54 protein-coding genes and 1 riboswitch (1 of these 55 running past the window's edge) are annotated in these 57,671 nt (G+C 34.4%); of the genes, 35 read left to right on the top strand and 19 right to left on the bottom strand.

Translation table 11 applies throughout. From position 1 onward, the window contains the following. The 3 genes from ccoN to BUB80_RS09895 form a co-directional block, all read right to left on the bottom strand. Positions 1-2,194, bottom strand: partial view of a cytochrome-c oxidase, cbb3-type subunit I gene (ccoN, locus tag BUB80_RS09905; RefSeq protein ID WP_073292770.1) — the 5' portion only. Its footprint begins 68 nt before the window's first position; only the first 2,194 of its 2,262 coding nucleotides appear in the window; it begins with the start codon at positions 2,192-2,194; its stop codon lies off the left edge, out of view. A gap of 5 nt (positions 2,195-2,199) precedes the next feature. Further along, a complete protein-coding gene (gene ccoS / locus BUB80_RS09900) occupies positions 2,200-2,424 on the bottom strand; it encodes a cbb3-type cytochrome oxidase assembly protein CcoS (protein WP_066754428.1) in 225 nt (74 codons plus the stop codon). A gap of 109 nt (positions 2,425-2,533) precedes the next feature. Further along, positions 2,534-4,912: a heavy metal translocating P-type ATPase gene (locus BUB80_RS09895; protein WP_073292825.1), complete on the bottom strand. Its 2,379-nt coding sequence runs from the start codon at positions 4,910-4,912 to the stop codon at positions 2,534-2,536. Between the two features lie 89 nt (positions 4,913-5,001). Here BUB80_RS09895 and BUB80_RS09890 point away from each other — a divergent pair, with 89 nt between their 5' ends. The 14 genes from BUB80_RS09890 to BUB80_RS09825 all read left to right on the top strand — a co-directional run bounded on the left by BUB80_RS09890 (position 5,002) and on the right by BUB80_RS09825 (position 16,535). After that, positions 5,002-5,715: a Crp/Fnr family transcriptional regulator gene (locus tag BUB80_RS09890; protein WP_073292769.1), complete on the top strand. Its 714-nt coding sequence runs from the start codon at positions 5,002-5,004 to the stop codon at positions 5,713-5,715. A 62-nt stretch (positions 5,716-5,777) separates the two neighbouring features. Further along, on the top strand, positions 5,778-6,593 hold the full coding sequence (panB, locus tag BUB80_RS09885; protein WP_073292768.1) for a 3-methyl-2-oxobutanoate hydroxymethyltransferase: 816 nt from the start codon (positions 5,778-5,780) through the stop codon (positions 6,591-6,593). Between the two features lie 9 nt (positions 6,594-6,602). Continuing rightward, a complete protein-coding gene (locus BUB80_RS09880) occupies positions 6,603-6,923 on the top strand; it encodes a hypothetical protein (RefSeq protein ID WP_054512747.1) in 321 nt (106 codons plus the stop codon). A 3-nt stretch (positions 6,924-6,926) separates the two neighbouring features. Then, positions 6,927-7,601, top strand: coding sequence for an RluA family pseudouridine synthase (locus tag BUB80_RS09875; RefSeq protein WP_073292767.1), 675 nt, complete (start codon positions 6,927-6,929; stop codon positions 7,599-7,601). Between the two features lie 15 nt (positions 7,602-7,616). After that, positions 7,617-8,459, top strand: coding sequence for a hypothetical protein (locus BUB80_RS09870; RefSeq protein WP_073292766.1), 843 nt, complete (start codon positions 7,617-7,619; stop codon positions 8,457-8,459). A 210-nt stretch (positions 8,460-8,669) separates the two neighbouring features. Continuing rightward, on the top strand, positions 8,670-9,257 hold the full coding sequence (locus BUB80_RS09865) for a glycoside hydrolase family 19 protein (RefSeq protein WP_073292765.1): 588 nt from the start codon (positions 8,670-8,672) through the stop codon (positions 9,255-9,257). Between the two features lie 181 nt (positions 9,258-9,438). Then, positions 9,439-9,536: riboswitch (TPP riboswitch) on the top strand. Between the two features lie 64 nt (positions 9,537-9,600). After that, entirely contained in the window at positions 9,601-9,807 is a 207-nt protein-coding gene (gene thiS / locus BUB80_RS09860; RefSeq protein ID WP_073292764.1) for a sulfur carrier protein ThiS, read from the top strand. Positions 9,808-9,831: 24 nt separating this feature from the next. Beyond that, positions 9,832-11,643 carry a phosphomethylpyrimidine synthase ThiC gene (thiC, locus tag BUB80_RS09855; protein ID WP_073292763.1) on the top strand — a complete coding sequence of 604 codons (1,812 nt, stop codon included), beginning with the start codon at positions 9,832-9,834 and terminating at the stop codon, positions 11,641-11,643. Continuing rightward, on the top strand, positions 11,640-12,224 hold the full coding sequence (locus tag BUB80_RS09850; RefSeq protein ID WP_073292762.1) for a thiamine phosphate synthase: 585 nt from the start codon (positions 11,640-11,642) through the stop codon (positions 12,222-12,224). The genes thiC and BUB80_RS09850 overlap by 4 nt, the downstream gene beginning before the upstream one ends. Beyond that, positions 12,200-12,946 (top strand): hydroxymethylpyrimidine/phosphomethylpyrimidine kinase, encoded by a 747-nt coding sequence (locus BUB80_RS09845; protein ID WP_073292761.1) that lies wholly within the window; start codon positions 12,200-12,202, stop codon positions 12,944-12,946. Before BUB80_RS09850 ends, BUB80_RS09845 begins: the two co-directional genes overlap by 25 nt. A gap of 2 nt (positions 12,947-12,948) precedes the next feature. Then, positions 12,949-13,566 carry a thiamine phosphate synthase gene (locus tag BUB80_RS09840; RefSeq protein ID WP_073292760.1) on the top strand — a complete coding sequence of 206 codons (618 nt, stop codon included), beginning with the start codon at positions 12,949-12,951 and terminating at the stop codon, positions 13,564-13,566. Next, the gene (locus tag BUB80_RS09835) at positions 13,559-14,335 is read left to right on the top strand and encodes a thiazole synthase (RefSeq protein ID WP_073292824.1); all 777 of its coding nucleotides are present in this window, start codon (positions 13,559-13,561) and stop codon (positions 14,333-14,335) included. The genes BUB80_RS09840 and BUB80_RS09835 overlap by 8 nt, the downstream gene beginning before the upstream one ends. A gap of 6 nt (positions 14,336-14,341) precedes the next feature. Next, entirely contained in the window at positions 14,342-15,460 is a 1,119-nt protein-coding gene (gene thiH, locus BUB80_RS09830) for a 2-iminoacetate synthase ThiH (protein ID WP_073292759.1), read from the top strand. Between the two features lie 364 nt (positions 15,461-15,824). Continuing rightward, complete coding sequence (locus BUB80_RS09825; protein WP_073292758.1) at positions 15,825-16,535, top strand: HesA/MoeB/ThiF family protein; 711 nt, start codon at positions 15,825-15,827, stop codon at positions 16,533-16,535. Between the two features lie 139 nt (positions 16,536-16,674). On the opposite strand, the gene BUB80_RS09820 is transcribed toward BUB80_RS09825, so the two are convergent. Together BUB80_RS09820 and BUB80_RS09815 are read right to left on the bottom strand one after the other, a co-directional pair. Next, the gene (locus BUB80_RS09820) at positions 16,675-18,900 is read right to left on the bottom strand and encodes an outer membrane beta-barrel protein (RefSeq protein WP_073292757.1); all 2,226 of its coding nucleotides are present in this window, start codon (positions 18,898-18,900) and stop codon (positions 16,675-16,677) included. 72 nt (positions 18,901-18,972) lie between these two features. Further along, complete coding sequence (locus tag BUB80_RS09815) at positions 18,973-19,809, bottom strand: DUF5694 domain-containing protein (RefSeq protein WP_073292756.1); 837 nt, start codon at positions 19,807-19,809, stop codon at positions 18,973-18,975. Positions 19,810-19,990: 181 nt separating this feature from the next. Here BUB80_RS09815 and BUB80_RS09810 point away from each other — a divergent pair, with 181 nt between their 5' ends. From BUB80_RS09810 to BUB80_RS09800, 3 genes are all read left to right on the top strand, one after another. Continuing rightward, complete coding sequence (locus BUB80_RS09810; protein WP_073292755.1) at positions 19,991-20,998, top strand: sensor histidine kinase; 1,008 nt, start codon at positions 19,991-19,993, stop codon at positions 20,996-20,998. Beyond that, the gene (locus BUB80_RS09805; protein WP_073292754.1) at positions 20,995-21,681 is read left to right on the top strand and encodes a LytR/AlgR family response regulator transcription factor; all 687 of its coding nucleotides are present in this window, start codon (positions 20,995-20,997) and stop codon (positions 21,679-21,681) included. Before BUB80_RS09810 ends, BUB80_RS09805 begins: the two co-directional genes overlap by 4 nt. A gap of 87 nt (positions 21,682-21,768) precedes the next feature. After that, positions 21,769-22,503, top strand: a complete 735-nt coding sequence (locus BUB80_RS09800) for an HNH endonuclease signature motif containing protein (protein WP_175549593.1) — start codon at positions 21,769-21,771, stop codon at positions 22,501-22,503. Between the two features lie 173 nt (positions 22,504-22,676). Here the strand turns inward: BUB80_RS09800 and BUB80_RS09795 are convergent, their stop codons facing one another. After that, positions 22,677-24,944, bottom strand: coding sequence for an aconitate hydratase (locus BUB80_RS09795; protein WP_073292752.1), 2,268 nt, complete (start codon positions 24,942-24,944; stop codon positions 22,677-22,679). A gap of 320 nt (positions 24,945-25,264) precedes the next feature. Beyond that, complete coding sequence (locus tag BUB80_RS09790) at positions 25,265-28,045, bottom strand: bifunctional aconitate hydratase 2/2-methylisocitrate dehydratase (protein ID WP_073292751.1); 2,781 nt, start codon at positions 28,043-28,045, stop codon at positions 25,265-25,267. A 448-nt stretch (positions 28,046-28,493) separates the two neighbouring features. Here BUB80_RS09790 and BUB80_RS09785 point away from each other — a divergent pair, with 448 nt between their 5' ends. From BUB80_RS09785 to BUB80_RS09745, 9 genes are all read left to right on the top strand, one after another. Then, entirely contained in the window at positions 28,494-29,264 is a 771-nt protein-coding gene (locus tag BUB80_RS09785) for a WG repeat-containing protein (protein WP_228433756.1), read from the top strand. Positions 29,265-29,540: 276 nt separating this feature from the next. After that, the gene (locus BUB80_RS09780; RefSeq protein WP_073292749.1) at positions 29,541-31,655 is read left to right on the top strand and encodes a TonB-dependent receptor; all 2,115 of its coding nucleotides are present in this window, start codon (positions 29,541-29,543) and stop codon (positions 31,653-31,655) included. Between the two features lie 151 nt (positions 31,656-31,806). Further along, entirely contained in the window at positions 31,807-32,571 is a 765-nt protein-coding gene (locus BUB80_RS09775) for an HU domain-containing protein (RefSeq protein ID WP_073292748.1), read from the top strand. After that, positions 32,559-33,080: an acyl-CoA thioesterase gene (locus BUB80_RS09770; RefSeq protein ID WP_073292747.1), complete on the top strand. Its 522-nt coding sequence runs from the start codon at positions 32,559-32,561 to the stop codon at positions 33,078-33,080. Before BUB80_RS09775 ends, BUB80_RS09770 begins: the two co-directional genes overlap by 13 nt. Positions 33,081-33,246: 166 nt before the next feature. Further along, positions 33,247-33,627: a GxxExxY protein gene (locus tag BUB80_RS09765; protein ID WP_073292823.1), complete on the top strand. Its 381-nt coding sequence runs from the start codon at positions 33,247-33,249 to the stop codon at positions 33,625-33,627. Between the two features lie 48 nt (positions 33,628-33,675). Next, complete coding sequence (locus tag BUB80_RS09760; RefSeq protein ID WP_073292746.1) at positions 33,676-34,605, top strand: 2-hydroxyacid dehydrogenase; 930 nt, start codon at positions 33,676-33,678, stop codon at positions 34,603-34,605. Positions 34,606-34,846: 241 nt separating this feature from the next. Next, positions 34,847-36,103 carry a serine hydrolase domain-containing protein gene (locus BUB80_RS09755; protein ID WP_073292745.1) on the top strand — a complete coding sequence of 419 codons (1,257 nt, stop codon included), beginning with the start codon at positions 34,847-34,849 and terminating at the stop codon, positions 36,101-36,103. 25 nt (positions 36,104-36,128) lie between these two features. Continuing rightward, on the top strand, positions 36,129-37,895 hold the full coding sequence (locus tag BUB80_RS09750) for an Ig-like domain-containing domain (RefSeq protein WP_073292744.1): 1,767 nt from the start codon (positions 36,129-36,131) through the stop codon (positions 37,893-37,895). A gap of 7 nt (positions 37,896-37,902) precedes the next feature. After that, complete coding sequence (locus BUB80_RS09745) at positions 37,903-38,361, top strand: heme-binding domain-containing protein (protein ID WP_073292743.1); 459 nt, start codon at positions 37,903-37,905, stop codon at positions 38,359-38,361. A gap of 40 nt (positions 38,362-38,401) precedes the next feature. Here the strand turns inward: BUB80_RS09745 and BUB80_RS09740 are convergent, their stop codons facing one another. From BUB80_RS09740 to BUB80_RS09720, 5 genes are all read right to left on the bottom strand, one after another. Beyond that, positions 38,402-38,917: an NUDIX hydrolase gene (locus tag BUB80_RS09740; protein WP_073292742.1), complete on the bottom strand. Its 516-nt coding sequence runs from the start codon at positions 38,915-38,917 to the stop codon at positions 38,402-38,404. Then, the gene (gene xerD / locus BUB80_RS09735; protein ID WP_073292741.1) at positions 38,914-39,828 is read right to left on the bottom strand and encodes a site-specific tyrosine recombinase XerD; all 915 of its coding nucleotides are present in this window, start codon (positions 39,826-39,828) and stop codon (positions 38,914-38,916) included. Before xerD ends, BUB80_RS09740 begins: the two co-directional genes overlap by 4 nt. Positions 39,829-39,836: 8 nt before the next feature. Beyond that, positions 39,837-40,259: a deoxycytidylate deaminase gene (locus BUB80_RS09730; RefSeq protein WP_066754482.1), complete on the bottom strand. Its 423-nt coding sequence runs from the start codon at positions 40,257-40,259 to the stop codon at positions 39,837-39,839. 42 nt (positions 40,260-40,301) lie between these two features. Then, complete coding sequence (locus BUB80_RS09725) at positions 40,302-41,069, bottom strand: enoyl-CoA hydratase-related protein (protein WP_073292740.1); 768 nt, start codon at positions 41,067-41,069, stop codon at positions 40,302-40,304. A gap of 106 nt (positions 41,070-41,175) precedes the next feature. Next, on the bottom strand, positions 41,176-42,663 hold the full coding sequence (locus BUB80_RS09720) for a catalase (RefSeq protein WP_073292739.1): 1,488 nt from the start codon (positions 42,661-42,663) through the stop codon (positions 41,176-41,178). A 132-nt stretch (positions 42,664-42,795) separates the two neighbouring features. Here BUB80_RS09720 and BUB80_RS09715 point away from each other — a divergent pair, with 132 nt between their 5' ends. The 9 genes from BUB80_RS09715 to BUB80_RS09675 all read left to right on the top strand — a co-directional run bounded on the left by BUB80_RS09715 (position 42,796) and on the right by BUB80_RS09675 (position 50,407). After that, positions 42,796-43,746, top strand: a complete 951-nt coding sequence (locus BUB80_RS09715) for a LysR substrate-binding domain-containing protein (protein ID WP_073292738.1) — start codon at positions 42,796-42,798, stop codon at positions 43,744-43,746. 235 nt (positions 43,747-43,981) lie between these two features. Continuing rightward, entirely contained in the window at positions 43,982-45,262 is a 1,281-nt protein-coding gene (gene metK, locus BUB80_RS09710) for a methionine adenosyltransferase (RefSeq protein WP_073292737.1), read from the top strand. 82 nt (positions 45,263-45,344) lie between these two features. Then, a complete protein-coding gene (locus tag BUB80_RS09705) occupies positions 45,345-45,830 on the top strand; it encodes a hypothetical protein (protein ID WP_073292736.1) in 486 nt (161 codons plus the stop codon). A gap of 198 nt (positions 45,831-46,028) precedes the next feature. Beyond that, positions 46,029-46,619, top strand: coding sequence for an RNA polymerase sigma factor (locus BUB80_RS09700; RefSeq protein WP_073292735.1), 591 nt, complete (start codon positions 46,029-46,031; stop codon positions 46,617-46,619). Between the two features lie 199 nt (positions 46,620-46,818). Next, on the top strand, positions 46,819-47,514 hold the full coding sequence (locus BUB80_RS09695; protein WP_073292734.1) for a YjjG family noncanonical pyrimidine nucleotidase: 696 nt from the start codon (positions 46,819-46,821) through the stop codon (positions 47,512-47,514). A 186-nt stretch (positions 47,515-47,700) separates the two neighbouring features. Then, the gene (locus tag BUB80_RS09690; RefSeq protein WP_073292733.1) at positions 47,701-48,150 is read left to right on the top strand and encodes a PepSY-like domain-containing protein; all 450 of its coding nucleotides are present in this window, start codon (positions 47,701-47,703) and stop codon (positions 48,148-48,150) included. 37 nt (positions 48,151-48,187) lie between these two features. Further along, positions 48,188-48,376 (top strand): PepSY-like domain-containing protein, encoded by a 189-nt coding sequence (locus tag BUB80_RS23375; RefSeq protein ID WP_139262642.1) that lies wholly within the window; start codon positions 48,188-48,190, stop codon positions 48,374-48,376. A gap of 82 nt (positions 48,377-48,458) precedes the next feature. Beyond that, positions 48,459-49,130: a response regulator transcription factor gene (locus BUB80_RS09680; RefSeq protein WP_073292732.1), complete on the top strand. Its 672-nt coding sequence runs from the start codon at positions 48,459-48,461 to the stop codon at positions 49,128-49,130. Then, complete coding sequence (locus tag BUB80_RS09675; protein WP_073292731.1) at positions 49,130-50,407, top strand: sensor histidine kinase; 1,278 nt, start codon at positions 49,130-49,132, stop codon at positions 50,405-50,407. Before BUB80_RS09680 ends, BUB80_RS09675 begins: the two co-directional genes overlap by 1 nt. A 60-nt stretch (positions 50,408-50,467) precedes the next feature. On the opposite strand, the gene trpS is transcribed toward BUB80_RS09675, so the two are convergent. The 7 genes from trpS to ileS form a co-directional block, all read right to left on the bottom strand. Then, positions 50,468-51,436 (bottom strand): tryptophan--tRNA ligase, encoded by a 969-nt coding sequence (trpS, locus tag BUB80_RS09670; protein ID WP_073292730.1) that lies wholly within the window; start codon positions 51,434-51,436, stop codon positions 50,468-50,470. A 226-nt stretch (positions 51,437-51,662) separates the two neighbouring features. Then, positions 51,663-52,307, bottom strand: coding sequence for a SanA/YdcF family protein (locus BUB80_RS09665; protein WP_073292729.1), 645 nt, complete (start codon positions 52,305-52,307; stop codon positions 51,663-51,665). Between the two features lie 15 nt (positions 52,308-52,322). After that, positions 52,323-52,961 carry a lipoprotein signal peptidase gene (locus BUB80_RS09660; protein ID WP_073292728.1) on the bottom strand — a complete coding sequence of 213 codons (639 nt, stop codon included), beginning with the start codon at positions 52,959-52,961 and terminating at the stop codon, positions 52,323-52,325. Beyond that, positions 52,961-53,149 (bottom strand): DUF2683 family protein, encoded by a 189-nt coding sequence (locus BUB80_RS09655; RefSeq protein WP_054512790.1) that lies wholly within the window; start codon positions 53,147-53,149, stop codon positions 52,961-52,963. The genes BUB80_RS09660 and BUB80_RS09655 overlap by 1 nt, the downstream gene beginning before the upstream one ends. A gap of 19 nt (positions 53,150-53,168) precedes the next feature. After that, complete coding sequence (locus BUB80_RS09650) at positions 53,169-53,414, bottom strand: DUF6576 domain-containing protein (protein WP_073292727.1); 246 nt, start codon at positions 53,412-53,414, stop codon at positions 53,169-53,171. Between the two features lie 80 nt (positions 53,415-53,494). After that, positions 53,495-53,875: a TraR/DksA family transcriptional regulator gene (locus BUB80_RS09645; RefSeq protein WP_034740299.1), complete on the bottom strand. Its 381-nt coding sequence runs from the start codon at positions 53,873-53,875 to the stop codon at positions 53,495-53,497. Between the two features lie 59 nt (positions 53,876-53,934). After that, the gene (gene ileS / locus BUB80_RS09640; protein ID WP_073292726.1) at positions 53,935-57,321 is read right to left on the bottom strand and encodes an isoleucine--tRNA ligase; all 3,387 of its coding nucleotides are present in this window, start codon (positions 57,319-57,321) and stop codon (positions 53,935-53,937) included. Between the last annotated feature and the right edge of the window lie 350 nt (positions 57,322-57,671).

Genomic DNA, 57,671 nt, shown 5'->3' with positions numbered 1-57,671 from the left:
TAAGAGCTACAATCTCTTTCTTCTCTAACTCTCCTTTAGGTCTCTTAGCATAAGCATCTTTCAAGTCATTTGCTTCAGAGAAGATTTCTTTTACAATTTTAGAAGCTTGGTTGTCTGCCCATGCGTTAGCAGAATCTATCTGAGGTTTTGTATATGGTACATCGAAAGTATTTTTCATTAGTAACATTTTATCAACCATTTTAGATCTGTCTAAGTTAGTAGCAATTAACCAAGGATAACGAGGCATGATAGAACCTGCAGATGTAGATCTTGGGTTATACATGTGTTTGTAGTGCCAAGCACTTGGGTTTTTACCTCCTTCTCTATGTAAATCTGGTCCTGTTCTTTTTGAACCCCATAAGAATGGTCTGTCATATACGAATTCTCCAGCTTTTGAATACTGTCCGTTTTTACCGTTGAATCTAGTAATCTCATCCCTGAAAGGTCTGATCATCTGAGAGTGGCAAGCGTTACATCCTTCACGGATATAAAGATCTCTACCCTCTAATTCAAGTGGTGAATATGGTTTTACTGCTGAAATCGTTGGTACACTTTTCTTAAGAGATAGTGTAGGGATGATTTCCACAGAACTACCAATAGATATTGTTAAGAAAGATAAGATACCTAATAATACTGGTGTTCTTTCTAACCAAAGGTGAGTACCTTCTCCTTCTTTTCTGTTTTTACCGATGTTTGCTAAAGCAGGAGCTTCTGCAGGAACTTCTTTTTGGAATGATCCTTTTCTTACTGTAGCAATAACGTTAACTACCATTAAAATAGCTCCAGAGATATAGAATAAACCTCCTACGAATCTCATTTTGTAATATGGAATGATGGCAGTAACTGTGTCTAACCAGTTTTTATACATCAAAGTTCCGTCCGGATTAAATTGTTTCCACATTAATCCTTGTGTAAATCCTGCGATATACATTGGTACTGCATAGAAAATAATTCCTAATGTACCTAACCAGAAATGCCAGTTAGCTAATTTTACAGACCAAATTTTTGTTCTCCACATAATTGGAATTAGGTAATAAATAACCCCGAATGCCATGAAACCATTCCATCCAAGAGCTCCTAAATGTACGTGACCAATAACCCAGTCCGTAAAGTGACCAATTTTGTTGATGTTTTTTGTTGCTAAAAGCGGTCCTTCAAACGTTGCCATACCATAACAAGTAACTGCAACTACGAAGAACTTCAAGATAGGATTTTCTCTTACCTTATCCCAAGCTCCTCTTAATGTAAGAAGTCCGTTCAGCATTCCTCCCCAAGATGGTGCAATAAGCATAATAGAGAAACCTGTTCCCACTGCCTGAGCCCAAGCTGGAAGTGCTGTATACTGAAGGTGGTGAGGACCAGCCCAGATATATACGAAAATTAATGACCAGAAGTGAATAATAGACAGTTTATATGAGAAAACCGGTCTGTCAGCAGCTTTTGGTAAGAAGTAATACATCAAACCTAAAACAGGAGTTGTCAATACGAATGCTACTGCATTGTGACCATACCACCATTGTACGATAGCATCTTTTACCCCAGCATATGCTGAATAAGATTTCCAACCTGTGAAAGATAATGGAACTTCTAAGTTGTTAAAAATGTGAAGCATTGCCACTGCGATCCAAGTACCGATATAGAACCAGATGGCTACATAAAGGTGTCTTACTCTTCTCTTTGCAATTGTTAAGAACATGTTTGCTCCGAAAATGATCCATGAGAATGCAATTAATATGTCAATTGGCCATTCATGTTCTGCATACTCTTTAGAGGTATTAATCCCCATAAAGAAAGTAATGAACGTAGCAACAATCATAAATTGCCAAGTCCAGAAATGTAACCAAGACAATGTATCGCTGTACATTCTTGTTTTTAATAGTCTTTGTAATGAGTAATAAATACCGGTATAAACGATATTACATACGAATGCAAAGATTACGGTGTTGGTGTGCAACATTCTGATTCTACCAAAACCAAACGCCCCATGTGTGTTTATTAAGCCTTGGATGTTACCACTCTTCAAACTCTGAATTGTAGTATCATCTGTTCCGAATAAAAATTCAGGAAGTTCCGGGTAGAAGAGCATTAACGCTGCCGTAAGCCCAAACAAGAACCCAATAAGCCCAAAAACTATGGTCGCGTAAAGGAATGCCCGAACAATACTGTTGTCATAACTAAACTTTTGTGTCTCCATATCAACTATTCACTTTTTTCTTCAATTTTATTATTTTCTCCTATTTCTTTCTTGTTGGGTTTATTGCCATCATCTTCTTTTTCCTTGATTTCGCCAGAGTCAAAGAGGATTCGTACAGCCGGAGATTCGTCATCTTCAAACTGTCCTTTCCTTGCATTGACTATAAAAACGACCAAGAAAATTGCAGCCAAAGAAACACTGCAGAGGATCATTAAATATAGAATATCCATTTGACAACAAAATTAACCTATTTTCAGGGCTCAAATTTAGTGAAAAATAATGATATTAATCACGAAATAGCTGCACTTGCTAATTTAAAATCAGTCTAAATAAGGGCTTTTAAGCGTGTTTTTTGAAATACTTTCTTCCCAATATCCATGTGGAAACGGTGGTAAATGTAACTACGGTGATTGAGCTTGCAGGCATTATTAATGCTGCGAAAAGTGGATGCATGTGGCCTGTCACGGCATAGCTTAATCCTACAATATTGTATAGAAAACTAATTATGAATGTCATTTTTACAATAGTAATCGAGCCTTTACAAACGTTTAAATAGTTGTCAAGAGTTACCACTTTATCTCCGTTCATAATGACGTCAGATGAAGGAGTGAAGCTATTGGTATCATCGGCAATTGCGATTCCTACATTACTTTGTTTAAGGGCTCCCGCGTCATTTAAGCCATCTCCAAGCATGGCAACTTTTAAGTTTTTGTCTTGAAGATTTTTGATATAATTTAATTTGTCTTCCGGGCTTTGGTTGAATGCCATTGCCTGACAATTTGGTATTAATTCCTTTAATTGATTTTCTTCTGAAGAGTTATCTCCGCTCAGAATATAAATATTATAGTTCGTTAATTTTTTAAATAAGTCTTTCAGTTTGGCACGGTATTCATTTTTAAAGATGAATTTTCCTAAAAACTCGTCATTTTTGCTGATGTAAACAGCGGTTTCAAGGTTTTTTGACTCTTGGTTGTTATAACGTGCAGAACCAATCTTATAGATATTACCTCTTACGCTGGCTTCATAACCTTTTCCTGATATTTCCTGAAAACGGTCCACTGGGAAATATTCGTCCTTAGATTCAATGAATTCATATAACGATTTTGAAAGCGGATGATTGGAGTTTTTTAATAAAGTTTTGATATTCAATACATCAAATTCCTGCATTTCAGGACCTTCATATTTGATGTTTGATTTTTTTCTATGCGTAATTGTTCCTGTTTTATCAAAAACAATCGTATTGATTTTAGCAATTTTTTCGATAGTTAAAGTATCTTTCACATAGAATTTATTTCTCCCTAAAATCCTCATGATGTGACCAAAAGTAAATGGTGCCGACAATGCAAGGGCGCATGGGCAGGCAATAATTAGAATCGCAGAAATAACCTGAAACATTTTATCTAAATCAATAAAATACCAGTAGGTTCCCGCAGCTAAAGCGATGCCTAAAATAATGAATGTGAAATATTTGCTGACATTATTTGTAAGGTTGTCAAGTCCTGTTTCATGTTTTTTAAATGCTTCTTTATTCCAAAGTTGAGTTAAATAACTTTGATCCACATTTTTGATCACTTCCAATTCTAAAGAAGATCCAATTTGTTTTCCTCCAGCGAAAATTTTATCTCCGGGTTGTTTGCTGATGCTTTCGCTTTCTCCGGTAATGAAACTGTTGTCAATATTTCCTTCTCCGTTGATCAAAATTCCGTCAACAGGAATGATTTCCTGATTTCTAACTAAAATTCTATCACCAACTTTTATTTCAGATAATAAAATATTATCCTGCTTTCCTTCAAAATCAACTTTCGTTACGGCAATTGGATAAAAAGATTTGTAATCTCGATCATATGAAAGGGCACTGTATGTTCTTTTCTGGAATATTTTCCCCAAAAGCATAAAGAATAAAAGTCCACAAAGCGTATCAAAGTATCCTGGTCCGTAATCAGTAACGACTTCATAAATACTTCTTCCATAAAGAACAAAGATTCCTAAAACAATCGGGACGTCAATGTTGACGATCTTATTTTTTAATCCGTACCAAGCAGATTTGTAATAGTCTGAAGCAGAATAAAATACAACAGGGGTAGCTAATAGAAATATTAAGGTTCTGAATAAGCCTTTATAATGCTCCATCCAGTAATCTTCGCCTCCAATATATTCAGGAAAGGCAAGGAACATTCCGTTACCAAAAGCGAATGCTGCAATCGCAAATTTTACCAATAAAGATTTGTCGAGATGATCTTCGTTTTTATCGGCAGTTTCAAGGCTGATAACCGGTTTATATCCTAGATTGGTTAAAAATTTAGCGAGTTCGCTTAGTTTCAGGTCGTTATGGTTGAATGAAACCTGTAAGGTCTTTCTTGTGAAGTTGACCTGTGAATATTTAATATTTTCATTTAAGGTATGAAGGCTTTCCAATAGCCAAATGCAAGAAGAGCAATGGATTACAGGGACTTTAAATGTGATTAAGCTTGTGTTCCCTTCCGAGAAATCTGTTACTTTATCAAAGATTTCCGGGGTGTCTAAATAATCAAATTGGGAAGCGTTTTCATCACTTGGACGAATTCCTGCCGTTTTATTTAATTCGTAAAAATTACTTAGATTATTGGTATTTAGAATTTCATAAACAGATTTGCAACCGTTGCAACAGAAGATCCTTTCGTCAAAAAGAATTCTTTCCTTTTCTATACCTTGTCCACAATGAAAACAGTTCTCGCTCACCTCCATAAATTATTGACTTACAAAATTATAACATTTTTTTTTGTTTATCGTTTTAAAATGTGCTATTTTTGTGATAAATGTCATATAAAATGTCGCAGGAACAACAGATTGCAATTGAAGAGAGGTTCGCCAGAGTTTTTAATGATAAATCATTCAAGGAAAGACTTACTAGTGCAGATTTTGAGAAGTATATTAACGCCAAGAAAAGGCTGAGTTTTCAAAAGCACGATACCATTTTCGAAGACGGGGAAACTCCAAAAGGAGTCTACTTTTTAGATAAAGGTGCTGCTAAGCTTTCCAAATCGGGAGCTTTCGGGAAAGACCAGATTTTGAGATTTATTAAAGAAGGTGATATCATCGGCTACCGATCTTTGCTTTGTGGAGAAAATTTTCAAGCCAAAGCAGAAGCAATGACAGATATTGAGTGTATTTTTCTTCCTGCCGAGGTTTTTATGTATCTTCTGGAGGTAGATCCTCAGTTATCTTTCGTAATGCTTCAAAAAATATCTTATGAATTAGGAGAGTCTTCAAATACGATTACTTTCTTGGCTCAAAAAACGGTAAGAGAGAGGTTAGCTGAAATTCTGATTTTATTGGAACAGAAATTAGGTGTTGACCCAGAAGGATTTATTAAAATCTCTTTAACAAGAGAAGAGATTGCCAATATTATAGGAACGGCAACAGAAAGTGCCATTCGTTTGATTTCCGAATTCAAACAGGACAGTTTGATAGAAGTAGACGGAAGAAATATCAAAATTCTGAATCACGACAAACTAATGAAACTAGGACACGTAGTTTTATAAATCATACCAAAAACTTAAGTCGGCGAAAGCCGACTTTTTAACTTTTAAAAAATAGATAAATTATGTCTGTTCACTCTGAAATTAAAAAAGTTACTACTGAAACCTTGCGTAAAATGAAATTCGACAAGGAGAAAATTACTATGCTTACTGCATATGATTTTACCACGGCTAAAATGGTAGATGCAGGTGGAATTGATGCTGTTTTGATAGGAGATTCTGCAGCAAATGTAATGGCGGGTTTTGAAACTACCTTACCCATTACATTAGATCAGATGATTTACCATGCCCAAAGTGTTGTTCGTGGAACAAACAGAGCATTGGTGGTGGCAGACTTACCTTTCGGAACCTATCAGAGTAATCCTGAGAAAGCATTGGAATCTGCGGTGAGAATGATGAAAGAAGGAGGAGCACATGCGGTAAAGATTGAAGGAGGGAAAGAGATTTCAAAATCTATCAAAAAAATTATCAATGCCGGAATTCCTGTGATGGGACATTTAGGTTTGACACCTCAGTCAATTTACAAATTTGGGACGTATAAAGTAAGAGCAAAGGATGAAGCTGAAGCTGAAAAACTAATTGCTGATGCTCAGATTTTAGAAGAATTAGGATGTTTTGCTATTGTTTTAGAGAAAATCCCAGCTGATTTGGCTAAGAAAGTAAGTGAAAGCATTTCTATTCCAACAATCGGAATCGGAGCTGGACCAGATTGTGACGGCCAAGTTTTAGTGTATCACGATATGGTTGGGATGAACCAAGGTTTTAGTCCAAAATTTTTAAGAAGATATCTGGATCTTTATACAGAAATTACAGGAGCTGTGGCTCAATATGTAAAAGACGTGAAAAACGTTGAATTTCCAAACGAAACTGAAAGCTACTAATATTATTTAATGAGAAACCAACAAACGATACAAGGAATTATTTCCGTAATTGCTGTGATTTGCCTTGCAGCGGGATGGTTTAATATTTTTTCTCCGGACGTAAGTAATCTGCTTTCCAAAAGAGTGTTTTATATAATAATAGGAATAAGCTTTGTTCTTCAGGCTCCTTTTCTTTCCAATAAAAATTTTATTTATCCAATGTATGCGGCGGCGGGTTTATGTATTATCGGTGCATTTTTACCGTTGGATTCAAGATTGGCAGGAATGAAAACATTAGGACTTCTGGGAGGGATTATTCTTTCTTTTTCAAACAGACAAAGACAGGCTTAAAAAATGGAGGAGCAAATTGTTTATGAAGACAACCATCTTTTGGTGATAAACAAAAAAGTAGGTCAGCTTGTACAAGGTGATAAAACGGGTGACGAATCGTTATTAGATTCCATCAAAAATTTTATAAAAATAAGAGATGCTAAACCGGGAAATGTTTTTCTCGGTTTGGTTCATCGTATAGACCGCCCAACTTCTGGGTTAGTCATTTATGCTAAAACGTCCAAAGCACTTTCCCGTTTAACACAAATGGTTAAAAACAGGGAGGTGAAAAAAACGTATTGGGCAGTTGTGGCGAAAGAGATGATTCCGCAAAGTCAGCGTTTGGTGCATTATTTACAGAAGAACGAAAAAAATAATAAAGCCATTGTTTTCACAAAAGTAACGGAAGGGGCAAAAGAAGCGATTCTTACCTACCACGTTATTAAAAAGTTGGATAATTATCTTTTGCTGGAAATTGATCTTGAAACCGGAAGACATCACCAGATTAGAGCTCAACTATCTAAAAGTGGAGTTCCTATTAAAGGAGATTTAAAATATGGCGCACCTCGATCCAATCCGGATGGTGGAATTAATCTTCACGCAAGAAAACTAGAATTTATACACCCTGTCACCAAAGAAAATATTGAAATCATAGCTCCCGTTCCGCAGAATGATGCAATTTGGAGAGCTTGTGAATAGTAAAAACTAAATAAAATGAAACTTAAATTATTATTCTTTGCCACATTGTTGGCTTTTACCTCTTGTTCAAATAATGATGATGAAGTAACAACTGATATTACTCAGCCAGTTAACGGAAACACAGGTAAAGTATCTTGGAATTTCCCAAATTTATCGCAACCCTCTGCTGGAAATGAATTAAATTATACTTTTGATTATGATGCTCAAGGAAGAGTAACTAAAAAGATAGGAGGAAAGTTGGAACTTTCCGGAAGTACGGGGTTTTCTTATTTTTACTCGAAATCAGTTTATACAACAATATCTTACACAGGAAATATGGCGATTATGAAAAATTATAGTGGCGATACTAGTTTTAGTGTTATGTTGGAAGAAAGAAAGTTTGAGTTTGATAATCAAGGAAGAGTTATTAAATTAATTATTCCTCAGGTTAATAATGTATATATGGACAAGCATTTGACGTATACTTATGACACTTCAGGGAAATTGACCGAAATTTTGACTCAATATCCTAATATCCCTTACGACCCAACTGATCCTGCAGATTATATTTTGACATATGTAGAAAAGTTTACTTATAATAACTCAGGAAATTTAGAAAAGGCAATTAAAACTGAAAAGCATAATAATATTGATGCTTATGTTACGAATGAAATTATATTTGATAATTTTGATTCTACCCAAAATCCGTTCAAGAGTTTGGGTATTTTTGAAGATTATTTCTATTTTTCATTATCAAAAAATAACCCTCGAAGAAAAATTTCGAAAGAATTTAAACCTTATAGCAGTGAATTTTTTCTGAACCAATCAAATTGGACTAATCAATATAATTCTGATGGAAGCTTGAAGCTTTTTTACTAAAGAAATATTTAAAATAAATGCGAAGACTGTCTCAAATTGAGATGGTCTTTTTCATTTCAAATAAAATTCAAAACCTATTAGGTTTGTTTTATGTAAACAGCTTTAGAGATGAGATTCAGTAGAAATACCGAAATTCAAAGCAGTACTTCCACTATACCCATATTTGTTTTTTTAGGATAGCTTTATCCTATAATTTTAAAGGACAATATTATGCTTACACTTGGACAGCTTAAAGAAGCTACATGTTCGAAATCATCGTATGCTTCAGGGTTTTTACCCCATATTATAGAAAATTGTGAGCATTTTTCTATTAATACTCCTTCGAGAATTCTTAACTTTTTGGCACAACTCGGGCATGAAAGTGGTGGATTATTTTACACAGAAGAACTCGCAAGCGGAAGCGCTTATGAAGGGAGAAAAGATCTTGGAAATATTCAAAAAGGAGATGGCGTAAAATTTAAAGGAAGAGGATTGATTCAAATTACAGGCAGAGCAAATTATAAAGCAATATCAACTGCTTTAGGAACTGATTTTATTGTAAATCCTACACTTTTAGGAGGAAAGAATGTTACCAAATGCAGTAATGTACAATTAAAAAATGCAGCGCAAAGTGCAGGATGGTTCTGGAATACGAGACATTTAAATGAACTGGCAGATCAGATAGATATCCATAAAAGTATTGATACTGGAAATAATCTGGTTGTCTTTAAAAAAATTACAAAAACAATCAATGGGGGCTATAATGGTTTACCAGACAGGCTTAACAGATATAAAGCAGGCTTAAGTTATTTTCTTTAATGCCCGCTTTGGAAAATAATAAAAGTCAAGAATTATCTGGATCCATTTCATTCAAATGAAAGTTTGAAACCTTATTAGTAAGCGTACTTAAAAAACTACAGGACCATCTCAATTTGAAGATGGTTTTTTTATTTCAAATAAAATTCAATTTTGTGCATTTCAAAAAAATAACTACCTTCGTCCTATACTTTAGGGGTGTCTGTTAACAAACAGACTGAGACTTTACCCTTTGAACCTGATCTGGATCATACCAGCGTAGGGAAAAGTGAGATGACTTTTTGTTGTGCTTTCTATGCACAATTATGGCCATTCCTAAAGTGAAATGTTTAATTAAAACTTTGGAATGGAACTCACAATCAACCACACTCGAAAAACTTTTGCTGAACTTCCCGAAAATCTGGAAGTACTTTTAGCTATGGAAATCCCCGGAAAAAAGAAAGGTATTGCCGTAGCGCTCAACAATCGGATCATTCCACAGTCGGCCTGGCTGGAAACATTTCTCAAAGACAACGATTCTATTTTAATCATTACCGCTACTCAAGGCGGTTAATTCTCATAAATACCCAATCATTTTATGGCTCACAAAATCACACGTTCGCCGTTTCCGAACTCAAAGAAAATTTACGTTGAAGGGAAAATTCACCCGATTAATGTAGCAATGCGAGAAATACACTTAAGTCCGACGAAACTTACCAACGGAACTTTAGAAGAAAATCCTCCGGTTACAATTTACGATACCTCTGGACCTTATACGGATGAAAATTCAGAGATTGATATTGAAAAAGGTCTTCCAAGAATCAGAGAACAATGGATTTTGGATCGTGAAGATGTAGATGTTTTAGATAATATCACTTCAGAGTACGGGAAAAAACGTTTGGCTGATCCAAAATTGGCTGACTTACGATTTTCGTACAATCACAAACCAAAAGTTGCCAAAGAAGGAAAAGAAGTTACCCAGTTGTATTATGCAAGACAGGGAATTATTACTCCGGAAATGGAATATATCGCCATCAGAGAAAACCAGCGCATTGAGCAATTGGACACTGTTTCAAAAGATATGGCTTTTCAACATCCGGGAAATAGCTTTGGAGCAAGAACACCGAAAAGCAAAATTACTCCAGAGTTTGTAAGAGAAGAAATTGCGAGAGGAAGAGCCATCATTCCGAATAACATCAATCACCCGGAAAGTGAACCGATGATTATCGGAAGGAATTTCTTGGTTAAAATTAATGCCAACATAGGAAACAGTGCCGTTTCATCGAGTATTGACGAAGAAGTTGAAAAGGCGGTTTGGGCTTGTAGATGGGGCGCTGATACGATCATGGATTTGTCTACAGGGAAAAATATTCACGAAACAAGAGAGTGGATCATTAGAAATAGTCCGGTTCCGATTGGTACTGTTCCGATTTATCAGGCGTTGGAAAAAGTAAAAGGAGTTCCAGAAGATCTTACTTGGGAAATTTTTAAAGATACTTTAATCGAGCAGGCAGAGCAGGGGGTTTCTTACTTTACGATTCATGCCGGAGTTTTGTTGAGATATATTCATTTAACAGCCAACCGAGTAACAGGAATTGTTTCCAGAGGAGGTTCCATCATGGCAAAATGGTGTCTGTATCATCACAAAGAAAGCTTTTTATACACTCATTTTGAAGAGATTTGTGAGATCATGAAAAAATATGATGTTGCATTTTCTTTGGGAGACGGTCTTCGTCCGGGCTCAATTGCAGATGCAAACGATGAAGCTCAGTTTGCAGAATTAGAAACGTTAGGTGAACTTACAAAAATCGCCTGGAAACATAATGTTCAGGTGATGATTGAAGGTCCTGGCCACGTTCCGATGCACATGATCAAAGAAAATATGGAGAAGCAATTAGAAGTATGTGATGAAGCACCATTTTACACGTTAGGTCCTTTAACGACAGATATTGCACCGGGCTATGACCATATAACTTCAGGAATTGGAGCGGCAATGATTGGCTGGTTTGGTTGTGCGATGTTGTGTTATGTAACGCCGAAAGAACATTTAGGACTTCCGAACAGAGAAGATGTAAAAGTTGGGGTAATCACCTATAAATTAGCTGCTCATGCTGCAGATTTAGCGAAAGGTCATCCAGGAGCACAATACAGAGACAATGCTTTAAGCAAAGCGAGGTTTGAATTCAGATGGGAGGATCAATTTAATCTTTCATTAGATCCTGAAACCGCGCGATCGTATCATGATGAAACATTGCCGGCAGACGGAGCAAAAATTGCCCATTTCTGTTCAATGTGCGGGCCTAAATTCTGCTCTATGAAAATCACACAGGAAATTCGTGAGTCTGCAGAAAAAGGGATGTTTGACAAATCACAGGAATTCATCGAAAAAGGGAAAGAAATTTATATATGATCATCGTTATCACTCCCGAAGAAATGATAAAGAATGAAGCAGAATTGATTAATGAATTATTTCAGGAAGGATTGGATGTACTTCACATCAGAAAGCCTTTCATTAATTCAGAAGAAATTAAGAATTTTATTCAAAAGATAGATTCAGAATTTCATCATCAATTGGTATTGCAGAGTCATTATGATTTGGTGGAGAATTTTAATATTTCAAGATTTCATTTCAGAGAAATTGACAGGCAAAATATTGTACATGAATCTTTTACAGATAAAATCATTTCAACGTCTGTTCATGATATTGAAATATTTAATGAATTAGGTGAAGAATGGGATTACGCTTTTATCAGTCCTATTTTTCCAAGTATTTCTAAAAAAGGATACGGAGAAAATTCAACGATTTTGGATGATATTAAAAAGCAAGACAATCCAAATGTAAAACTGATGGCTTTGGGAGGAATTAATGAAAATAATATCAACAAAGCTTTTGAAAGTGGAGTAGATGGAGTGGCTTTATTAGGTGCAATTTGGGAGAGTGATGAACCTTTAAATGTTTTCAAAAAATGCAGAAAGAACGTTCTTTTGTAATGAGTATTGCCGGCTATGATCCAAGTGGTGGAGCAGGTTTGTTGGCAGATATTAAAACATTTGAACAATTGAAAGTTCAGGGGTTGGGAGTTTGTACGGCAATGACTTTACAGACAGAATCTCGATGTTTAAGCTTGAATTGGCAACCATTATCTGAAATCATACAATCAATTGAGATTTTAATGAAAAGCTATGATGTTCAGGTTGTTAAAATTGGAGTTGTTAAGGATGCATGGATGCTTGGGGAAATAGTAACAACAATTAAATTGATTAATCCTGAAGCAAAAATAGTCTGGGATCCGGTGTTGAAAAGCACGTCTGAGTTTTCTTTTTTTGATTTGAGTACAATTCCCGAATTGGAAAATGTTTTAAAACAAATTGATTTAATCACCCCAAATTACAATGAATATCAAGTTTTAAAAGAAGCTCATCTTTTCTCACAATCACAAAGTTCGTGTTCGGTTCTTATTAAAGGCGGTCACAGAGAGGATAAAGTGGGAACAGATATTTTAATTGAGAATGGAAAAGAAATTATAATTGAACCCAATGATAAAATTTCTGTTTTCTACTCAAAACACGGGTCAGGTTGTGTGCTTTCTTCGGCTATTGCAAGCTATTTAGCTTTAGGCAACAATTTGGAAGAGGCCTGCAAACAAGGAAAGTTGTATATCGAAGAATTTTTAAAAAGCAATCCCTCTTTATTAGGGTATCATTCAAATTAACAATGGAAAAATTACAATACATATCTCAAGGATTTACCATAGAAGATCAGGAACTGAACATCCGAAAAGCTCTTGATAATGGAGTGAAATGGATTCAAGTTCGTTGGAAAAATGCTCTGGAAAATGAATTCATCAAACTTTGTGAAATCTCAAAAAAGCTATGCTCGGATAATCAGGCGGTTTGTATCATCAATGATCATGTTCATATTGCGAAAGATATTGATGCAGACGGCGTTCACTTAGGTTTGAATGATCAATCTATCGAAATAGCAAGACAGGTTTTAGGAAAAGATAAAATCATAGGCGGAACAGCTAATACGCTTTCAGATGTTCTACAAAGAATAAATGAAGGATGTGATTATATTGGTTTGGGACCGTTAAGATTTACCTCAACGAAAGAAAAACTCAGTCCTATTTTAGGTTTTGAAGGTTATGAAAAAATCATTCAGGACTTAAAAACTCAGTCATTGGAAGTTCCAAAAATCTTTGCAATTGGCGGAGTTGTCCTCAATGACATTGAATTACTACAGCAAATCGGAATATATGGTGTTGCCGTTTCAGGTTTAATTACGAACGAAACCGCTACAGTACATGAAATTAAACTCGCATTACATGAATAATCAACAATTAATAATAGCAGATAGAGCCTTCGAATCGAGATTGTTTTTAGGAACAGGAAAATTCGGAAGTCTTGAAGAAATGGCAGAATCAATTATCGCTTCAGAAACCAATATGGTAACGATGGCTTTGAAACGAATAGATTCCCAATCCTCGGAAGATGATTTGTTAGGTTCATTAAGATCTACAAGAGCGCATCTTTTGCCTAATACTTCAGGAGCAAGAACAGCCAAAGAAGCAGTATTAGCGGCACAATTGGCAAGAGAAGCATTGGAAACGAATTGGGTTAAATTAGAAATCCATCCCGATTCTAAATATTTATTACCCGATCCTATTGAAACGTTGTATGCTACGGAGGAATTGGCAAAATTAGGATTTATTGTAATGCCTTACATTCACGCCGATCCTGTTTTATGCAAACGTTTGGAAGATGCAGGAACGGCTGTCGTTATGCCACTTGGAGCACCAATTGGTACGAATAAAGGCTTGAGGACAGTAGATTTTTTAGAGATCATTATCAGCCAGAGTAATGTTCCGGTAGTGGTGGATGCAGGAATTGGTGCTCCTTCCGACGCGGCAAAAGCAATGGAAATGGGCGCAGATGCAGTTTTGGTAAATACAGCGATTGCAGTGGCAAGGAATCCAATACATATGGCGTTGGCTTTTAAAGAAGGCGTAATTGCAGGAAGAAGAGCCTATGAATCAGGGTTGGGAGCGATTGAAAATCAGGCAAAAGCCTCTAGCCCGTTGACATCTTTCTTATTTGAATAAAAAATCATGAACAGTTTTAAAGATATTTTTGAAAATTATCACTGGGATGATATTAAAGCCAAATTGGAAAAAGTAACCTTATCTGATGTTGAAAACAGCCTGCAAAAAAGTACGAAAACAATAGAAGATTTTCTGAATTTTCTTTCTCCTGTTGCGGCTCAGAAATTAGAACTGATGGCTCAGATGACGCAGAAAATCACACAGAAACGTTTTGGAAAAACAATTCAGCTGTATGCACCATTGTATCTGAGTAATGAATGTCAGAATATCTGCACTTATTGTGGTTTTAGCTTAGACAATTCCCTTAAAAGAAAAACACTTTCCAGTACGGAGCTTATTATAGAAGCCATGGCGTTAAAGGCAATGGAAGTTAATCATGTGTTGCTGGTAAGCGGGGAAGCGAATAAAACGGTGGGACTTTCCTATTTTTTGACGGCGGTTCGTTTCCTGAAACCTCATTTTGCTAATATTTCTATTGAAGTTCAGCCGTTGTTGCAGGAAGAATATCAACAACTTCACGATGAAGGCGTGAATGCGGTTTTGGTATATCAGGAAACGTATCATCAGGAAGTTTATAAAGAATATCATCCGAAAGGAAAGAAGTCTAATTTCAATTTTCGTTTAGAAACGCCTGATAGAATAGGAAAGGCAGGAATTCATAAAATGGGTTTGGGCGTTTTATTAGGTTTGGAAGATTGGCGGGTTGATAGTTTTTTCAACGCCCTTCACATCGATTATTTACAGAAACAATATTGGAAAAGTAAGTTTTCGGTTTCATTTCCTAGATTACGCCCTGCGGAAGGTATTATCGAGCCTAATTTTATTATGGAGGATAAAGATTTATTACAATTAATCTGTGCTTATCGAATTTGGAATGAAGAGTTGGAGATATCCATTTCCACCAGAGAAAATGAAAAGTTCAGAAATAATATCATTTCATTGGGTGCAACGGCAATGAGTGCCGGATCAAAGACGAATCCTGGAGGGTATGTGGTAGATCCTGAATCGTTGGAACAGTTTGAAACCAGCGATGAAAGAAGCATGAATGAAATGAGAAGTATTATTAAACAGGCGGGCTATGATCCTGTGATGAAAGACTGGGATTCTGTGTATAGTGGAATTTAGAATTTAAAAGATTTTGAACCATTAAGAAAATTGAAGAGATTAAGTTTAGTTAAGAAAAAATCAAATAGATTTTAAGTACTAAAAGCAATGTTCTTTACAACGAAATTGTTTAAGCTCTTTTATTTTAACCGCAAAAGACACAAAAGATTAATAAATTATAAGTTTATCCTGAAATGTAAAAAAAAGAATACATAAGTTGAAAAAATCTTAGATTTTTACTCTTTTGCGGGCTTTGTTTTCAAAATAGTTAAACTTTAAATGATTCAATAATAGCTTTTGTGTCTTTTGTGGTTTAATTCTTTAATTAGTTTAAACAGGCTTAGCTTAAAAAACCTTAATGGTTTAAAATAATGAAAAATTATAAATGAAAAGCGAAGATATTTTTGCACGATACAGCCGACAGATCTTCATTGAAGAAATAGGTTTGGATGGACAACGAAAAATAATGAAATCCAAAGTGCTTGTGATTGGAGCAGGCGGATTAGGAAGTCCTGTGATTCAGTATTTAGCAGCTGCAGGAGTTGGAGTTTTAGGGGTAATGGATTTTGATGAAGTAGAATTACATAATTTAAATCGACAAATTATTCACAATGAAAATTCGGTGGGTGTTTCTAAGGTTAAAAGTGCAGAGCAGTTTATAAGCAACCTCAACCGTCATGTTCAGTTTATTGGAATTGAAAAGAAACTAGATGAATCCAATGCAGAAGAAACTATTTCTCAATTTGATGTTGTTATTGATGGTTCAGATAATTTCAAAACAAGATATTTAGTCAATGACGTTTGTGTAAAACTAGGTAAGCCTTTAATTTACGGGAGTATTTTAGGGTTTTCTGGGCAGGTTGCTATTTTTAATTATCAGGGAAGTAAACATTTAAGAGATCTATTTCCCGAGCCACCTATTGATGAAGATCTTCCGGATTGCGACAGCCTGGGCGTTTTGGGTGCATTGCCTGGAATTGTAGGAAGTATGATGGCAAGTTTAACCTTAAAATTGATTACGAGTTTACCTTTAAACATCAATCAACTCACATTAATTGATACATTGAGCTGGAGATTTCAAACTGTTGATTTTTAATAACAATATTCAATAAGTTTTGGCTAAAGCCAATTTGAATTTTTTGCATAAAAAAAACGGACTAAAGTCCGTTTCTATTGATGAAGTATTCGTGTTATTCGTGCAAAATATTCGTGCTAATTTGTGTTTAAACAAAAAATTATTGTGCCTGCTGCATTACACTGGTATCTTCTTTCTTCGTTTGGTTCAAAATGTTTGAATCCTCTTTAGCCAATTTATTTTTGGTCGGAATCTTATAATTAATTGACAATCCGAAGTTTCTGCTGTCGTACTTATTTCTCAACATCACAGTTTCTCCTACAGGCGGATTAGAACGTACCTGCATTACCTGGCCATTGAAAATATCATTTGCAAAGACAGAAACCGTTAAGCGATTATCCATAAACTTCTTTGTTAAAGTAATATCAACATTGTTGTTAAATGGTTTTTCTGCAGTAAAGTAAAAATATCCCGCTTGTGGTGTTAAGTAACTGTAATTAGCGGTTAGTTTTATCTGTTTTGGTAAAATCAATTGGGTAGATACATTAAAAATCCAAAACCCTTTATTGTTCAAGTTATCAATTTGATGCTTCTGATATCCCGCATAAACATACATGAAATTAATTTTATCAGGATTAAAATTAAACTTCATAATCTCACTTAGTGATTTACTGAAGATCATAAAAGGAATAGGAAGTCCAATATTGAAATTATGAATTTTCATATTGGAAATATTTACCTGCTCGTTAAAAAGATTTTTCCCATCTTTTCTGATGATCTGTGCTACTTGATTCGTTGCAGAGCTTACGCTGTAGCCAATAAAAGCATAATCAAAAGCCGAGATCTTTAATTCATAATTATCAAAAATGGTTGGTTGTAGATTGGGGTTACCTGTTACTTGAGTATTGGGACCTTGAAACGTTGTATTGTTCGGGTTTAAGGCTGAAATACTTGGCAAGCTTATCTTTTTATTATAGTTGGCAGCAATATAAACCTGACTCATCATGTTATACTGCACACTCGCATTAGGGAATAGTTTAAACTTATTAAAAGGCATTAAATTATCCTGAACTAATTTTTTGTCTTGGTCAAAAAATCTTGTTACCCCAGAGATATCATAGTTTTCAGCACGTGAACCTAATGTAAAATCAAACTTTTTTAGTTTTGCCTGAAATTCCAAATACGTTGAAGCTGTTTGTCTTTGATACTCTAAATTGGTTAATCCAAAACTTTCAGTATCATAATCCTGTCTTTCGTATAAACCTCCAAAACTTACTTTTCCACCATCTAGAAGTTTGATAGGTTGTGAATAATCAATTTTAAAGTTGGCAATTCTCATATCAGATTTGTTATTCAGAACATTTCCACCAACAATAGAGATGGGTTGGCCATCTGAATATTTTCCTTCTCTGAAAAGATTATTTTGATCAAATTTGCTCGTAGATTTTGTGTATCCGAATTGGAAATCTAGTTTCTGAGATTTATCTGTAAAACGCTTTTGATACGTCACGACAGCTTCTTGTCTTAGATTATTAGTAAAGGCTGCATCGGAAGCATTGAAGATGAAATCTCTGTAAGAATATTCTTGCGGATCAGTATTAGGAATCTTAATCTTTTCAGCACCTTCACCATTACTCAGTGTATAATTACTGTTGTTGTTGTGATAAATATCGTAGTTTAATAATAATTTATCCTGCCCAAGATCAAAAGTTAATCCTGATTTTGCAAAATAACCTCGCCCATATCTATCTGTATTGCTTAGTAATAGATTATCCTGATTGGTATCCATCATACTTTCGCGGTAATTCTGACCCACATTCAACTGCCATCCAAAATATTTATTTCGGGCATTTAAGTTCAATGAATTACTGGTTCGGCTTCTGTATTTATCGTAATTGGTAAATGAATAATTTCCTGAATAGGTTGCTGTTAAATATTTATTGGCATTCTTATTCGTGATGATATTCATGATGGCACCTCCTGAAGTGGCGGGGTATTCAGCACCAGGTTGGGTTACTACTTCTATTCTGTCAACAGAGTTGGCGGGCATTCCTTCCAAGAAAGAATTTAATTCATTGGAAGTAATGTTTAAAGGTCTTCCATTCAGATAAACCTCCAAAAATTTTCCCTGATACATCATTCCTCCAATATCTGTAGAAATAAGTCCTGGGAGTTTTTTTATCCCTTCTAAAACATTTCCGTTATTAAGCTGAGGTTGTTCAGAAAAATCAAAGATCGTACGATCTGCTTTTTGTTCAACGGCTTTTTTAGTTTTGGTGATGGTCACCCCTTCAATTTCCTTTTCTTTTACCTGACTATTGGTCTTCTCCTGTGCATAGGTAAACATAGAGCCTATCACAGAAAGAACGAATATAGTTTTTTTCATACTGTTTTTTTACTACTATTCAGTTAGACGCAGAAAAGGAAATTTTGTTACAAAAAAGCTTTTGTGAGTATATTAAAGGGAATTGAATTCTATATAATCAAACTCAGGAGATGAAGTGAATAGCTGTCTTAACACTGATGCATGACCATTTCCTGCAATGACAAGTATTCTATCTTCTGTATTGTGAGGGATATTCTGAATATTACGAAACATTCTAAGGTTTCTGTTATACCAATACATTGAAAGCATATCTGCACCGTCGTGGTCTCTTAGCTTAAAATCTCCTGTAAGATAAGCACCATATTCATACTGATGGTATTCTTTACTGTTCATATACTTAAAGTTTTCCAGAATAGATGTAAAGCTTTTAGGTTCGCTACTTTTAAAGAAATCGTTATATTGATTAGATATCGCATCATCACTCTGAAAATCATAATCTTGGCTAATCTTATTGAAATAGACAGAATCTTGTTTTCCAAACTTTTCTTCAAAGTCTCCCCAGACAGATGCTGCATCTATACTGAATAGTTCATTGAGCTTAAGTTCGGTAGCAATACGCATCGCAAGCTGATAACGCTCATCTCTTTTATCTCTGTGCTTTCCTTCGCTATATTCTTTTAGTTTTTGGTTGGCGTTCCATTTTGGCCATGCCTCGATGGCTATTTTTGTAGGTTTAAACTTTTTGATGTACTCCACAAGTTCTGTTACTTCTTTGGCAGTTTTAGGAGCAAGAACATCTACTTGGTCGCTTTTTTCTGTTTTATGAGCATCAAGATTAGGATAATCAAAATGGAATGATCCTACGACCAAAACTTTGGTTTTAGGGTTGCTAAAATACTCTGATGGTTTTTTCTGAGCCGTAAGAAAAGTAGAGAAGCATACGAGTAGGCAATAGATTAATGTTTTCATAATTATTTTATTTGTTAGTTATTTTATTTTGATACTCCAAAGGTAGATTTAAGGTAAAACCTATGAAATAGCGTTTAGATAAAGCCTTTAATTCTCGGGGTTAAAAGATTTTCGTCGGAAAAAAACAGTCGTTCATCGGAAATTAGAGTTCATAACTTCCCAGATATTCTATTTTTGCTTTATGAAAGCGAACAAACTTATTTATCTGCATATTTTCTTCTGGGGAATTTATATGATCGGATCGGTTCTTATTCCTTATTTTATATTTAATACAGAGAGAATCATTCTTAATATAACTTTCTTCCTCACGAGTTTTATTTGCTTTTATGTGAACTATTTTATGGTAGCTCCCAACTTTTTTGATGCAAGTAAATGGTATAAATCTGTGATTGCATTTTTGTTGAGTGCTTCGTGTTTTGTTTTTGTTCGATATTCTGTGGAAGAGATCTTATTGCCTGCAACAATAGGATTAAGGAATTATAAAGAAGGAACTAATTTCGGATTTTACTTTTTCGATAATATTTTTTACAGCAGTACCACTATCTTTATCAGTACCACTTTTTGGTTTTTTAAATATTTTGTTGAGGTAGAAAAAGAGAAATCAGAATTAATTGAAGCCAAAAAAACAGCAGAATTGCAGGCGTTGAAAACACAGATTAATCCACATTTTATTTTTAATTCTTTAAATAATATTTATTCTCTTGTATATCAAAAATCTGATAAAGCGCTGCCTGCGCTTGAAGAGTTGAGCCAACTCCTGAGATACAGTACCAAAGATCTGGAGAAAGATTTTATAACATTAGATAAAGAAATAGGATATATTGAGAGTTTGATCGCGTTAGAAAGTTTAAGACTGAAAAACCCGGAACTTTTGCTCGTTGAAAAGAACATCAATTTCCCTAAACTTAATATTTCTCCTATGCTTATTGTTCCGTTTGTAGAAAATGCCTTTAAACATGGAGATTTTAGAGAGAAGGGGTTTGTTGTAAAGATGTCTGATGATAACAAAGTCCTTCATTTTAATCTTCATAATTTCAAAAAAGATAAGATGAAAGATTCTACGTCGGGTATTGGAATTGAAAATGTAAAGAAAAGGCTCGAAATTTTATATCCCAAAAAGCACGAACTCAATATAAGAGAAACCGAATCGGAATTTATTGTAGATTTGAAAATCAATTTTGCTGAATGAATAAGATAAAATGTATGGTCGTGGATGACGAGCCATTGGCAATTTCCCTGTTGGAAAACTACGTTCGAAAAATTCCGTTTCTGGAATTGGTCTTTTCCACAGAAAACCCGATAGAAGCTTTAGATTATATTCAAAATAATGAGGCAGATCTGGTTTTTCTTGATATTCAAATGCCTGAATTAACGGGGATTAATTTCATGAAAATTGTCGGCGATAAATTAAAATATATTTTAACGACCGCGTATTCTGAGTATGCGTTGGAAGGCTATGAACACAATATCGTCGATTATCTTTTAAAACCTATTTCGTTTGAACGTTTTTATCAAAGTTCATTGAAGGCTCAGGAACGTTTTTCTTTTGTTGAAAATAAAGTAGATTCTCATTTTTTTGTAAAATCTTCCGGTCAGCAACACCGTATTAATTTTGAAGATATTCTTTATATAGAAAGCATTAAAGATTATGTAAACATCAAAACTGCCAACCAGGAATATATTGTGCTGGACACGTTAAAATCTCTCGAACAGCAACTTTCTGAATGGTCTTTTGTAAGAATTCACAAATCATTTATTATCAATACCAATCAGATTAAAAGCATCAGTGCTAAAAAAGTGAATTTATTTTCGGAGCAGGAAATTCCAATCGGAGATATGTATAGAGAGAATTTTCTAAAGAAACTGAAATAAAGAACTTGTTTAAATAGCTACTTGAGCAGCTTGCTTATGATGTATATATTTGATTTAGAAAGATTATATTTTGTATATTTAGAATATATGAAGCCTAATATAAATAAACATGGTTTATCTAGATATATTCCAGAAGATATAAAAAGAGAAATTCGTAAAAAGTCTGGTTTTGGATGCGTTATTTGTGGTAAGGGAATTTATGAATATGATCATATAAATCCTGAATTTAATGATGCAAAAACTCATGATCCAAATGGAATAACTTTATTGTGTGGCCAATGTCATTCAAAGAAAACAAGAAAATTTCTTTCAAGAGAAACAATATTAGAAATGATGGCTAATCCAGTACCATTTGTAACAGGATTTGTTAATGAGTCAATGGATATTAAATTGGATGAAAATTTAATTATTAAGATTGGTGCTGCAATATTTACAAATTGCCCTATTCCGATTGTATTTAAAGGAAAAGAGGTATTGAAAATTTCTAAGCCTTCAGACGGAAGTACCAATATTTTATTAAGTGGGATTTTTTTTGATTCTATTGGTAATAAATCATTAATAATTGAAAATAATGAATGGAAAGCGAATACAGAAAATTGGGATATTATTACGAAGGGGGGAGAATTAATAATAAAAAATGAATTTGAACCATTCTTGATTATGGAAAACGATAAACGTAATATTTTAAATATTAAGTTTTTTAAAACTGAAATTGGAAATATGAAATTTGTGATGAGTGATCAGGGGATTTTTATTAATAATTCTAGAATTATAAAGGAATTTATTGCTGAAAATTGTCAAATTGGAATGATGATAGGATAAAGTTTTTGTCATATCCTCTAAAATTGATTATTACTAGATATTTATTGGAGTTTCATCAGAATTTTCTTTTTTAATCAATAATAGGGATATTGAAACTACAAAATTTTGGAAAGTCTCAAATAAAAAAAGCAACTTCAATTGAAGTTGCTTTTTAGGATCTATTAATCTAACAATTAATGTTCTTGTCTTTTGATTAAGTTCAGCGCAGAACCTGCCTTAAACCAATCAATCTGTTGATCGTTATACGTATGATTTGCCATGATGATGTCTTTAGTTCCATCAGCATGTACAAATTCTAACGTTAGTTGTTTTCCTGGAGCGAATTGATCTAGATCTAAGAAGTTAACGGTATCATCTTCCTTAATTTTATCATAATCAGCCTCATTAGCGAAAGTTAATCCCAACATTCCTTGTTTTTTAAGGTTTGTTTCATGGATTCTCGCGAATGATTTTACCAATACTGCTTTTACACCAAGGTGTCTTGGCTCCATGGCAGCATGCTCTCTTGAAGAACCTTCACCGTAGTTTTGATCTCCCACAACAATCGTAGGGATTCCTGCAGCTTTGTAAGCTCTCTGTACAGCAGGAACTTCACCGTGCTCACCCGTTAATAGGTTTTTTACACTGTTTGTTTCCATGTTGTAAGCGTTTACAGCTCCAATCAACATATTGTTTGAGATATTATCTAAATGCCCTCTGTATTTCAACCATGGTCCAGCCATAGAAATGTGGTCGGTTGTACATTTTCCGAAAGCTTTAATTAAAACTCTGGCACCTACAATGTTTTTTCCGTCCCAAGCAGGGAATTCTTCTAACAATTGAAGTCTGTCTGAAGTTGGGCTTACGTTTACAACTACTGAAGATCCGTCTGCAGATGGAGCTTGATATCCATTATCATCTACAGCGAAACCCTTTTCAGGTAATTCAAAACCCTTTGGCTCATCTAGTTTGATTTGCTCCCCGTTCTCAGCAGTTAAAGTATCTGTGATAGGGTTGAAGTCTAATCTTCCTGAGATAGCAATAGCAGCCACCATTTCAGGAGAAGCTACGAATGCATGAGTATTTGGGTTACCATCTGCTCTTTTTGCAAAGTTTCTGTTGAAAGAGTGAATGATTGAATTTTTTTCTCCTTTTTCAGCGCCTTCTCTGTCCCATTGTCCGATACAAGGTCCACAAGCGTTGGTGAAGATTCTTGCGTTTTCAAATTTTCTGAATGAATCTAAGAAACCGTCTCTTTCTGCAGTGAATTTCACTTGCTCAGATCCAGGGTTGATTCCTAAAATAGCTTTAGGCTTAACACCTTTTGCAACCGCATCTTCAACGATAGAAGCTGCTCTTGAAAGATCTTCATAAGAAGAGTTGGTACAAGAACCGATCAATGCCCATTCTACTTCAATAGGCCATCCGTTTGCTTCCGCTTTAGCTTTAAATTCAGAAACTGGAGTTGCCAAATCCGGAGTGAAAGGTCCATTCAAGTGAGGAGCCAATTCAGAAAGGTTAATTTCAATAACTTGATCGAAATATTGTTCAGGGTTAGCATAAACTTCAGCATCACCCGTTAAGTGTTCAGCAATAACGTCTGCAGCATCCACAACATCTTGTCTTCCTGTAGAAGCAAGATATCTTCTCATAGAATCATCATATCCGAAAGTTGAAGTGGTAGCTCCAATTTCAGCACCCATGTTGCAGATTGTGCCTTTTCCTGTTGCAGATAAAGACTGAGCACCTTCTCCGAAATATTCTACGATACATCCTGTTCCTCCTTTTACGGTAAGGATTCCTGCTACTTTTAAGATAACGTCTTTTGCAGAAGTCCAGCCAGACATTTTACCGGTTAATTTTACCCCGATAAGTTTAGGCATTTTAAGCTCCCAAGCCATTCCTGCCATTACATCTACTGCATCAGCACCACCAACTCCGATAGCAACCATTCCTAATCCTCCTGCGTTTACCGTGTGAGAGTCGGTTCCGATCATCATACCTCCTGGGAATGCATAATTTTCTAGGACAACCTGGTGAATGATTCCGGCTCCTGGCTTCCAGAAACCAATTCCATATTTATCGCAAACAGAGCTCAGGAAGCTGAAAACTTCTGAGTTTTTATTAATACCTTCCTGTAAATCTGATTCTGCACCTACTCTCGCCTGAATCAAGTGATCAGCGTGAGCAGTTGAAGGAACAGCCACTTTAGCTTTTCCAGCCTGCATAAATTGTAAAAGCGCCATCTGTGCCGTTGCATCTTGCATAGCAACTCTGTCTGGTGCAAAATCTACGTAAGAGTTTCCTCTTTCATGTGCTGATGTAGCATTTCCTTCCCACAAGTGGGTGTAAAGGATTTTTTCTGAAAGTGTAAGAGGTTTTCCCACGATTTGTCTTGCCGCAGCAATTCTTTCTGGGTAACGCTCGTATACTTTTTTGATCATGTCAATGTCGAAAGTCATATCTATTTTAATTTTTCTTTTCCAATAATTTTTTCTCCGGTTTTAAATTAAAATTAAAGTCGGAAATTTCCTTTAATACAAACTCATCAAATTCCGTTCCTACCATCTATAAAGTGGTATAAATAAGATGAATAATTAATATTATTTATACCTATCAAGTTAAGGAAAAAATAATTTTTGAGTTGTTGACATAGGTTAAAATAATATTAACGACTCTTAAATGGAAAGGTTCTAAATAAAAAAAGAAAGATTTTAATCCAATGGACTAAAATCTTTCTTATATAAGTTAAAACAGTCTTACGACTTATCGTTAAATTCTATTAATGGCCAACCTGAACCAACTCCTTAATAGGTGGAGCAAATTTAGTAAGGTCAATACCTTCAACAGCTGTTTTGTACTCGTCGATATTAGGAATTCTTCCCATGATCGCAGAAAGTACAACAACCGGAGTTGAAGCCAATAGAGATTCTCCTTTTTTACGTTCAGAATCTTCCACAACTCTTCCTTGGAAAAGACGGGTAGAAGTAGCTAAAACAGTGTCCCCTTTTTCCGCTTTTTCCTGGTTACCCATACAAAGGTTACATCCTGGACGTTCAAGGTACATCATGTTCTCGTATTGTGTACGAGCTTCACCTTTTGGAGTGTTGTCGTTAAATTCGAAACCTGAATATTTTTCTAAAAATTCCCAGTCACCTTCAGCCTTTAATTCATCAATGATATTATAAGTAGGAGCAGCTACCACCAATGGAGCTAGGAATTCTACTTTACCATTTTGTTTTTCAAGGTTTCTAAGCATTTGAGAAACGATTTTTAAATCTCCTTTGTGAACCATACAAGATCCTACAAATCCAAGATCAACTTTTTTCTCGCCTCCGTAATACGTAAGGTCTCTGATGGTATCGTGAGTATATCTCTTAGAAACATCATCATTGTTTACATCTGGGTCAGCAATCATTGGTTCAACGATTACATCAAGATCTACAACAACTTCAGCGTAATATTTAGCATTAGCATCAGGAGTTAAAGCAGGCTTATCACCTGATCTGATTTCCTCGATTCTTTTATTAGCTTTATTAATTAATCCTTGAAGAACTTGGTTGTGATTATCCATTCCTTTGTCGATCATGATCTGGATTCTGCTCTTAGCAATTTCCAATGATTCAATCAAAGTATCATCTTCAGAAATATTGATTGAAGCTTTAGCTTTCATTTCTGCAGTCCAGTCTGTAAATGTAAACGCTTGGTCAGCAGGAAGTGTTCCGATGTGAACTTCAATAATTCTACCTTGGAATACGTTCTCCCCATCAAATTGCTTCAACATCTGAGCCTGAGTTGCGTGAACTACATCACGGAAATCCATATGCTCTTTCATATCTCCTTTGAAAGTCACTTTCACAGATTCAGGAATTGGCATTGAAGCTTCACCTGTTGCTAAAGCTAAAGCTACTGTTCCAGAGTCAGCTCCGAAAGCAACACCTTTAGACATTCTTGTGTGAGAGTCACCACCGATGATGATTGCCCATTCGTCAATCGTAATATCGTTAAGAACTTTGTGAATAACGTCTGTCATTGAATGATATTCACCTTTCGGGTCACGTGCTGTGATTACTCCGAAATCGTTCATGAATTTCATTAATTTAGGAATGTTTGTCTGAGCTTTTTTATCCCAAACAGAAGCAGTATGACATCCTGACTGATAAGCTCCGTCAACAATTGGAGAGATTACCGTTGCAGCCATAGATTCCAATTCCTGAGCAGTCATCAAACCTGTTGTATCCTGAGATCCAACAATGTTTACTTCTACACGAACGTCAGAACCTGCATGTAATAATTTACCTTCTGTAACACCAACGGCATTTCTGTTGAAGATCTTTTCAACTGCAGTAAGACCTTGTCCTTCGATAGAAATTTCTTTAGATGGAGCAAAAACAAGAGGCGTTTCAATTCCTAAAAGTTTTGCGGCAAATGTTTGTAGTTTTTTACCAAATACGATGGCATAAGAACCACCCGCTTTGATGAACTCTAATTTTTGAGGAGTAAATGATTTTGAAATATCTTTCAATTCAACATCTCCGTTATATAATTTCTTTTCTTTAGTATTGATTGTTAAAACTGTTCCTGTAGCTACAGAATAAGCTTCTTCTAAAACGATGTCACCATTCTCGTTACGAACAGGGTTTCCATTTTCGTCTAATTTTTTTACCCAGTTTTGAAGGTCGATTCCGATACCTCCTGTTACGTCCACTGTAGTAAGGAAGATTGGAGAAATACCGTTTGTTCCCCCAACAATCGGAGCAATATTTACAAATGGAATATATGGGCTTGCTTGTTTACCTGTCCAAAGAGCTACGTTGTTTACCCCAGACATACGAGATGAACCAACACCCATTGTTCCTTTTTCTGCAATAAGCATTACACTTGCATCAGGATGTTGAGCCTGTAAAGCTTTGATTTCCTCTTGCGCCTGAGGAGTAATCATACATTTACCATGCAATTCACGGTCTGATCTTGAGTGCGCTTGGTTACCCGGAGAAAGTAAATCTGTAGAGATATCACCTTCACCAGCGATAAATGTTACAACCTTTACTTCTTCAACAACTTCTGGAAGTTTTGTGAAGAACTCAGCCTGTGCGTAGCTTTCAATGATTTCTTTTGCGATTTCGTTACCGCTATTGAATGCTTCCTTCAGACGGTTAGTGTCTGCGTCATAAAGGTAAACCTGTGTTTTAAGAACGTTTGCAGCTTCTTTAGCAATAGAAATATCATTTCCTAAAGCAAGATCCAGCAATACTTCAATTGAAGGACCTCCCTTCATGTGAGATAATAATTCAAAGGCGTAAGCCGGAGAGATTTCTTCTACAACTGATTCACCTAGAATGATTTCTTTTAAAAATTTAGCTTTTACACCAGCCGCGCTTGTCGTTCCTGGTAATGTGTTATAAATAAAAAAATTAAGAGAGTCTGCCCTGTATTCATTAGCTGTATCTTTAATTTGCGAAATAATTTCGCTTAATAATTCAGCACCATCAATTGGCTTTGGATGAAGTCCTTGGTCTTTTCTTTCTTCAATCTCTTTAATGTAATCCTTATAAATATTCATATAGAAGTCTTTTCAATGTTAAAAGTAGAGTTTGCTACTTTTCTTTACAAGTCTGTATAAATATTCAATGCTATTTTGAGCGCTCGCATTTAGATACACATTATAGACCCGAGTAAAGTCAGCATAATCTACACCTTTTTTTAAATGTGAGATAATATATTGTTATAAAAAGGGGAGCATAAATAGACTTTTTTGAAACTGTAATTGGTTTACCTGAAATCTTTCTTGTCGCAAAACTCTCTTTCGAAAACGTTTATCTACTTTTTTGATTCTATCTGTATCAAGTGTTGTATCTTAAAAACGCTTTTAAATTATCAAACAATTAAAAAATTGTTCCCAAAATTACGAATTTTTAATATTTTATCAGGAGGATATTATTTAGATTCTTTATAAATATGAATTTTATATTTTCTATTTTTAGCCGTATTTTTACAAGCAAATGATGAGTATGAAAAAAATAATTAATTTTCTGACGGTGTTTATTTCGATTTTTATTTTTTCCCAGGTAAAACCGGTGAAGAAAGTTCCTGTAAAAAAAGCACCAAAGAATACTGTTAAAAAGGCTCCTGAAGAGGCTAAGCCCAATCCTGAACTGGTGGTTATTAATAAAGATCTTCCTGTTTTAATTCCAAAAAAGAAAGATGGGAAATTCGGATATATTAACCAAAATGGTAAATTTATCATTCAGCCGGAATATCATATTGCCGTTTTTTTTGCTGAAGATTGTAATCTTTTAAACTCTCCCAACGAAAAGATCAGGAAATTTGGCACAAAAGAATATGCCACTGTTGAAAAAGATTTAATATCCTATCGAGTTGATCATGCAGGAAAAAGAGTGTATCAGTTCAAAGATGCTGATCTTGGACAATGCAAATTTGGGGACTATAAACAACAGCTATATCAGGCTTATATTTTAAATGGTTTTTATGGTATCATTGAAAAAGCAAAATTTGTAAATGCGGCAGATTATCGTGATTATCAAATTTACCCTCAATATCAATATTTATTTATCATGGAAGGGGATGATGTGGCAGATCCAATGATTGTAGCTTCTCAGAATGACAGATTTGGTGTGATTGATGTTAATAATAAAATAGTTATTCCTTTCGAATATTCTAATATCAAAAGGAATTTCAGCTGGAAATTGGGTAAAATGTTTGATGTTACTAAAGACGGTGTCAATTACTATTACATTGATGCTAATAATAAAGAATATTAATGATTTGAGTGTTTTTAAGACTTCATAATTTCCTTTCCTGAATTCAAAGCAGATATCTCGTACATTTTTTGTAATTTCGCGGCTGAAATAAAGGGGTGCTGTAACAAGCTGAGATTATACCCAATGAACCTAGAACGGATAATGCTGTTTAGGGAAATTAAAAATGAGCAATAAGTAATAGATCATGAGTCATTCTCAAATTATTACTTATTACCAATTACTCATTATCGATCATAATCCGCCCCTTTTATTCATTAAATTTTAAAAATTTATAGAATGAAAGGATTATTTTTTTTAGGGCTTACCGTAGGCTCTTTTGCTTTTATACAAGCACAAAACACTGATTCCTTAAAAATAAAGGAAATTGAAGCGGTCAACTTTACCAAAAGACTTCCTGTTGCTAAGGAGATTATTAATGTTCAAAAAGATTTAGACAGTAGAAATCTTGGACAGGATTTACCCATGTTGCTTAAAAATCAAACTTCAATTATTTCGACTTCCGATGCCGGAAATGGAGTAGGATATACAGGTTTTAGGATTCGTGGTGTTGCCGGAAGAGGAATAAATGTAATGATGAATGGCGTTCCGTTCAATGATTCTGAAAGTCAGGGAACGTTTTTCGTGAATGTTCCGGATTTAACGAGTTCGGCATCACAAATTGTTATTCAAAGAGGGGTTGGGACTTCCAATAACGGGGTTTCTGCTTTTGGAGCGAGTATTAATGTGATCTCAAAAGATCCTGAAGACAAGCTTTATTTTAAAACGGATGACAGTTATGGATCATTCAATACCTATAAATATTCTGCTGAGGTAGGTTCAGGGAAATTCTGGAAAAACAGACTTTCTGTGATGGGAAGATATACCAATATTCATTCTGATGGATATATCGACAGAGCTGCATCTGATCTGCATTCATACAATTTTACTGCACTTTTCGAAGAAGGTAAAACGAGAATTCGTTTGATGGCTTTTGGAGGGAAAGAAAAAACGTATCAGGCATGGAATGGAATAGACCGAAAGACTTGGGAAACAGACCCGAAGTTCAATTATTCAGGAGCTATTCTTGATGCAGACAAAAATATTATTGGGTTCTACGATAACGAAACAGATAATTACAGACAAAACCATTATCAGCTACTTTGGGAGCAGAAGTTCAGTGATCATTGGAATCTAGAAACAACTTTGCATTACACAAAAGGGAAAGGCTACTATGAAAACTATAAGCAGAATGCTAAATTTTCGAAGTATAACCTACCCAATATAATAGAAAACGGACAAACATTACAGCGTACAGATTTCATCAGAAAAAAATGGTTGGATAATGATTTCTACGGAATGGTTTCAACGCTTTATGGAAAGTTTGAAAACCTTGACCTTAATTTTGGAGCAGTCGCCAATCAATATTACGGAAGACATTTTGGAAATGTGACAGGTGTATTTTTACCGCAGATTAATGAAAGTGAGTATTACAGAAACCGTTCTGTGAAAAGTGAAGTGTCTGGTTTTGCAAAGGCTTTGTTTAAAGTAAATAATTTTGAATTCTTCGGAGATCTACAGCTTCGAAATATAGATTATGATATCAAAATAATACAGGCTGGTGATGGTGAAGGGGGTAACTTGACAAAGAACTGGTTGTTCTTTAATCCAAAAGCTGGGGTGAATTACAGAATAGGAAACGGAAAGGTCTTTTTATCTTATGCGCACGCTCAACGTGAACCGAACAGAGATGATTTATTAGCTGATAATAATGTGAAAGCGGAAAAGCTTCATGACTTTGAAGCAGGATTAGAAAAGCAATTCGGGATTTTATCTGTTACGGCCAATTTATATTACATGTATTATGTTAATCAGTTGGTTTTAAATGGAGAGCTGAATAATGTTGGGGCATTCATCAGAACAAATTCTGGAGAAAGTTACAGAAGAGGAATCGAGCTTGGTGCGTTGGCTAAACTTTCCAAACAATGGGAGATCTCAGGGAATGTAAGTCTTAGCCAGAACAGAAACCTTGATTTTAAAATAGAAAATGCATCAGGAATTAAAGATCTAGGAAATACACAGATTTCTTTCTCCCCGGATGTGATTGCGAATGTAGGATTGAAATTTAATCCAAATAAGAATTTCCAGTTTGCATTGATGAACCAATATGTTGGAAAGCAATATTTAGATAACGTTGAAGATGAAAATTTGCAGCTGAAAGATTATCTTCTGACCGATTTTAATGCGCAGTATCAATTCAAGATTGCAAATAATGACGTTGCATTAAAGCTATTGGTGAATAATATTTTCAATAAAAAATACGTGAATAACGGAGCAGTTTCTGAAGGACAGCCTTTCTATTTTTCTCAGGCAGGAACTAATTTTATGTTCGGAATAAGCTGGAAAATTCAATAGTAAATAGGTAAAGATAACTCAGAATTGTTTTCAATACCTCAATAAAGACATTTAAACAAGTAATATTATATTTTAGAGACTGTTTCGGCAGTCTTTTTTATGTCAATAAATCATCTAAAAAGTCATGGAAAAGTTATAAATTTGCCATCAAATGAATATTTCAGCTTACATTTTAGAATATCTGAAACAATTTGGTACTGTTACAGTTCCAAGCTTTGGTGTATTTTCTCTTGAGAATTCTAAAGCAATTATCAACTCCGAAAACGGAAGTATCCTTCCTCCGGCAAGTCAGATTGCTTTTACACCTGACTTTGAGATTCAATCTGATGATTTAATCGCTTTTATTGCAGAACAAAAGCAAATGTCTTTTGCCGCGTCGAAAAGTGACTTAAAAATTCAGACCGATTTTTGGAAGAAAAAACTTCAGGCAGAACAGACTTTAGAAATTCAGAATCTCGGGACGGTCTTTATTGAAGAAGGCCATACCCATTTTAAAGGAAAGAGAATAGAATCCGGACATCCTGATTTTTATGGATTGGAAGAGATTAAATTTTCTGATATTAAAACAAAAGATAAATCCGTTGTTTCTGAAAAATCCGGAAAAGAATATAAATTCAGCAAATCACTTCTTTGGATCTTTTTAATCGTTATTCCTATTTTAGGAATCGTTTATCTGGCTTTTACGAACCAAGAACTCCTTTTTGGGAAAGAATCTTTTAAGAAAGAAAAAGACTCAATCAAGGTTAATGCAAAACTATCAGTATTGGTAAGAGACACGGTAAAAGTAGATTCTACCAAGATGAAGATGGCAGATTCTGTGAAAACGTTGAAAAAAGATTCAATCGTAAAACCTGTTGTAAAAGCTGTTCAAATTCCAACAACCCCAAACAAGACTAAGGCTACATGGCAAAAATAAAAAAAGCGTCAGAATCTCTGACCATCATGACTAATATCGTACTTCCTAACGAAACCAATTCTTTAAGAAATCTTTTTGGAGGTGAATTACTAGCAAAGATGGACCGTTGTGCGTCTATTTCTGCAGCAAGACATTGTGAAAGAAGAGTGGTTACGGCTTCTGTGAATCATGTTTCTTTTCATCACCCGATTCCGGAAGGAGGAATTGTGATTTTAGAGTCTAAAGTTTCAAGAGCATTTTCAACTTCTATGGAAGTGTATGTGGATGTTTGGTTGGATGATCCAATCACTCAAAAGAAAACGCATAGCAATGCTGGAATTTACACTTTCGTTGCTGTAGATGAGTTTAATCGCCCAATTCCAATTCCTGAAATGGTTCCCGAAACGGAAGAGGAAAAAGAAAGATTTGCTGCTGCATTCCGTAGAAAAGAATTGTCATTAATTCTTTCAGGAAGAATGAAACCATTGGAATCTGTGGAGCTGAAGAAGTTATTCCAAGAGCCGAGTTAAAACGCAAATAACACAAATGTCTTTCACAAATTTTCACAAATAGTTTAGTGTTATTCGTGAACATATTTGTGAATAGTGTTTAAAAATAAAAAACACAACTAGTAAACACAAATTCCCACAAATGATTTGTGTTTATTTTTAAGATGAAAAATATATGAAAACAGATATTTCAGAAAATGATATATCACGAATTGTCTATGAAACAGGCTACTTAGTTCATAAGGTTTTAGGTCCTGGACTTTTAGAAAGTGCATACGAAGAATGTATGTTTTATGAGCTTAATAAAAGTGGTCTGTTTGTAGAAAAACAAAAGCCGATGCCTTTGGTTTATAACGAAGTGAAGCTAGATATAGGATATAGATTAGATTTATTAATTGAAAGTAAATTTGTTTTAGAAATAAAATCTGTTGAATCTTTGAATGATGTACATTTAGCACAAATCCTTACCTATCTCCGTTTAAGCAATTGCAAGCTAGGTATGCTAATAAACTTCAATACTCTACATTTTAAAAATGGAGTAAAAAGAGTGATCAATGGCACATTGTAAATTGGTGTCATTTGTGAAAATAATTTGTGCCATTTGTGTTTAAGAATTATGAAAATACTACTTTTAGATAAAAACCATCCTTTAATTACTGAACAGCTTTTAGCGAAAAATTTCACATTGGAAGAAGATTTTTCTTCGTCTTATGATGAGGTTTGTGCTAAGATTGAAAATTACAACGGAGTGATTATCAGAAGCCGAATTCCTTTAGACCAAAACTTTTTGGAGAAAGGGAAAAATCTGAAATTCATTGCAAGAGTAGGAGCGGGGATGGAGAATATAGATATTCCTGTTGCTGAAAAATTGGGGATTCAATTGATCAATTCTCCTGAAGGAAACAGAGATTCTGTTGCAGAACATGTTGTTGGAATGTTGTTGATCTTAATGAACCGACTTTTCATTGCTTCCCAGGAAGTGAAGAACGGAATTTGGTTGCGTGAAGAAAACCGAGGTGATGAATTATTAGGAAAAACAGTTGGACTTATCGGTTATGGAAATATGGGGAAAGCTACGGCGAAAAGACTTTCCGGTTTTGGCTGTAAAGTGATATTCCATGATATTCTACCAGATCTTTCTGATGAATATGCAACACAGGTTTCTTTGGCAGAATTAAAAGAAAAAGCGGAGGTTTTAAGTTTGCATATTCCTTTGACAGATTTGTCATATTATTTAGTTGACGGACCATTCCTTTCTGATATGAAAAATGATTTCTATTTCGTAAATACAGCGAGAGGAAAAAACATAGAAACGAGAGCTTTAGTTGAAGCGTTGAAATCTGGAAAGGTAAAAGGAGCATGTCTTGATGTTTTGGAATATGAAAAGTCTTCTTTCGAAAATATTGAAACAGAAAATGAAGAGTTACAATATCTTTTAAGTTCTGAAAAAGTAATCGTTACGCCTCATATCGCAGGTTGGACGCATCAGAGTAAAGAGAAACTGGCGCAGGTTATCGTTGATAAGATTGTTGCTCAGTTTGTTTAAATAAATCTCGTTGAGGTACTTCAACTTTGCTCAGCATGATGTCGCTATAACTATTCTGTTAAAAGTAAACGGGTAGTATTAGGAATGTCATGCTTAGCGAAGTCAAAGCATCTATAAAGAAAGTTATCATTTTACAATTTCCCGATTTTGCTCCTGTTTATGTTAAATAATTCATAATATGTAACAAGACTTCAATATTTATTTTGAGTTTTATTAAATTGCCCGCTCATTTTTGAAACTCATGAAGAAGCGTAATTTTGTCCTTGTTTTATCCGTTTTTTTACTAATTTTTTCTTGTAAAAAAAAATCCGAATCCAAAGAATCTGTCACTGAAAACACCACCAACCTTCCTAATTATGGAAGTGTAGATTTGGCTAATGTTTTCACAAAAGGCGACGGGCAGCTTCCTAACAAAGCTTCTCTTGTTCGTTATATCGATCAGTATTATAAAAAAGTTTGGGAAGCGAGCGATCTAAGCGGCGGAATATTAGTGGCCAAAGGCGATGATATCATTTATGAAAACTACAGAGGTTTCGGAAGAGCAGGAGGGCAAATGCCAATTGATAAAAATACACCTTTGCATGTAGCTTCAGTTTCTAAAACATTAACTGCAATGGCAATGATGAAGTTAATAGAAGCTGGGAAAATAAAATTTTCGGATCATTTAACTCAGTTTTTTCCAGGATTTCCTTATCCGAATGTAACGGTTCAGACTTTATTAGACCAAAGAAGCGGGCTTCCGAAGTATGAGTATTTTATTACTAAAATTCCACAAGCAGCGCCAGAGCTTTCTAAACCTTATATTACGAATCAGGATGTATTGGATATGATTATTAAATACAAGCCTGATTTAGCAAGAGATACAGACACAGGTTTCATGTATTGTAATACCAATTTTGCATTGCTGGCTTTGTTGATAGAGAAAGTTACAAAAACACCTTTTCCACAAGCTATGAAAGAAATGGTTTTTACACCATTGAAAATGAATAATACCTATATCTTTCAGGAAAAAGATATTCCTACAGCATCACAATCTTTTTATAACGGAAATAAGCTATATCCTTTAGATAGGCTGGATCTTATTTATGGCGATAAAAATGTATATACAACGCCAAGAGACCTTTATAATTTCTCAAAAGCAATGTTTTCAAAAGAGTTCTTAAAGCCTGAATTGATGGAAATGGTTTTTGCTCCTCACAGCAATGAGAAAGCGGGAATGAATAATTATGGACTCGGGTTCAGAATGAAAATTTTTGATAACGGTGAAAAGTTAACCTATCACAATGGTTGGTGGCACGGAACAAACTCTGTTTTTGCGCATTTATTAAAATCAAAAGTGACCATTGTTGCTATTGGAAATAAATATTCAAACAAAGTATATACAGCCCTTGCTTTATCAGGTTTGTTTGAAGATTTCCCGGTACAGAAAGATAAGCTTCACAGCATCATGAATGACAATAAAGATTCTTTAAATGGCGGGCAGGATGTTCCAGAATAATGTTTACTTTTGCTTAAACATATTCATGAAAAGACTTCTTCTATTATTTATTATAGGTTTTCTTGTGCAGTCGTGTGCAAGGGTAGGCTCGCCGGTTGGTGGACCTAAAGATTCTTTAGCACCTAAATTTTTAAGCTCAAATATTGATACAACAAGAATTAATGTTAAAAGAGATATTCGCGAACTGCGTCTTGATTTTGATGAATACATTACGTTGAAAGACATCAATAAAAACTTAATTATTTCTCCACCCATTAAAAATATCAAGCGGATTTTACCTTCAAATATTGCCAATAAATTTATTTTGATCCAGTGGACGGATACTTTAAAAGCCAATACAACATATAATTTCAATTTCGGAAACTCAATTGTTGATAATAACGAAGCGAATATTCTGCGTTATTTCAATTTTGCTTTTTCTACAGGAGATAAATTAGATGATCTGTATATCAGTGGTGAAGTAAAAGATGCATTAGCTATCAAAAAGCAAGCTTCCGGGACCGAAAATAAACTGGTTGTTGGTTTGTATCAGGTAAAAGATACCATTAACTATAAGCAAAAACCTTACTACATCACTAAAGTAGATGCTGATGGTTATTATGAACTGAATTATCTGTCACCAGGAAAATATAAGATTATTGCTTTTGAAGATGAAAACGGAAACTCAATGTATGATCCCGGAAAGGAAAAGGTTGGTTTTAAGAAGGAGGTTATAGATGTAGAAAAGTCTATTTCAGGATTGAATTTAAAAGTTTATCCTTCTAAAAAAGCATTGAAATATGTTGAGATGAAAGAAATGCCGGGAGGAGTGATGATGGCATTTGAAGGCCATCCTAGTGAAGTGAAAGTTAAGCCTTTGAGCGAAAAAATTAAAGATTACAAAATTACTCATACTCCAAAATCTGATACCGTAAGAGTTTGGTTTGATGCGGTGAAAAGTGATGTTGGGCAAACCGCAACGGAGAATTTAAAGTTTGGGTATAATGCCGACCAGAAAAAGGATACGCTTTATAATGCCTCGCTGTTTTATAAATACAATGCGAAGAGTACTATGGAGATCAATAGTGATAATGGAGGTGGAATGTTACCTCCGAAAACTGATTTCAAGATCACCTCAAATTATATCATAGATAAAATAAACCCTGAAAAGTGGGTGTTAAAAAGTGATAGTTTAACCACTCAGGATTTTACAGCTCAGATTTCTGAGACGAATCCGTATCAGATATTAATAAAATCAGATTTTATTGTCGGGAAAAAATATCAATTAACGGTTCCTAAGACTACGGTTTCTTCTTTCTACGCTAAAACTTCGGAATCAAAACGTTTCGATTTTGAAGCTGATAAACCGGAGAATTATGGTAGCCTGACATTTAAATTAGAAAATGCTCCTACCTCCAACTATTGGATTCAGTTATTAGATCCATCAGAAAAGGTTATTTATCAAAAATATACAAAAGGAGACGAAATAAAATTTGCTATACTGAAGCCTGCTGAATATATCGTAAGGATATTGGTAGATAATAATGACAATAAATATTGGGATGAATCAGACTTCCTCAATGAGGTTTTTGCTGAAGATTCTTATGTCTATTATAAAGTTGCTCTTATAAGGCCGCTCTGGGATACTAATGAAACCTGGGATTTAAAAGATACCAGAACGTTAGACAGCCCTAAAATTTCTACACCTTCTAAAACGGCGGTTCCGAATGAAAATAAGGATAAACCTGTAAAACAAGATGCAAATAATCGTGAGTTGAAATCAGGAGATGCTATTTTAACTCCAGTGAAGTAAGAAAATTATGAAGACCGCAAAAAAAATTGTGTTTTGGACATTAGTAACTTTTGCTATAATCCAGTTTATTCCAATCGATAGAGTTAATAAACCTGTAGATCATGCTGTGAATTTTGTTGAGGCAAAGAATACCCCGGAAAAGATTCGTGAATTGATAAAAGGGGCTTGCTATGATTGTCACTCTAATGAAACAGTATATCCCAAGTATGCTTTTATAGCACCTGTTTCGTGGTCTGTAAAGAGCCACGTTAATGATGGTAGAGAACGTCTTAATTTTTCTATTTGGGGTACTTATAATAAAGAACTGAAAGAAAGTATGCTGACGAGAGCTGCTGAGACGGTGCAAAATAAACTAATGCCTTTGCCTGGATATATTGTTTATCACAAAGAGGCCAATTTAACTGAAGCACAAAGAAAGCTATTGTCTAATTACTTTGAAGAAATGCTTAAGAATAAATCGTATTAACATAAAAAAAACGTCTCCAAGTCTGGAGACGTTTTTGCTTTTAAATATTCTTTAAATACTGTTCAAAAAATATTCTCTGAGAATCAAAAGCGATATCATCGAGGTTGATTTTATCTAAAGGAATCCATTGGGTCTCTGAGATCTCAGATAATTCAATATTCACTTCAAATTTCTCCGAAACGGTATATTCATAAAATAAATCAATTGTATTATAATCAATTTCTTTGTATTGATAGATGTTTGGAAGACTCGTTACATATTTTAAGTTTGAAATATTGATGTCAAGCTGAAGTTCCTCAAAAAGCTCTCTTTTACAAGTTTCTTCTGCGCTTTCTTTTGGGTCTACAAAACCTCCGGCTAAATCTAGTTTTCCTTTTTTAGGCTCTTGATTTCTTCTGGTAAGGTAAACTTCATCACCATATCTTATTACTACGGCAACTGCGCCGGCAACGTTGTTATAGAGTCTGAAATCACAATTTGGGCAGCTCCATTTCTTTTCGCCGTCCCAATGTAGAGTTTCTTTGCCGCAGCTTGGGCAATATTTCAATAGTTTCATTGCGCAATATTACTATTTCTCGGGTGATAGGTTAATATCACATCGCGAAGTTCTTCAGTTTTTAAGTGGGTATAGATCTCTGTTGTGGTAATGCTTGAATGTCCTAGCATTTCCTGTATATAACGTAGATCTGCACCGTTTTGTAATAAATGGGTCGCAAAAGAATGTCTAAACGTATGTGGAGATATTTTCTTGCTTACACCCGCTTTATCGGTAAGTTCTTTTATAATTAAGAATACGATTACTCTGGACATAGAGGTACCTCTGCTGTTCAGAAATAAAGAGTCTTCGTACTTTTTATTGATTTTATTTTTCGAACGTGTTTCTTCAATATAGTTTTTCAGCAAATCAGCAGTGTAATTTGCCAACGGAACGAAACGGGTTTTGTTTCCCTTTCCATTCACTTTGATATAATTTTCTATGAAGTTAATGTTTGAAATTTTCAGGTCAATAAGTTCTGAAACGCGGAGTCCACATCCGTATAATACCTCAATGATACACTGGTTTCTCTTTCCAAGATCTGATGATACTTCTATAGCGCCGATAATTTTATTGATATCGGGAAGGCTTAAAGTGTCAGGCAAATATAATCCTAACTTAGGACCTTCAAGCAAAGCTGCCGGATTGTCTTCACGAAACTCATCTTCAAGTAAAAATTTGAAGAATGCTTTTATAGAAGATATCCATCTTGCTTGTGATCTTTCGCTGAATTTTTGCTTCGAAAGGTTGAAGATGTATTCTTGTAGATTTTCATACCCTATAGAGCCCGGACCGACATTTTCCAGATCTTCTACTGCATATTCTCTTAGTTTTTTAATGTCCCGAACGTACGCGTCGAGAGTGTTTTCTGAAAAATTTCTTTCAAATCGAAGAAATATTTCAAAATCCTTAATTTTTTCATCCCAAGTCATGTTTGTGCTTATTTTTTTAGTTCACAGTCCGATATTTGTTCTATTTCAATGTTATGGTTCCTCAAGAACGATATCCCATCATCGTCCGAATATTCATTAATATACACAAGTCTGGAAATTCCTGCCTGTAGAATAAGTTTGCTACATTCTTTGCAAGGTGATAACGTTAAATATAACGTTGCGCCTTTTGCAGATTGTGTAGAAGAGGCTAACTTTAATATTGCGTTAGCTTCTGCATGCAGTACATACCAGTGTGTTTTTCCGCCTTCATCTTCACAGCAGTTTTCAAATCCCGAAGGAGTGCCGTTGTAACCATCTGAAATAATCATCCTATCTTTTACGATAAGAGCTCCTACTTGTTTTCGTTTGCAGTAGGAAAGGTTTGCCCACTCGAGGGCCATTTTTAGATAAGCTTTATCAAACTTATTCATACAGCTTCATTGTTTTTTTTCGAAATAATTGGATTAATTTTCTTAGAAGTTAGGCTTTCTTTTTTCAATAAAAGCAGAAACTCCTTCTTTCTTATCGTCAAGTTCAAAAAGCTCCCCGAAATATTTAATCTCAGCTTCGAAACCTTTATCTGTATCAGATAAGTTTACGGCATGTATTGCCTTTGATATTGCCATTGGTGAGTTGTTGGCAATTACATTTGCTAGTTCTTTTGTTTTGGTTATTAATTCTTCAATAGGATATACTTCATTCACCAACCCGATTTCTTTAGCTCTCTGAGCTGGGATCATTTTGGCTGAAAAGATCATTTCATTGGCAATACCTTTTCCTACAAGCTTTGGAAGCCTTTGCGTTCCTCCGTAACCAGGAATTAATCCTAAGGTAACTTCTGGAAGACCCAATTTAGCATTTTCCGATGCGTATCTGATGTGGCATGCCATGGCAAGCTCTAAACCACCTCCTAATGCAAATCCGTTTACGGCTGCTATAACAGGTTTAGATAAGTTTTCTATTGTATTAAAAAGAAAGTTTTGACCATTTCTGGCTAATTCTTCTGCTTTTTCTTGTCCGAAATCACTGAATTCTTTAATATCAGCGCCAGCAACGAAAGATTTTTCTCCACTTCCTGTAATAATGATTACTCTGCATGAATGATCATTATTAAGTTCGTTTATTGCAGAACTGATTTCCTTAATTGTCTTCGCGTTTAAAGCATTTAAACTTTCAGGTCTGTTAATCGTGATTATTGATAATTTATCTTCTTTCGTTAATAATATGTTTTCGTAACTCATTTTTCCACTTTAAATATTACTTTTTGCAAATTATAAATTTTTTACAAAAAAAAGGAAAAAATACTATTTTTTTTTCCTTTAAATTGAAATTATTATTCAAATATGTTTATTTGGAATGATTTATCATATTTGCATCTATATTAACATTTAGTTGTGATGCTACTTTCATGCCAAGTTCAATATTTGCTCTAAAAAAATGACATAATTGTCTATTTATGATTTCATCTCTCTTTGGACCATCAATTCCCTTCATACTTTCAATGATATTATGAATTAGATGTTCTCTGTCTTCAGTGTTCATTGCTTTTGTATATAATAACCCTGGTTGAGTGTAGTGGTCATCATCATTTTCGTTTCTGTTGTAGCTGGCAACGTGGTTGCTGTCTAGCTCATATTCGAAATTTTTATAAGCTGAATCTGCCTTAATATCATCAAAACTGTTAGGATGATAATTTGGTTTGTCTTGATATTGACTAGAATCTGCCATATAACCGTCTCTTTGATAGTTGTTAACGGCAAAAGGGCAACGGTTAACTTCCAATTGGTGTGCATTTACGCCAACTCTGTATCGGTGAGCATCAGGATAAGAGAATAATCTTCCTTGAAGCATTTTATCGGGAGAGAAACTAATTCCGTCAATTAAATTACTTGGCGAGAAAGTAGATTGTTCTACGTGTGCGAAATAATTTACAGGAACTTCATTCAATTCCATTTCGCCCACTTCAATCAAAGGGAAATCTCCTTGGAACCAAACTTTAGTAATGTCAAAAGGATTCCATCTGAAATCTTTTGCCTGCTCTTCTGTCATTACCTGGATGTACATTGTCCATTTTGGGAAATCTCCACTATCAATAGCGTTGCAAAGATCTTCCTGAGCGAAATCGGGGTTTTCTCCTGCCATTTTCACGGCATCTTCATTGGTGAAGTTTTTAACTCCCTGTTTTGTTTTAAAATGAAATTTCACCCAAACTCTTTCGTTATTGGCATTGATCATTGAAAAGGTATGAGACCCAAAACCATGCATGTGTCTGAATCCGTAAGGAGTTCCTCTGTCTGACATCAAAATTAAAACCTGATGAAGTGACTCCGGGTTTAAACTCCAAAAATCCCACATCATTGTTGCGCTCTTTAAGTTGGTTTTAGGAACTCTTTTTTGGGTATGAATGAAATCTGGAAATTTTTTAGCATCCTTGATAAAGAATACAGGAGTGTTGTTTCCAACAAGGTCCCAATTTCCGTCTTCTGTATAAAATTTCAAAGCAAATCCTCTAGGGTCTCTTGCGGTATCTGCACTTCCTTTTTCGCCACCTACGGTAGAGAAACGGGCGAACATTCTGCATGAATTTCCAACTTGTGAAAATATTTTTGCTTTGGTATATTTACTAATATCATGTGTTATGGTTAATGTTCCATAAGCACCACTTCCTTTTGCGTGAACAATTCTTTCAGGGATTCTTTCTCTTACAAAATGCGCTAAGTTTTCCTGAAGTATAAAATCCTGTAATAATACGGGACCTCTTGGACCCACGGTCTGAGAATCTTGATGCTCAAAATATGGAGCACCGCTGCTTAATGTTAATTTTTTAGAATCCATATAGTTATGATTTGAATGATTAATTTACGGTTTATATACTATTATGTAAAGGTACTAATTATCAAAATTACAGGAATTTTTAATTGCTAATCGCAAAAACATCATATCTTTGTAATAGATAATATTAATCAGATGAACATTCAGCAATTGGAATATCTTATCGCTGTAGATAAGTATAAACACTTTGGAAAAGCAGCTCAAGCTTGCTTCATTACACAGCCTACATTGAGTGCAATGATACAGAAATTTGAGGATGAACTGGATGTAAAGGTTTTTGATAGAACTACCCACCCGATTCGTACTACGGATGTTGGGCTTCAGATCATTGATCAGGCAAAGGTAATTATAGAGTCCGTCAATGAATTGAGGAATAAAGCTAACCTTTTAAATAATATCTTAGGAGGAACCATCAATTTAGGAATCATTCCTACGGTATCATCTTTCATTCTACCTACTGAGATTTTTGCATTCTTGGAAGAGAATCCGAAAATTCAGATGAATGTAAAAGAAATGACCACTGATAGTATTATTAAAGCTTTAAAAGCAGGAGAATTGGATGCAGGAATTATTTCAACTCCTTATGATACGGCTGACGAATTTTATCAGGACTTCTTATTTAATGAAGAATTGATGATCTACAGTTCAAATACTGAGGCTAATAAGAAAAATTCTTACGTTGTTCCTGAAGATCTTAATGTTGAAAAAGTTTGGTTGCTTGAGGAAGGAAACTGCCTAAGAAACCAATTTGAAAATATCTGTCACCTAAAAGAGAATACGTTGAAACCTAAGAATTTAGATTTCTTGGCGTCTAATATTCAGACTTTGGTACATATGGTAGATAAAGTGGGTGGAATCAGTATTTTACCAGAATTAGCATTAAGCCAACTTTCTGAAGAGCAAAAAGAAAATGTGTTCAGGTTTAAGAAACCTTTCCCTTACAGAGAGATAAGCATCATTTATTATAAGCCTACTTTTAAGCAAAAGATTATTGATGAATTATCTAATTCTATCAGAGTTTCTTTAAAAAACAAACTAAATTATAACGAAAGCCCAAAGGAATTCGTAAGTATAAAACCACAATAGTTTAATTTTTTTAATATTGATAAATCATTAATTTAAAGAAAATTATAATTAGTAAACAAAAGTTTTGAGTATTAAAAAAATAGTACTTAAATTTGTCAACGTTTACGAACGAGGAAAAATTTGACCTGATTGCAACCTCTATAAAAAAAAGCTAAAACAGTATTTCTATTTTGAGCTTTTCTGGCAATTATTCAGGTTTTTCTTCATTTTTTTTAATCTAAAAATACAGAATAATATGTCTTATTTATTTACGTCTGAATCAGTTTCAGAAGGGCATCCAGATAAAATTGCCGATCAGATCTCTGATGCGTTAATCGATCATTTTTTAGCATACGATAAGAGCTCAAAAGTAGCTTGTGAAACTCTTGTTACAACAGGGCAGGTAGTGTTAGCAGGTGAAGTAAAGTCTGATGCCTATTTAGATGTACAGACTATTGCAAGAGAGGTTATCAACGGAATTGGATATACAAAAGGAGAATACATGTTTAATGGTGATTCTTGTGGAGTTATTTCTGCAATTCACGAACAATCTCCGGACATTAACCAAGGTGTTGACAGAGCTGTAAATGACGAGTCTTTCGAAGCTAAGGCAAATGCACAAGGAGCAGGAGACCAAGGAATGATGTTTGGGTATGCTACCAATGAAACAGCGAATTATATGCCTTTGGCATTAGATTTAGCCCACACTATTTTGAAAGAGCTTTCTGCTATCAGAAGAGAAAATAAAGATATCGTTTATCTTCGTCCGGATGCAAAAAGCCAAGTTACAATTGAATATTCTGATGATCACAAACCAGTAAGAATTGATTCTATTGTAGTTTCTACTCAGCATGATGATTTTGCAGCTGAAGAAGAAATGTTGAACAAGATTCGTGAAGACATTAAAAATATTTTAATTCCTAGAGTAGTCGCTTTACAGACTGAGGAAATTAAAGCGTTATTTAATGATCAGATCAAATATCATATCAATCCAACAGGGAAATTCGTAATCGGAGGACCTCACGGAGATACAGGTCTTACAGGAAGAAAAATCATCGTTGATACTTACGGTGGTAAAGGTGCTCACGGTGGTGGTGCATTCTCTGGAAAAGATCCTTCAAAAGTAGATAGAAGTGCTGCTTATGCAACAAGACACATCGCTAAAAACTTAGTGGCTGCAGGTGTTGCTGACGAAGTTTTGGTACAGGTTTCTTACGCGATTGGTGTTGCTGAACCTTGTGGTTTATACATCAATACTTACGGAACTTCAAAAGTAGCGATCAACGATGGTGAAATTGCTAAAAAAATATCTACAATTTTTGATTTAAGACCTTATGCTATTGAGCAAAACTTAAAATTGAGAAACCCTATCTATCAGGATACTGCTTCTTACGGACACATGGGAAGAGAGCATTATGTAGCTGATAAAACTTTCAATAAAGGTCACAAGAACGAATTAACGCTTACAGGGCTGGAATTCTTTACTTGGGAAAAACTAGACAAAGTAGACGAAATTAAAGCTTCTTTCGGAATTTAATTTTTTTCTCAACATAATAAATTACTGCTTTATCTTTCAGGTAAGGCAGTTTTTTTTAATTTTACACTTAAATAATTTAAAGATGATGAATTTCCGAGTTGCAATAACCATTCTGTCCGCATTCTTTCTAAGCATTTTTGCCAAAGCTCAATATACGATGCATAAGATGCTTACGGTAGGATATACGTACCAAAACCAGAGTTTTGGAGAAGTGGGAGGGAAGTTGCTTTTCCTGAAAAATGATGACGTTATTTATAGACTGGGAGCTTCTGCATTGATGGGCTCTACCCATTCTGAATTTGCCATAATGCCGAAACTACAGGCAGACGTCTTATTAAATTTTCAAAAAGATGTAGATTTTTATCATTCTTATTATTTTATTATTGGGGCAGAAGGAACAAATAAATACGTTGCTCCAAAAATTGGAGTTACACTTTTCGGAATTTTAGATCTTACGGGTGGTTACGCCTTCCCAATTAGTAATTTAAACGGTAAAGAAATGAAAGGTCTGAATGTTAATTTTACATTAAATATCCCTACTGTATTCATTCATGACATGTTTAAGTGATTTTTTTTAAATTTTTCTTGTAAAAAATTAATAATAGGTTAACAGTTATTAAAAAATTATTATATTTACACCAATAAATAATGTACCGCCTATTGATTCTACTTTACTCCAAAGAACTGTTTTGTATTTACAGCTAAGGCTAGATTAATTATCTAGAGGAAAGTCTGTCTACAAATTTTTTTATTATTGAGAAGAGTTATGAAATCAAAATCGGATAGTTTACTAATTTCCCTTTACCAGAAAGGAGACGAATCAGCATTATCAACGCTTATTCACCGTCACCAGAGAGAGCTTTTTACATTCATTTTTTACAAAATTAATGATGAGGACTTGGCCAATGATGTTTTTCAGGATACTTTCATGAAAATTATCTTAATGCTAAAAGAAGGCCGTTACAACGAAGAAGGAAAATTCATCCTTTGGGCAAAAAGAATTGCCTACAATCTTATTATAGACCATTTCAGATTAAAATCAAAAAACATCAAAGTTTCAGAAACTACTTTCGAAACGGATGAGTATTCTATTTTTGACCTTATCAGAGAGCCCTCTGAGAATATTGAAGATCAATTGGTAACCAATCAAATTCAGGAAGATTTACTAAGAATGTTGCAATTTTTACCCCTTAATCAGCAGGAGGTAATTAAACTTAGATTCTTTGACGGGCTAAGCTTTAAGGAAATTGCAGATCATACTGATATGAGTATCAATACTACCTTAGGAAGAGTGCGTTATGCGTTAATAAACCTGAGAAAAATCATGGATGAGAATAATATCATATTAACGAGATAATAATTCTTAAAAATTCTCGTTTTAAGGAAAAACATTTATCGCCTATGAAAAAAAATGATTCCTTAAAAGTGAAAGCTTTGAAACCTAAGAAAGAAATTATCGATTTTTTGCTCAATTTTTCTAAAAATATTGATGTAGTTAAAACTAAGAGTAAGAATTATCCGATCTCTAAAAATTAAAAGTATTAATTTTGTGCTGTATGAAAATTCAGCACATTTTTTTTGATCTTGATAATACGCTTTGGGATCATCGTAAGAACGCTTATCTTACCATCAAAACGCTTTTTGAAACAAAAGAAATCTCTTTACAATATAATATTGATTTTGAAGATTTTCACGCAGTTTATCATGAGATCAACGAAAAATTGTGGGAAGATATAAGAGACGGGCTCATTGGAAAAGAATACTTGAGAGAGCACCGTTTTTATGATACGTTCAAACATTTTGGAGTAGAAAATAAAGAACTTTCTCTATATTTTGAAGAGCATTTTTTAGATAAAATTCTTAATCATAATGAATTGGTAGAAGGGGCAGAAGAAATCCTGGAATACTTAAAATCTAAACATTACACGCTGCATATAATCTCTAATGGCTTTAAAGAAGTAACAGAAAGAAAATGTATTCTGTCTGGTATTGCCCATTATTTCCATACCATTACAAGTGCCGATTCTGTAGGCGTTAGAAAGCCCAATCCTGAAATTTTCGAATATTCTTTAAGCTTATCAAATGCTCAAAAAGAAGAAAGTATTTTGATAGGAGATGATTGGATTGCCGATGTTGTAGGATCTCAAAACTTTGGCATTGATGTTATTTTCTTTGATGTTTACAAAGAGAATAAGCAGGAAGAAGGCTTAAAATCAATCACACACCTTTTACAGATTAAAGATTTTTTATAAAGTTTTTTAGTTAATAATTTTATCCTTGTCAAGGTTCAAAATCTTGACAAGGATACCCTTAGTATGTCAAGAAAAAAGCACCAAATATAATTTTTCATATTTTTTCTTCATTTTCATTTTTTCCTAATTCTTTCCTAATTTGATATACATCTTTGTTCCATAATAATTAACAAACAACAATTAATTATGGAAAAAAGAAATAAAATAACAGTGGTGTTGGCGTTAGTGCTTTTATTAATGATGGGCTTTGTTTATGGACAAGACCGAGTGATAAGCGCTAATCAATTACCAAAAACTGCTAAGAATTTTCTGTTCGTTAATTTTAAAGGAATTGCAACAAGTTCTGTTATTGAAGACAATGAGATTTTCGGAGTTGATGAATATAAAATTCTTTTAACAAACGGGATAAAAGTTGAATTCGACAGCAAAGGAAGCTGGAAAGAAGTAGATGGTAAACATCAGAAAGTTCCTTATGGTTTCATCCCTGCAGCGATAAAAAATTATGTTGCTAAGAGTTTTCCCAATACTTACATTGTCAAAATAGAAAGAAAAAGGTGGTCTTATGAAGCTAAACTTTCTAATGGAATAGATCTGGAATTTGATAAGAACGGAAACTTTAAACGAATTGACGACTAATCACAAAAATCACACACTAACAACAAAAATAAAGAATATGGTAAATTGGAACATAATGACAGGTAAAGCGATTAGAAAAAGCATTCTAAGCTATATTACAAGAAATCACGCTGGAAGCTGGATTGCTTCTATTGAAGAGAAATACAATGCATACAAGATTAATTTGATGAACGGGTCAAGTCTTATTTTTGATGCAAAGGGAAAGTATATAAAAACAAATTCTTAAATGCATACACGAGCCTCCTGCCTTCAGGAGGTTTTAATTTTATATATTTGATTGAACTTAAGATGTATTAAAAAATGCAGATATGAAGATTTTAATTATAGAAGATGAACCGGAATTAAGAAATGTAGTGCAAAGTTTTCTTGAAGCAGAGCATTTTATTGTTGAATATGCTGATGATTATCAATCAGGGTTAGAAAAGATCATCTCTTATGAATATGACTGTATTCTTTTGGATATTATGCTGCCGGACGGAAATGGAATGGATCTTCTGAAGGAAATTAAAGCAATACATAAAAAAGATCCCGTAATTATTCTATCTGCGAAAGATTCTGTAGATGATAAAGTGAACGGATTAGAAATCGGTGCAGACGATTATCTCGCCAAGCCTTTTCACCTGGCGGAATTGATGGCAAGAATTAAATCTGTCATCAGACGAAAAAATCAGGATGGTGAAAATACCATTAGCTATAAAAACATTCATATTGATCCGGAAAGCAGGGTTGTGAAAATTGATGATAATGAATTGATCCTTAATCGTAAAGAATACGATCTCCTCTACTATTTTGTGATAAACCCGGAAAAGACGTTGCAAAAGACAATGCTTGCAGAAGCAATTTGGGGAGATTACATCGATCAGGCAGACAGTCTGGATTTTATTTATTCTCAAATTAAAAATCTTCGTAAAAAATTAAAAACACTCAATTCAAAAGCTGATTTTCAGGCTGTTTACGGAATTGGTTATAAATTTATTTAATGAAAGTTTCTCTAAAATATTACACCATAAAGTATCTCATCACGATCTTGTTATTGATCATTGCTGTTTGGGCTGCCTTGTTTTACGCTTATATTTTAGATGAAGTATATGATAATGTAGATGATGGTTTAAAAAACAGGAAAATACAAATTATTAAGGCCGTTTATTTTGATGAAAACCTGTTAAAGAATAACGAGTTTGGCTTTAATGAATTTAAAATAAATCCAATCTCGGCATCTGACTATAAAGATAAGAACAGGCTGTATAATAAAATGTATTATATGGAATATGATGATGAAGAACAGCCCTACCGAGTTCTTAAAACCGATTTTATAGATCAATTTGGAAAACATCAGCAATTGACCATCAGAACGTCTACGGTAGAAGAGGATGAATTGGTTTATGACCTTACAACTGCTTTAGTTGTTTTATATCTATTATTGGTCGTAAGTATTATTGCCGTTAACGGATTTTTGCTCCATAAAGCCATGAGACCGTTTTATTTAATTCTTGATAAGCTTAAAAAATATCAGTTTGGTGTTTCTACTTTTAATGAACCTCAAAATTATTCTATAAAAGAATTCGAAGAGTTGAATATTGAGATTAATGAAATGATCGAACGTAATGAACTTGTTTTTCATCAGCAGAAACAGTTTATCGAAAATGCGTCTCACGAATTACAAACGCCATTGGCAATTGTGATTAATAAAATTGATCTTTCAATTCAGAATGGCGAACTGGATAAGAAAAACCTCAACTTTTTGAATGATGTTAAAAATGATCTCAGAAGAATGGCGGGATTAAATAAATCTTTGTTAATGCTTTCTAAGATTGAAAATAATCAGTTTAATAAAATATCCAATGTCAATTTTAATATATTGATTAATGATTTAGTGAAAAGCTATGAAGATTTTGTTGAATATAAAAAGATCAACATCAATGTTGTAGAAAAAGAAGTTTTTGAAGCTGCTTTTGATCCCGATTTGGCTAATATTCTTTTGTCTAATTTGCTTAAAAATGCGGTAAAGTATAATAATCAAAATGGAGTCATCAATATTATCACCGAAAAAGAAAAGCTGATATTTCAAAATACAGGTTCCGGAATTCCTTTGGATCAATCTCAGATATTTAATCGTTTTTATAAACAAGGTTCAGATCACGGATCTACAGGATTGGGACTTTCCATCATTAAGACAATCATAAAACAATATCCTAGATTAGATATTGTGTATGGGTTTGAAGAGGGAATGCATTGTTTTATTCTTTCGAAAAATTAGAATGACAAAAAACAAAAGCCTTTCACAATGAAAGGCTTTCTTATATTTTAAAAGTTTGAATTAAATTCCTAAACTTTCTCTTACTCTTTTGATGGTTTCAGTGGCAATCACTCTCGTCTTTTGCGCACCTTCCTGAAGTTTAGCCTCTAGTTCATTAAGATTGCTCATGTAATAGCTAAACAATTCTCTTTCTTTGGTAAAACGAGTCATAATTAAATTGAAAAGCTCCATTTTAGCATGTCCGTAACCAAAATTTCCAGCTAAATATTTAGCTCTTAATTCTTCAGTCTGTTCAGGTGTTGCAATCAGTTGATAGATCGCAAATGTTTTATCTGTTTCCGGATCTTTAGGTTCTTCCAAAGATTTTGAGTCAGATTCAATGCTCATCACCTGTTTCTTCAACTCTTTTTCAGGTAAGAAAATATTGATAATGTTTCCTCTTGATTTAGACATTTTGTGTCCGTCAAGTCCGGGAACATATTTTGTGTCTTCCTGAAGTTCAGATTGAGGCAAAACGAAAACTTCACCCATCTGATTATTGAATCTTGAAGCTACATCACGAGCAATTTCTAAATGTTGAAGCTGATCTTTTCCAACAGGTACAATTTCAGCATCATACAATAAAATATCAGCAGCCATTAAAATTGGGTACGTAAACAAACCTGCATTTACATCCTGCAATCTGTCTGCTTTATCTTTAAATGAATGCGCTAACGTTAGTCTCTGATAAGGAAAAAAACATGATAAATGCCAAGATAGTTCACAGGTTTCAGGGATATCACTCTGTCTGTAAAAGAATGTTTTTTCGGTATCTAGTCCACAAGCAAGCCAAGCCGCAGCTATTTCGTAGGTGTTTTGTTTCAATTCTTTCGCGTCTTTGATCTGCGTTAATGAATGCAGATTCGCGATGAATAAAAATGATTCATTTCCTTCCTGTTTTGATAGCTCAACAGCAGGAATAATTGCACCCAACAAGTTTCCAAGGTGTGGTGTTCCGGTGGCTTGTATGCCGGTAAGAATTCTTGACATTTGTTTAAATTATTTATAAAAATTAATGAATTGCAAATTTATGGATTTCTCCCGCAGGTTTCACAGATCTACACAGATATTTATTTAGACTTGGAAAATATCAATAGGAGCGGACTTTAGTCCGCTTACATAAACGAATAATCTATTGGCTTTAGCCAAAACTTAAATCTTACGTAAACACATCATCTGTGAAAATTTGTGTAATCTGTGGAAAAAAATAAAAAAATTAAGGAATCAAAATCTTCTCTCCTCCAAATTTTGGTTCAACTCCCAAAAGAAGATCCCAGTAAGCTTTTGCTTTAGCGAGGTATTCACGCATATTAGTTTTAAAACCAGCGTATTTATTAACATCTTTAGCATTGTAGCCATATGCTTCAATTCCGTTTTTTTTGGCTAAAAACACAGCTCTTTCATTGTGGAATTTTTGTGAAATAATAACCAGTTTTGTCTGTCCGAAGATTTCTTTAGCCCTTACAATGGAATCAAGGGTTCTGAAACCTGCATGATCTAGAAAAATATGGTCTTGTGGAATTCCATATTTCATTAAGGCTAATAGCATATCTTCAGGTTCATTATAATCTTTCGTGCTATTATCTCCGCTTACAATGATGTATTTGATTTTACCACTTTTATAAAGGTCTATTGCGGCTTGTATTCTGTTGTAGAAATACGCATTGGGAAGTCCGTTGCTTAAGGTTTTACTTGTTCCTAAAAGTAAAGCTGTTTTTGTTTCGGGAACATCAGCAACAGTATAGGATACAAATGCATCACTTTCTTTTTTGATGCTATAGTTTGCCCAGGCAATAAAAATAAATCCTGCAACAATAAGAAGCAGGAATATTTTAAATATCGTTTTGATTATTTTATTCATCTTGTGTAATTCTTTTTAGAATTCAAGGCCATTGGGAAATGCCTTTTTTCTGAAAACTAATAATAAAACAGCTCCAACGGTGATTGCAGAATCCGCAACATTGAAAATGTATTTGAAGAACTCAATATGTTTTCCTCCGATTATTGGAAAACTCTCAGGAACGTTCCAGTCTACCAAAGGGAAGTGAAGCATATCAACCACACATCCTCTCATAAATGTGGAATAACCTTGTCCAATCGGCACAAGCTTAGAAACTCCGCCATACCCAATCCATCGGTCTATACTAGGATCATATATTGTTCCGCTATCGAAAAGTAATCCATAAAACATTCCGTCGATAAGATTACCTATGGCACCCGCAAAAATGATAGCCATTGGGATAATAAGATAGTTGGAGGCTCCTTGTTGTAACCACTTTTTGAACATATACACCATTCCTCCTATTAAGAATATTCTTAAAATAACAAGGAAGTATTTACCTATAACTCCTCCGAAATGAAGGCCATAAGCCATTCCCGGATTTTCTACAAAAGTAAGTTTGAAGCCCGGTAAAACGGTAACACTATCATCTAGATTGAAATGAGTTTTAATATAGATTTTTGAAGCCTGATCAATTAATAAAATAAGAAAGGTGATAAATGCAATCTTTTTCATTACAATCCTTTTGGTTTATAAGGTTTCCCTATTTTCTCATTTTTCTTACCAATCACTTTTTTAATCGTCTTAGTGTTGTGGTGCATCTTGGTATGGAATTTCTCGAACTCGATGTTCATATCTTTTAAAACACTTTTCAGCGCATTCAATTCCATTGCATTTTTAGTGTGTACTATTATAGACTCCATCTTTATTTTATTTAAATTTTTACTTTTTAGACAATTCGTCTAACCTTCTTCTGTCTTTAGCAGACAAATCATTGACTCCGTTTTTACCCATTTTGCTTAAAAGGTGGTCAATTTCTTTTTCCCTGTCGCGTTTATCTGAATTAAATTGATCATCAATTGTATAGTTGGTATGTTTCTCAGGAAAGAATTTGTTTTTGATCCAAACTCTGTTGAAAAACCCTAACACGACAATAAGAATGACCCCTAAAATTAACAATTCGTTCATGGATATAAATTAAAAATTAGGTTTATAAAGTATTTCATGAAATACGATATAAACCCAAATTTATTTTACAAACCTTACGGTTATTTCTGCATATTTTTCGCTTCGATGCTTAATGTAGCATGAGGAACAGCTAATAATCTTTCTTTAGGAATCAGCTTTCCTGTTACTCTGCAAACACCGTACGTTTTGTTCTCAATTCTGATTAAAGCATTCTTAAGATCGCGCACGAATTTTTCTTGTCTTCCTGCCAAAATAGAATTTTGCTCCTTGCTTAGCGTCTCAGCTCCCTCTTCAAATGCTTTGAATGTTGGAGAAGTATCATCCGTCCCATTATTCTGGTCGTTGATGAAGCTTTCTCTGATGAGCTGCAAATCTTTTTCTGCTTTCTCTATTTTCTCTTTAATGATTGCTTTAAATTCTTGTAAATCAGAATCATTATATCTTACTCTTTCGTCTGACATGTTCTTTTCTCTTTTTTAATAAAATTATGAAATGGGATTTGAAAAACAATAACTATATATTAATTTTTTTCAACATTTATCTTAAATTTAACCTCATCTATTTCGATTTCGTTAAAATTTGAAAGTGAAGATACAATTTCTATTTTATTTGACAAGACCTCGGATGAAATATATTCTTCATTTTTCTGAATATCATTCAAGAAAGGTGAATTCTCTTCCACGAAGATCTTTATCTTATCAGTTAATTCAAAATTCTGCTCTTTTCTAAGGTTTTGAACTCTGTTGATAAATTCTCTTGCAATCCCTTCAGATTTTAACTCATCTGTTAGCGTCAAATCTAATGCCACAGTTATTTTCCCGTCAGAAGTTACTGTCCATCCCGGGATGTCTTTTGTTGAAATTTCAACATCCGCCAGCGTAATTTCGTAACCTTGAACGTCTATTTTTCCTTCTTTTTCTAAACCTGAAATTTGCTCGGCAGTAAGGTTGGCGATCTCTCCTCCAACTACTTTCATATCTTTTCCAAGTCTCGAACCTAAGGTTTTAAAGTTTGGCTTTATTTGTTTTACAATTAAGTGAGATGCTTCTTCTGCATTGATTAATTGCAATTCTTTAACATTAACTTCTTGTTTAATTAATTCTGCAACAGCTAAGATTTGCTCTTCTGCTTTCTTATCTAACACAGGAATTAATACTCTTTGAAGTGGCTGTCTTACTTTTAAGCTTTCTGCACGTCTTATTGACAATACTAAGCTTGTAACTGTTTGTGCTAAATGCGTTTTTTCAACCAAATCCTGATCGATCAAACTTTCATTAGCAACAGGGAAATCTGTCAAGTGAATGGATTCGAAGCTTTCTTTTCCGGTTACTTTATTTAAATCCTGATACAATTGATCCATAAAGAACGGAGCGATTGGTGCAGATAATTTAGCAATAGTTTCCAAACAAGTATATAAAGTCTGGTAAGCAGAGATTTTATCTTCCGAGTAATCTCCTTTCCAGAAACGTCTTCTACACAATCTTACGTACCAGTTACTCAGGTTATCGTTCACAAAAGTGTTGATTGCTCTTGCAACTCTTGTAGGTTCGTAATCTTCGTAGAATGCTTTTACTTCTTTTATTAATAGGTTTAATTCAGATAAAATCCATCTGTCGATTTCTGGTCTGTTTTCAACTTCTTTTTCAGAATACTTGAATCCGTCAACATTCGCATACAATGCAAAGAATGAATAGGTGTTGTATAATGTACCGAAGAATTTTCTTCTTACTTCATCAATTCCTTCTACATCAAACTTCAAATTCTCCCAAGGATTCGCATTCGAAACCATGTACCAACGCGTAGCATCTGGTCCGTAATTGGAAAGCGTTTCAAACGGATCAACTCCATTTCCTTTAGATTTTGACATTTTGAGACCGTTTTTATCCAAAACAAGTCCGTTGCTCATTACATTTTTATAAGCAACTGAATCAAAAACTGCTGTTCCGATTGCATGAAGCGTGTAGAACCAACCACGAGTCTGGTCAACACCTTCCGCGATGAAATCTGCAGGGAATGCTTTATTATTGTCAATTAATTCTTTGTTTTCAAAAGGATAGTGCAACTGCGCATAAGGCATCGAACCTGAATCAAACCAAACGTCGATCAAGTCGCTTTCACGGTTCATTGCTTTTCCTGATTCTGAAATCAAGATAATTTTATCAACGATGTTTTTGTGTAAATCAACCAAAGAATAATTTTCTTCAGACATATTTCCGATCTCAAAACCTTTGAACGGATTTTCTGTCATCAATCCTGCTTCGATGGATTTTTCGATCTCGTTGTATAGCTCTTCTACAGAACCGATGATGATCTCTTCTTTCAGATCTTCAGTTCTCCAGATTGGCAATGGGATTCCCCAATATCTTGAACGGGAAAGATTCCAGTCGTTTACATTTTCTAACCAATTACCGAAACGCCCTTCTCCGGTTGATTTTGGTTTCCAGTTGATTTCCTTGTTTAAATTAACCAATCTGTCTTTTACAGCAGTCATTTTTACAAACCAAGAATCCAATGGGTAATATAAAAGAGGCTCCTCAGTTCTCCAACTGTGTGGGTAACTGTGAACATATTTTTCAACTTTAAAAGCTTTATTTTCTTCTTTTAAACGAATCGCAATTTCAACATCAACAGACTTTTCAGGTGCTGTTCCTGCATCATAATATTCGTTTTTAACATATTTACCGGCAAAATCTCCCATGTGAGCCGTAAATTTCCCTTGTAAATCTACCAAAGGAACCGGATTTCCGTTTTCGTTTAACACCAACATTGGCGGAATCTCAGGTTTAGCTTCTTTCGCTACTTTCGCATCATCAGCACCAAAAGTAGGAGCTGTGTGAACGATACCTGTTCCATCTTCTGTGGTAACGAAATCTCCTGAAATTACTCTGAAAGCATTTTCCGGATTTTGGTAAGGTAAAGCGTAAGATAATAATTGCTCATATTTAATTCCAACCAAATCAGAACCTTTGAATTCTGCTAAAATTTTGAAAGGAAGGATTTTACTTTCTGAAGTGTAATTTGCAAAATCTTCATCTGTTCCTTCGTTGAATTTCTTTGCAAATTGTTTTCCAACCAAAGCTTTAGCCAAAACAACGTTAATAGGCTCAAAAGTATATTGATTGAAAGTTTTAACTAAAACATAATCGATTTTTGGTCCGACAGTTAAAGCTGTGTTAGAAGGCAACGTCCAAGGAGTTGTTGTCCAAGCTAAGAAATGTACATCTCCAAAACCTTGTAAAAACGAAGGTAATGTCTCAGGAAGTGTCTTGAATTGTGCAACAATTGTTGTGTCAGACACATCACGATAAGCTCCGGGCTGATTCACTTCGTGTGAAGAAAGTCCAGTTCCTGCTTTTGGAGAATAAGGCTGGATGGTGTATCCTTTGTACAATAAATCTTTGTTGTACAATTGCTTCAACAACCACCAAACAGTTTCCATGTATTTTGGCTTATAGGTGATATAAGGATCATTAAGGTCTACCCAATATCCAATTTTCTCGGTAAGGGTATTCCAAACATCCGTGTAACGCATTACTGCTTCACGACATGCCTTGTTGTAATCTTCAATAGAAATTTTTTTGCCAATATCTTCTTTAGTGATTCCTAATTCTTTTTCTACGCCAAGCTCTACAGGAAGTCCGTGTGTATCCCAACCCGCCTTACGGAAAACCTGTTTTCCGTTTTGGGTTTGATAACGACAGAAAATATCCTTTAATGCTCTAGCCATAACATGGTGAATTCCGGGCATACCGTTTGCTGAAGGCGGACCTTCATAAAAAACAAACTCAGGTTGCCCCTCACGAATCTCAACACTCTTATTGAAAGTTTTATTTTGTTTCCAAAATTCCGCTACATTGTCTGCTACATCAATAAGGTTGAGGTTTTTGTATTCTTTAAATTGGCTCATTGTAATATCTCAATATCGTTGATTAATTAAGTTGGCAAATTTACTAAAATTTGTCGGTTTATAATATATGTTTTATTTTGATATTTCCAATTAAAAAGTTCTGTTTCAGAAATATAAATGTTGAGATTGATTATTTGTGGATTGTGAATCGTGAAATGTGAAGTTTTTGATCTGAATTTTAAACATAAATAACACGAATGTTTTCACAAATGTCACAATTCTATAGCGTGTTATATCAATAGGAGTGGGCTTTAGCCCAATGTCATTAAGTTAGTGTATTTCATAAGCTATTTCGTTGATTTTTAGGAACTATTGGTTTTGCTCTTGCTCTGTATTTACCAATATTCCTT

Source organism: Chryseobacterium polytrichastri (genome assembly GCF_900142445.1).
In the GTDB taxonomy this organism is placed as follows: Bacteria; Bacteroidota; Bacteroidia; order Flavobacteriales; family Weeksellaceae; genus Chryseobacterium; species Chryseobacterium polytrichastri.
Note: the sequence above shows the minus strand (reverse complement) of the source record. Positions and strands in the feature narration are given on the sequence as shown.

Coding starts and splice junctions, on each gene's coding strand:
- ccoS (WP_066754428.1), bottom strand. CDS start 2,424: ATGGATATTCTATATTTAATGATCCTCTGCAGTGTTTCTTTGGCTGCA.
- BUB80_RS09890 (WP_073292769.1), top strand. CDS start 5,002: ATGTCGCAGGAACAACAGATTGCAATTGAAGAGAGGTTCGCCAGAGTT.
- panB (WP_073292768.1), top strand. CDS start 5,778: ATGTCTGTTCACTCTGAAATTAAAAAAGTTACTACTGAAACCTTGCGT.
- BUB80_RS09880 (WP_054512747.1), top strand. CDS start 6,603: ATGAGAAACCAACAAACGATACAAGGAATTATTTCCGTAATTGCTGTG.
- BUB80_RS09875 (WP_073292767.1), top strand. CDS start 6,927: ATGGAGGAGCAAATTGTTTATGAAGACAACCATCTTTTGGTGATAAAC.
- BUB80_RS09870 (WP_073292766.1), top strand. CDS start 7,617: ATGAAACTTAAATTATTATTCTTTGCCACATTGTTGGCTTTTACCTCT.
- BUB80_RS09865 (WP_073292765.1), top strand. CDS start 8,670: ATGCTTACACTTGGACAGCTTAAAGAAGCTACATGTTCGAAATCATCG.
- thiS (WP_073292764.1), top strand. CDS start 9,601: ATGGAACTCACAATCAACCACACTCGAAAAACTTTTGCTGAACTTCCC.
- thiC (WP_073292763.1), top strand. CDS start 9,832: ATGGCTCACAAAATCACACGTTCGCCGTTTCCGAACTCAAAGAAAATT.
- BUB80_RS09850 (WP_073292762.1), top strand. CDS start 11,640: ATGATCATCGTTATCACTCCCGAAGAAATGATAAAGAATGAAGCAGAA.
- BUB80_RS09845 (WP_073292761.1), top strand. CDS start 12,200: ATGCAGAAAGAACGTTCTTTTGTAATGAGTATTGCCGGCTATGATCCA.
- BUB80_RS09840 (WP_073292760.1), top strand. CDS start 12,949: ATGGAAAAATTACAATACATATCTCAAGGATTTACCATAGAAGATCAG.
- BUB80_RS09835 (WP_073292824.1), top strand. CDS start 13,559: ATGAATAATCAACAATTAATAATAGCAGATAGAGCCTTCGAATCGAGA.
- thiH (WP_073292759.1), top strand. CDS start 14,342: ATGAACAGTTTTAAAGATATTTTTGAAAATTATCACTGGGATGATATT.
- BUB80_RS09825 (WP_073292758.1), top strand. CDS start 15,825: ATGAAAAGCGAAGATATTTTTGCACGATACAGCCGACAGATCTTCATT.
- BUB80_RS09820 (WP_073292757.1), bottom strand. CDS start 18,900: ATGAAAAAAACTATATTCGTTCTTTCTGTGATAGGCTCTATGTTTACC.
- BUB80_RS09815 (WP_073292756.1), bottom strand. CDS start 19,809: ATGAAAACATTAATCTATTGCCTACTCGTATGCTTCTCTACTTTTCTT.
- BUB80_RS09810 (WP_073292755.1), top strand. CDS start 19,991: ATGAAAGCGAACAAACTTATTTATCTGCATATTTTCTTCTGGGGAATT.
- BUB80_RS09805 (WP_073292754.1), top strand. CDS start 20,995: ATGAATAAGATAAAATGTATGGTCGTGGATGACGAGCCATTGGCAATT.
- BUB80_RS09800 (WP_175549593.1), top strand. CDS start 21,769: ATGAAGCCTAATATAAATAAACATGGTTTATCTAGATATATTCCAGAA.
- BUB80_RS09795 (WP_073292752.1), bottom strand. CDS start 24,944: ATGACTTTCGACATTGACATGATCAAAAAAGTATACGAGCGTTACCCA.
- BUB80_RS09790 (WP_073292751.1), bottom strand. CDS start 28,045: ATGAATATTTATAAGGATTACATTAAAGAGATTGAAGAAAGAAAAGAC.
- BUB80_RS09785 (WP_228433756.1), top strand. CDS start 28,494: ATGAAAAAAATAATTAATTTTCTGACGGTGTTTATTTCGATTTTTATT.
- BUB80_RS09780 (WP_073292749.1), top strand. CDS start 29,541: ATGAAAGGATTATTTTTTTTAGGGCTTACCGTAGGCTCTTTTGCTTTT.
- BUB80_RS09775 (WP_073292748.1), top strand. CDS start 31,807: ATGAATATTTCAGCTTACATTTTAGAATATCTGAAACAATTTGGTACT.
- BUB80_RS09770 (WP_073292747.1), top strand. CDS start 32,559: ATGGCAAAAATAAAAAAAGCGTCAGAATCTCTGACCATCATGACTAAT.
- BUB80_RS09760 (WP_073292746.1), top strand. CDS start 33,676: ATGAAAATACTACTTTTAGATAAAAACCATCCTTTAATTACTGAACAG.
- BUB80_RS09755 (WP_073292745.1), top strand. CDS start 34,847: ATGAAGAAGCGTAATTTTGTCCTTGTTTTATCCGTTTTTTTACTAATT.
- BUB80_RS09750 (WP_073292744.1), top strand. CDS start 36,129: ATGAAAAGACTTCTTCTATTATTTATTATAGGTTTTCTTGTGCAGTCG.
- BUB80_RS09745 (WP_073292743.1), top strand. CDS start 37,903: ATGAAGACCGCAAAAAAAATTGTGTTTTGGACATTAGTAACTTTTGCT.
- BUB80_RS09740 (WP_073292742.1), bottom strand. CDS start 38,917: ATGAAACTATTGAAATATTGCCCAAGCTGCGGCAAAGAAACTCTACAT.
- xerD (WP_073292741.1), bottom strand. CDS start 39,828: ATGACTTGGGATGAAAAAATTAAGGATTTTGAAATATTTCTTCGATTT.
- BUB80_RS09730 (WP_066754482.1), bottom strand. CDS start 40,259: ATGAATAAGTTTGATAAAGCTTATCTAAAAATGGCCCTCGAGTGGGCA.
- BUB80_RS09725 (WP_073292740.1), bottom strand. CDS start 41,069: ATGAGTTACGAAAACATATTATTAACGAAAGAAGATAAATTATCAATA.
- BUB80_RS09720 (WP_073292739.1), bottom strand. CDS start 42,663: ATGGATTCTAAAAAATTAACATTAAGCAGCGGTGCTCCATATTTTGAG.
- BUB80_RS09715 (WP_073292738.1), top strand. CDS start 42,796: ATGAACATTCAGCAATTGGAATATCTTATCGCTGTAGATAAGTATAAA.
- metK (WP_073292737.1), top strand. CDS start 43,982: ATGTCTTATTTATTTACGTCTGAATCAGTTTCAGAAGGGCATCCAGAT.
- BUB80_RS09705 (WP_073292736.1), top strand. CDS start 45,345: ATGATGAATTTCCGAGTTGCAATAACCATTCTGTCCGCATTCTTTCTA.
- BUB80_RS09700 (WP_073292735.1), top strand. CDS start 46,029: ATGAAATCAAAATCGGATAGTTTACTAATTTCCCTTTACCAGAAAGGA.
- BUB80_RS09695 (WP_073292734.1), top strand. CDS start 46,819: ATGAAAATTCAGCACATTTTTTTTGATCTTGATAATACGCTTTGGGAT.
- BUB80_RS09690 (WP_073292733.1), top strand. CDS start 47,701: ATGGAAAAAAGAAATAAAATAACAGTGGTGTTGGCGTTAGTGCTTTTA.
- BUB80_RS23375 (WP_139262642.1), top strand. CDS start 48,188: ATGGTAAATTGGAACATAATGACAGGTAAAGCGATTAGAAAAAGCATT.
- BUB80_RS09680 (WP_073292732.1), top strand. CDS start 48,459: ATGAAGATTTTAATTATAGAAGATGAACCGGAATTAAGAAATGTAGTG.
- BUB80_RS09675 (WP_073292731.1), top strand. CDS start 49,130: ATGAAAGTTTCTCTAAAATATTACACCATAAAGTATCTCATCACGATC.
- trpS (WP_073292730.1), bottom strand. CDS start 51,436: ATGTCAAGAATTCTTACCGGCATACAAGCCACCGGAACACCACACCTT.
- BUB80_RS09665 (WP_073292729.1), bottom strand. CDS start 52,307: ATGAATAAAATAATCAAAACGATATTTAAAATATTCCTGCTTCTTATT.
- BUB80_RS09660 (WP_073292728.1), bottom strand. CDS start 52,961: ATGAAAAAGATTGCATTTATCACCTTTCTTATTTTATTAATTGATCAG.
- BUB80_RS09655 (WP_054512790.1), bottom strand. CDS start 53,149: ATGGAGTCTATAATAGTACACACTAAAAATGCAATGGAATTGAATGCG.
- BUB80_RS09650 (WP_073292727.1), bottom strand. CDS start 53,414: ATGAACGAATTGTTAATTTTAGGGGTCATTCTTATTGTCGTGTTAGGG.
- BUB80_RS09645 (WP_034740299.1), bottom strand. CDS start 53,875: ATGTCAGACGAAAGAGTAAGATATAATGATTCTGATTTACAAGAATTT.
- ileS (WP_073292726.1), bottom strand. CDS start 57,321: ATGAGCCAATTTAAAGAATACAAAAACCTCAACCTTATTGATGTAGCA.